This window comes from Elusimicrobiota bacterium (assembly GCA_016180815.1).
In the GTDB taxonomy this organism is placed as follows: domain Bacteria; phylum Elusimicrobiota; class Elusimicrobia; order JACQPE01; family JACQPE01; genus JACPAN01.
Window position 1 is genome coordinate 1 of sequence record JACPAN010000022.1, and the last position, 57671, is coordinate 57671.

39 protein-coding genes (1 of these 39 running past the window's edge) are annotated in these 57671 nt (G+C 54.0%); 20 read left to right on the forward strand and 19 right to left on the reverse strand.

The window, feature by feature from the left end; genetic code table 11:
- Positions 1–42: 42 nt before the first annotated feature.
- From HYT79_10900 to HYT79_10910, 3 genes are all read right to left on the reverse strand, one after another.
- Positions 43–1293 carry a hypothetical protein gene (locus tag HYT79_10900; GenBank protein MBI2071094.1) on the reverse strand — a complete coding sequence of 417 codons (1251 nt, stop codon included), beginning with the start codon at positions 1291–1293 and terminating at the stop codon, positions 43–45.
- Between the two features lie 110 nt (positions 1294–1403).
- The gene (locus HYT79_10905) at positions 1404–3083 is read right to left on the reverse strand and encodes a hypothetical protein (GenBank protein MBI2071095.1); all 1680 of its coding nucleotides are present in this window, start codon (positions 3081–3083) and stop codon (positions 1404–1406) included.
- Positions 3084–3222: 139 nt separating this feature from the next.
- Positions 3223–3951, reverse strand: a complete 729-nt coding sequence (locus HYT79_10910; protein MBI2071096.1) for a response regulator transcription factor — start codon at positions 3949–3951, stop codon at positions 3223–3225.
- Positions 3952–4167: 216 nt separating this feature from the next.
- Here HYT79_10910 and mtnA point away from each other — a divergent pair, with 216 nt between their 5' ends.
- Complete coding sequence (gene mtnA / locus HYT79_10915; GenBank protein MBI2071097.1) at positions 4168–5232, forward strand: S-methyl-5-thioribose-1-phosphate isomerase; 1065 nt, start codon at positions 4168–4170, stop codon at positions 5230–5232.
- Between the two features lie 6 nt (positions 5233–5238).
- On the opposite strand, the gene HYT79_10920 is transcribed toward mtnA, so the two are convergent.
- From HYT79_10920 to HYT79_10930, 3 genes are read right to left on the reverse strand one after another with little or no spacing between them, the layout of a single operon-like run.
- Positions 5239–6816, reverse strand: a complete 1578-nt coding sequence (locus HYT79_10920; protein MBI2071098.1) for a phosphoenolpyruvate carboxykinase — start codon at positions 6814–6816, stop codon at positions 5239–5241.
- Positions 6817–6828: 12 nt separating this feature from the next.
- Complete coding sequence (locus HYT79_10925; GenBank protein ID MBI2071099.1) at positions 6829–7581, reverse strand: hypothetical protein; 753 nt, start codon at positions 7579–7581, stop codon at positions 6829–6831.
- On the reverse strand, positions 7578–11150 hold the full coding sequence (locus tag HYT79_10930) for a DNA polymerase III subunit alpha (GenBank protein MBI2071100.1): 3573 nt from the start codon (positions 11148–11150) through the stop codon (positions 7578–7580). The genes HYT79_10925 and HYT79_10930 overlap by 4 nt, the downstream gene beginning before the upstream one ends.
- Before the next feature lie 106 nt (positions 11151–11256).
- Here HYT79_10930 and HYT79_10935 point away from each other — a divergent pair, with 106 nt between their 5' ends.
- From HYT79_10935 to HYT79_10985, 11 genes are all read left to right on the forward strand, one after another.
- Positions 11257–11805 (forward strand): NUDIX hydrolase, encoded by a 549-nt coding sequence (locus tag HYT79_10935; GenBank protein MBI2071101.1) that lies wholly within the window; start codon positions 11257–11259, stop codon positions 11803–11805.
- Positions 11798–13612, forward strand: a complete 1815-nt coding sequence (gene mnmG / locus HYT79_10940) for a tRNA uridine-5-carboxymethylaminomethyl(34) synthesis enzyme MnmG (protein ID MBI2071102.1) — start codon at positions 11798–11800, stop codon at positions 13610–13612. The genes HYT79_10935 and mnmG overlap by 8 nt, the downstream gene beginning before the upstream one ends.
- Before the next feature lie 55 nt (positions 13613–13667).
- Positions 13668–14303, forward strand: a complete 636-nt coding sequence (locus HYT79_10945) for a rhomboid family intramembrane serine protease (GenBank protein ID MBI2071103.1) — start codon at positions 13668–13670, stop codon at positions 14301–14303.
- Positions 14304–14324: 21 nt separating this feature from the next.
- Positions 14325–15125 (forward strand): ParA family protein, encoded by an 801-nt coding sequence (locus HYT79_10950; protein ID MBI2071104.1) that lies wholly within the window; start codon positions 14325–14327, stop codon positions 15123–15125.
- Complete coding sequence (locus HYT79_10955) at positions 15115–15948, forward strand: ParB/RepB/Spo0J family partition protein (protein MBI2071105.1); 834 nt, start codon at positions 15115–15117, stop codon at positions 15946–15948. Before HYT79_10950 ends, HYT79_10955 begins: the two co-directional genes overlap by 11 nt.
- A complete protein-coding gene (locus tag HYT79_10960) occupies positions 15945–16961 on the forward strand; it encodes a hypothetical protein (protein ID MBI2071106.1) in 1017 nt (338 codons plus the stop codon). The genes HYT79_10955 and HYT79_10960 overlap by 4 nt, the downstream gene beginning before the upstream one ends.
- A gap of 109 nt (positions 16962–17070) precedes the next feature.
- Complete coding sequence (locus HYT79_10965; GenBank protein MBI2071107.1) at positions 17071–17307, forward strand: helix-turn-helix domain-containing protein; 237 nt, start codon at positions 17071–17073, stop codon at positions 17305–17307.
- Between the two features lie 98 nt (positions 17308–17405).
- On the forward strand, positions 17406–17645 hold the full coding sequence (locus HYT79_10970) for a hypothetical protein (protein ID MBI2071108.1): 240 nt from the start codon (positions 17406–17408) through the stop codon (positions 17643–17645).
- A 105-nt stretch (positions 17646–17750) separates the two neighbouring features.
- Positions 17751–18668 (forward strand): 2-dehydropantoate 2-reductase, encoded by a 918-nt coding sequence (locus HYT79_10975; GenBank protein MBI2071109.1) that lies wholly within the window; start codon positions 17751–17753, stop codon positions 18666–18668.
- A gap of 46 nt (positions 18669–18714) precedes the next feature.
- Positions 18715–19599, forward strand: coding sequence for a bifunctional 5,10-methylenetetrahydrofolate dehydrogenase/5,10-methenyltetrahydrofolate cyclohydrolase (locus HYT79_10980; GenBank protein ID MBI2071110.1), 885 nt, complete (start codon positions 18715–18717; stop codon positions 19597–19599).
- A 167-nt stretch (positions 19600–19766) separates the two neighbouring features.
- Positions 19767–20318 (forward strand): VOC family protein, encoded by a 552-nt coding sequence (locus HYT79_10985; protein MBI2071111.1) that lies wholly within the window; start codon positions 19767–19769, stop codon positions 20316–20318.
- Between the two features lie 227 nt (positions 20319–20545).
- On the opposite strand, the gene HYT79_10990 is transcribed toward HYT79_10985, so the two are convergent.
- The 6 genes from HYT79_10990 to HYT79_11015 all read right to left on the reverse strand — a co-directional run bounded on the left by HYT79_10990 (position 20546) and on the right by HYT79_11015 (position 27969).
- Positions 20546–21706: a fatty acid desaturase gene (locus HYT79_10990; GenBank protein MBI2071112.1), complete on the reverse strand. Its 1161-nt coding sequence runs from the start codon at positions 21704–21706 to the stop codon at positions 20546–20548.
- Between the two features lie 63 nt (positions 21707–21769).
- The gene (gene queG, locus HYT79_10995) at positions 21770–22732 is read right to left on the reverse strand and encodes a tRNA epoxyqueuosine(34) reductase QueG (protein ID MBI2071113.1); all 963 of its coding nucleotides are present in this window, start codon (positions 22730–22732) and stop codon (positions 21770–21772) included.
- 115 nt (positions 22733–22847) lie between these two features.
- On the reverse strand, positions 22848–24188 hold the full coding sequence (gene ybeY / locus HYT79_11000; protein ID MBI2071114.1) for an rRNA maturation RNase YbeY: 1341 nt from the start codon (positions 24186–24188) through the stop codon (positions 22848–22850).
- Entirely contained in the window at positions 24178–25929 is a 1752-nt protein-coding gene (aspS, locus tag HYT79_11005; GenBank protein MBI2071115.1) for an aspartate--tRNA ligase, read from the reverse strand. The genes ybeY and aspS overlap by 11 nt, the downstream gene beginning before the upstream one ends.
- On the reverse strand, positions 25929–27194 hold the full coding sequence (locus tag HYT79_11010) for a histidine--tRNA ligase (GenBank protein MBI2071116.1): 1266 nt from the start codon (positions 27192–27194) through the stop codon (positions 25929–25931). The genes aspS and HYT79_11010 overlap by 1 nt, the downstream gene beginning before the upstream one ends.
- A 67-nt stretch (positions 27195–27261) precedes the next feature.
- A complete protein-coding gene (locus HYT79_11015; protein MBI2071117.1) occupies positions 27262–27969 on the reverse strand; it encodes a Crp/Fnr family transcriptional regulator in 708 nt (235 codons plus the stop codon).
- Between the two features lie 249 nt (positions 27970–28218).
- Between HYT79_11015 and HYT79_11020 the strand changes: the two genes are divergently transcribed.
- The 6 genes from HYT79_11020 to HYT79_11045 all read left to right on the forward strand — a co-directional run bounded on the left by HYT79_11020 (position 28219) and on the right by HYT79_11045 (position 38493).
- The gene (locus HYT79_11020; protein ID MBI2071118.1) at positions 28219–32763 is read left to right on the forward strand and encodes a hypothetical protein; all 4545 of its coding nucleotides are present in this window, start codon (positions 28219–28221) and stop codon (positions 32761–32763) included.
- A complete protein-coding gene (locus HYT79_11025; protein ID MBI2071119.1) occupies positions 32763–33758 on the forward strand; it encodes a PorV/PorQ family protein in 996 nt (331 codons plus the stop codon). The genes HYT79_11020 and HYT79_11025 overlap by 1 nt, the downstream gene beginning before the upstream one ends.
- 11 nt (positions 33759–33769) lie before the next feature.
- Positions 33770–34945 (forward strand): UDP-N-acetylglucosamine 2-epimerase (non-hydrolyzing), encoded by a 1176-nt coding sequence (gene wecB, locus HYT79_11030; GenBank protein ID MBI2071120.1) that lies wholly within the window; start codon positions 33770–33772, stop codon positions 34943–34945.
- 28 nt (positions 34946–34973) lie between these two features.
- A complete protein-coding gene (gene tmk / locus HYT79_11035; GenBank protein ID MBI2071121.1) occupies positions 34974–35618 on the forward strand; it encodes a dTMP kinase in 645 nt (214 codons plus the stop codon).
- On the forward strand, positions 35615–36568 hold the full coding sequence (locus HYT79_11040) for a hypothetical protein (protein ID MBI2071122.1): 954 nt from the start codon (positions 35615–35617) through the stop codon (positions 36566–36568). Before tmk ends, HYT79_11040 begins: the two co-directional genes overlap by 4 nt.
- A gap of 98 nt (positions 36569–36666) precedes the next feature.
- On the forward strand, positions 36667–38493 hold the full coding sequence (locus HYT79_11045; GenBank protein ID MBI2071123.1) for a FecR domain-containing protein: 1827 nt from the start codon (positions 36667–36669) through the stop codon (positions 38491–38493).
- An 8-nt stretch (positions 38494–38501) separates the two neighbouring features.
- Here the strand turns inward: HYT79_11045 and HYT79_11050 are convergent, their stop codons facing one another.
- From HYT79_11050 to HYT79_11065, 4 genes are all read right to left on the reverse strand, one after another.
- Positions 38502–39110 (reverse strand): SIS domain-containing protein, encoded by a 609-nt coding sequence (locus tag HYT79_11050; protein ID MBI2071124.1) that lies wholly within the window; start codon positions 39108–39110, stop codon positions 38502–38504.
- Positions 39111–39126: 16 nt separating this feature from the next.
- Positions 39127–39879, reverse strand: a complete 753-nt coding sequence (locus tag HYT79_11055; GenBank protein MBI2071125.1) for a hypothetical protein — start codon at positions 39877–39879, stop codon at positions 39127–39129.
- A 125-nt stretch (positions 39880–40004) separates the two neighbouring features.
- Positions 40005–51335, reverse strand: a complete 11331-nt coding sequence (locus HYT79_11060) for a TolC family protein (protein ID MBI2071126.1) — start codon at positions 51333–51335, stop codon at positions 40005–40007.
- Between the two features lie 201 nt (positions 51336–51536).
- On the reverse strand, positions 51537–51701 hold the full coding sequence (locus tag HYT79_11065) for a hypothetical protein (GenBank protein MBI2071127.1): 165 nt from the start codon (positions 51699–51701) through the stop codon (positions 51537–51539).
- Positions 51702–51910: 209 nt separating this feature from the next.
- On the opposite strand from HYT79_11065, the gene HYT79_11070 reads away from it, so the two are divergent.
- Entirely contained in the window at positions 51911–53479 is a 1569-nt protein-coding gene (locus HYT79_11070) for an NACHT domain-containing protein (protein MBI2071128.1), read from the forward strand.
- Positions 53480–53506: 27 nt separating this feature from the next.
- On the opposite strand, the gene HYT79_11075 is transcribed toward HYT79_11070, so the two are convergent.
- Entirely contained in the window at positions 53507–53950 is a 444-nt protein-coding gene (locus tag HYT79_11075; GenBank protein ID MBI2071129.1) for a hypothetical protein, read from the reverse strand.
- A 177-nt stretch (positions 53951–54127) separates the two neighbouring features.
- On the opposite strand from HYT79_11075, the gene HYT79_11080 reads away from it, so the two are divergent.
- Positions 54128–54454: a hypothetical protein gene (locus HYT79_11080; GenBank protein ID MBI2071130.1), complete on the forward strand. Its 327-nt coding sequence runs from the start codon at positions 54128–54130 to the stop codon at positions 54452–54454.
- A 95-nt stretch (positions 54455–54549) separates the two neighbouring features.
- On the opposite strand, the gene HYT79_11085 is transcribed toward HYT79_11080, so the two are convergent.
- Both HYT79_11085 and HYT79_11090 read right to left on the reverse strand, forming a co-directional pair.
- Positions 54550–56667 (reverse strand): hypothetical protein, encoded by a 2118-nt coding sequence (locus tag HYT79_11085; protein ID MBI2071131.1) that lies wholly within the window; start codon positions 56665–56667, stop codon positions 54550–54552.
- An 80-nt stretch (positions 56668–56747) separates the two neighbouring features.
- Positions 56748–57671 carry the 3' portion of a hypothetical protein gene (locus HYT79_11090; protein MBI2071132.1) on the reverse strand. The gene runs 99 nt beyond the window's last position, so 924 of the gene's 1023 nt are visible here — the last part of the coding sequence; the start codon falls outside the window, past its right edge; it ends in the stop codon at positions 56748–56750.

Genomic DNA, 57671 nt, shown 5'->3' on the forward strand with positions numbered 1-57671 from the left:
ATCGCTAATCCTTCGTTCGTTTCATCCCTTTATGCCGAACTCCTATAAGTTGAAATTTAAAACAATGCCGCTTTCGTAGAAAACGTTGCGGGTTGGGTAACTTTTATTAAGGCCGACTTTGTACGGCCCACCGAAGTAGCTGAAAATTTTTTCGTCCTTGACGTTTTGTTCGGGCGAGAAAAAATAATTAGCGCCGACATAAGCCTTTACCCATTTACCTGAAAATAATTCTATCCCGCCGCCGATGCTCGGAATCAAGCGTTCAGGATAGGATTGTTGCGATCTTTCGTGTCCAGTGCCCCAGATTAATTCCGACCTTACGAAGGCAAATCCAATCCTTAAATAAGGAGATATAGGCCTCGGGTAGAAGAAATTTTTGGTTAAGGAGAAGGGTCCGAAAAAACGAGTTCTTATTTCAGGAGCGGGAACTTTAATTGTCGCCGTAGAAAACGCTCCAACAAAGGTTCTGGTATTTTCAGAAGTAAAATCAGCATCTTTTTGTGAATCTGAGTGAACACCCAAATGAGCCTGAATTTTCCAGCCGTCACGAAAACATAATTCCCAAATCCCCCCATAACCTTCGCTGGACCCTTCGGTTTCTTGATTGGCATGTCTAAACGGCCTGGCTGAAGACGACCAGAATCCCATACTTATCGGTGAGCGGCGGCCGACGAATACCGCTTTATCACCGATGGCCGGCCGAAAAGTGTTACGGAACTCTTCGGCGGGATGATAGAAAAGAGCCGTTGATTGAAAATCGCCGATACCGCGAGTTTCGATTTTTCCCTTGTACAGGCCGCTGGTATCGTAGACGGCGTATACGTCCCGTTTGTCGACCTCATGGATTGAACCGCGGTCAATCAGAACATTTTTGTTTTGAATAGCCGTGATTTCTGCCACTTTTTTAGGGACGAAAGGCTTTCCTCTTAGACTTTTTCTCCAAGTGAATACCTTGGGTGATTCGACATCGAGGTGTCTGGCCGGTGTTTCACCGGGCGTGCCTGGGTCTGCGAATTGGGCATAGACTTTTTCGCCGACGTCGATTTTTAACTTTTTTGGGACGGAAGCCGTATAGTAATAAAGATTGCGTTTTTGGCTAAGCAAATCCCCGATGACAATGGGGATGCCGTCTTGTAAATAGATGGTTCCGCCCAGGACAAGTTTCCCATCCACCTCAAGGACCATATTGGTCGTATTTCCGTCGAATTCGATGCCGAGGACTTGACCAATTGGTACTGGCACTGGTGCCGAAAAACCTACAGATGGCGTTGAAAAGAATATTGCCATCGCCATCAGCAACCTTCTGAAAGTGTAATGTCTGTCCATGAAATATAGAATCTATTCATTTTTTTATAGATATTCAATTTCAACTGTAAAATTACTCATAAAAATTTTTTTCATGTTTAAGGTTGTTGAGGGTTATCTTGGATTACGGGAGCATTCTCGTAGCCCTTCCGGATGCCATGAACAAGATAGTAGAACTTTGCATTAGATTGACCGCCTTTTAGCTCTTTGACTAAAATGTTGGACGATGTCGCGGCGGGGACGTAAAGCCCGTTGGAGTCGTCCATGGGCGTGACTTGAACGGTAACCGGGGCTTCTGCACTGGTGACCAGAGTAAAATGTTCAGGAAGTTGTATGAGAGCCTCACCATTGGCAAGCTGGGCGGAACCCCGGACAAATGTTCCTACGTCGGAACCTTCCAAGCTGTAATAACGTATTTGTTTATTTGGGTAGTTAGGATGAGTTTGAACAAAACTCTTAGTGCCCGATGCATCAATACTGCCGGTTACCAAGTTGGAAGATTGAAGACCCCCCTGAAAGAATCCAGCACCTCGAACGCTTAATCCATCAAATATACCGTCCGGCAAAAGATGAGCCTCGCCGCGAATTACCACGGGACCATTGATATCTAAAAATCTGATAGGCGAAGCGGTTCCGATGCCGACATTGCCATCGGAAATAATTCGCATTCTTTCCACGTCGCCGACCAAAAATCTCAAATACCTCGGGTTAGAGCTCCGGCCTTCGATCTTGGTTCCGTCGAGCCCCCATTTGAGCGTTTGGACATCGGGAATCCTGATATCGCCAATAACATGAAGGGCGGACTGCGGGTTTGCGGTTCCGATGCCTATTGCGCCGTTGACGATTAATCCTCCGACGGTCAGACCTGATGACGTGGTATTGCCGCGATTGGTGACTGATTGAAGGGTGTCCGTTTCCGCCGTGATTCCGACGTTATCAACATTGTCTGAGAAGCCCGCGGGGATGCCGGTAATTGAAGTCCATGGGAGGCTGGTGGTCATCGGAAATGAGGTGCGACAGTCTCCTGAGAGGCAAATACCCGCATTAAAGGATTGTTGTGCGCTCCAGGTGTTGGCGCTGCCTAAATTCAGGGATATGGTTCTGTCCGCGCTTAAGTCCCCGCCGCCGGTCAGCCCGGTTCCTGCGGCAATGGAGCGCGATGACGGGGCTTTTGAGTTTAATTGAGTTTGAATATTGGAGGAAACACCGCTTAAATGTCCCAATTCGGTTGTGGTGACGGCGCCGGCGTTTAAATTTCCTGTGCTGCCTGAAGTTAAGACGCGATTGGCCGTTAAATTTGAAGCGGAAAGGCTCGCGGCTGAGAGCGCGCCCGCCACCGTTAAATTGCCTTCCGCCGTGGCGTTGGGCTCAAGTTTATTAGCTTTGTCCGATTTGAGGGCAAAGGGGACGGATTGGAGCTTGATTCTGGGAACAAGCGGAGTCTCGCTTGATATTTGAGTTTGAAGGTAGCGATTGGGGGCTGAAATGACGGAGGAGGGCAAAGGGCTGACGGCGCCTAAAGCCAATTGAAAATTTCCTCCTCTGGTGGTCACGGTGCGCTGCTCCTGCCAGAGCAGATTGCCCATGCCCACGGTTTCCGAGTCCCAGATGGAGAATGTGATCGGGTAGGAGCCATCGGGCTTATTGACGCCGACGTTATCCGTTAGGCGCGATTGAATATTGATGGCTTGGGGCACGTCCTGGGCGAAAACGTTGGAGACACCGCATGTGCCGACATAGATTACAATCAAGGCGAGACGATCATTTGAAAATTTCATTTCTTAACCCCCATCGCGAAGCTTCGCCGAATAAACCCTTCGACTTGTTAAATTTTTAGCCCCAGACTTGATACGAATCCAGTCAAAAAAAAGTCAAAACGCGGGGGGTCGGGTTGGCGGCCTGGGTCTCAGAAAAAGTTCAGCGTTTAGGCGAAGCGAGGTCTTCGGAAAGTTTTGTATCGAAACGATAACCGTCGTAGGCTACGGTTTTGATCAACTCTTTAAAATCGCCCAATTTCCGATGAAGAATAGCGATGCGCGCATTGAGATTATGATCAAAGCGGGGGTAAGCGTCGTGGTTTTGCCTGATTCTCCAGCATTTTAAGATCAGTTCCTGGCGCGTGGCAATGTCTCCGCGTTTGACCATGATCGGACGCACGATGCTGAATTCGGTTCTCGTGAGTTGGATAGCGCTGATATCGGAAATTTCCAGGAGACGCGAGGGATGAAGCGTCACATAACCTATGGCCAACACCCCATCGCCGTTTTTTTCCAAGCGCGCTTGGTTAAGTTTGGCGGCGATCCGAACTTCGAGAAGTTTCAAATTGGACGATTTGACGATGAATTCGCTGTTGCCCGAGCTCAGAACGTATTTTGCGGCGCCAGCGTCCTCATTAGCCGTCAACATGAAAATAGGAACATGTTTGGTAGCCGGATAGAGCCGCAACATTTTGAAAATATCCAAGCCGCTTTTATGACCCAACTTCAAATCCAATAAAATCAGGGCATAGTGTCCGGTTTTGGCTAGTTCCAAGGCCTCGCGGCTTGTCCACGCCAGGTCGAGCTCGTAGCCGTGGCTCGTCAAAAACTCGCGAACTAATTCGGGCCAGTTTTCATCATCGTCGATGAGAAGAATTTTATCGCTCATGATGACCCCACCCCGTTTCGTAAAAATTAAAAAGCCGCTCTCCTCGTGGTATTGGTTTAAGCCTAACCTGGGCTCTGAATTTTTGCAAGGCCGAAGTCTTTTCTAAATGGAATGACGGTAGAATAGATTATTAAGGATTTTATTTTTTTGGTTGAAATCTTCAGTACGGTTAAGGTAAAGCTGGCGGAGCTTGCTGAAATTTCAAACAATACATTTATGAAGGCACGCAGACCTAGGCCGCCGATCGAGCCGATTCAATGGACGCGCTCCGGGATTTTTTTGTTGGATCAGCGGCTTCTGCCATCGAAGGAACGCTATGTGCGCATTCGCTCCTTAAAGGAAGCGGTTTGGGCGATTAAAGAAATGGTGGTGCGCGGCGCCCCGGCCATCGGTGTGACCGCGGCTTTGGCCCTAGCGCTTGAGGCTCGCAAACAGCGCGTTTCCGGCGGGAAATTTTTGAGCGTTTTTGCAGGTTGGAGCCGGACTTTGGGCAAGAGCCGGCCCACGGCCGTGAATTTAAGAAATGCTTTGGACTATATGCAAGCCGCGGCCCGGACGCTTGTCAACCAAAATGGGATGCCTGTGGCCAGGGGTTTGGAACATGCCGCATTGAAATACCTTGAGGATGATTTGGCCGCCAATTACGCATTGAATTGTCATGGGGTGGCTTTGGTAAAGAAATTAAGCCGCGGCCAGGGGCCGGTAAACATATTGACGATTTGCAATACCGGGTCGCTGGCGACTTCGGGTTTCGGTACGGCTCTGGGCGTGATTCAGGAGGCGTTCCGTCGGGGGCGGCGCGTGCATGTCTATGCCTGCGAAACAAGGCCGTGGCTTCAGGGCAGCCGTTTGACCACCTGGGAGTTGAAGAAATCCGGAATTTCCCATACCCTGATCGCGGACGGAGCCGCCGCTTTTTTAATGAAGCGGACCGGCGTTGATTTGGTGATCACCGGCGCGGACCGCATCACGCGTCAAGGCGACGTGGCCAATAAAATCGGCACTTATGCCCTGGCGGTTTTGGCGCGGCAGCACGGCGTTCCTTTTTATGTGGCGGCGCCCATGACCACGTTCGACCCATCGTTGAACAGCGGCGACGATATAACCATCGAGGAACGCAAACCCGAAGAATTGACTTTTTTGAGAGGGGTTCCTTTGGCTCCGGCTAAAACCAAAGCCTGGAATCCTGTTTTTGACGTCACCCCCGCCTCCTTAGTGCGGGCTTATGTGACGGAGAAAGGAATACTGAAGGCCGGGGACATCGCGGGCTTGATGGCCTGAGGGCTTTTAATTCGTCGGTAATTCGAAGCGATAGCGGGCCAGGAATTCAGACCGTTCAGTTTTGAGTTCCTGGGTCAATTGTTGATAGGCGGCGCTGCTGTAGTAGCGGCGCGGGTCGTAATCAGCGGACCAAGACGACAGATCGGGAACCTTAACGGCTGTTTCGTAGCCCCAGTCCGAATCTTTGGTCCAGGAAATGGCATTTCTTGAAACCATCTCGATGATTTTGGATGAGACCTGCTGCGTGATTTTTTTGGGCGGTAAATTTTGATCCCCGTTTTTGCCCAGGGAACCGGTATTTAAGAGGAAACATTCGATGCTGTTGGCTTGAATAATGTCCCCGATGCGTTTTCCTTCTTCATCCTCGCGTCCGATGATGAAGGGATTGAAGCCGACCTCATGCTTGGGCTGACCGGCTTTTGTCGGGTCGCCGGCGGATGTTTCGATGGATTCCCCCAGCATGAAATACGCCGCGGCTTGCCGTGGCGTCAGTTTGGCCACCGGCGGAACAATGGTGTCGCGGCGCGTGATAAAGAAAATCTTGTGGACTTTATTGAGATTGATTTCATCCGAGGAGCCCGGAATTTTGCGGCGGATGGCCAGGGCCCGGCCGTTGGTGCCCCGCGAAAAATTCAAAAATTCGGGCATTTTGGACTTTTCATTAACGCTGACATTTTCAAAAACCGTGCCGGGATCAAGCAGCGCCAGATCAATGCCGGGCTGGGTGTCTTTGGAAACGCCTTCAGTTTTAACGTAAAAATTGTCTTCCGTTCCAAGGGCTTCGCCGGTTGTGGTCATCCAGACGATGTCGTCTTGAAGCAGTTCAATGCCTTCCGGGGTCTTCAGACCATGGCTTTCGAGCGTCAGCGTGGTTTTGCCCGTGCCGGAGAGTCCAAATAACAGAACGCCGATATTCTCAAGGGCGCCGGAGGCGTTCTTGAGCTTTAAAATTTTGCTGCCGGCATGAAGCCCCAAGCCGCCGGCTTTTTTCATTTGATACATGGCTTGGCGTAGGAAGGACATTTTGACTTCGCCGACATAATCCGTGCCGAAAATATAGGTTTTACCCTCATCCGCGCGCACGAAAATTCCTTTGGGCCCGATTTTATTCGTGCCGTTGGCGCTCGGGAAGGCCTCGGGCCAGTTAGGGATGTCGATGGTCAGGAAATCGGGTTTTGTCTGCGGGTCCCTTTGGCTGGGAGAAGCCTCAAATAGAGTTTCGGACCATAAGAGAGCGATGCGCGCATATTCCTTGGGGATTAAAAGGCGGCAATGCCACGTTTTACGATTGTTGTTGCCGATGACCCGGTCGATTTGAATTAATTCGAGCTGAGGCAGAATTTTTTCGAGCATGTCCTCGGCGTAGCGGACGGCGTCCGGATTCGCGGGCGTTTGCCCGAGGCCGAGCGGACGGTCGGCAAGCATTTGCGTGCTGGAGGCCGAGCGGGAAGCGGATTTCAAGGTGAAATAAGCCGGAGCGCCGTAAGCCGTGGTTGTTTCTTCGCGTTGGGAGAGCCGCCGCAATTCGTTGCGGCCCGGGTTGTTTAAAATTTTGAGCGGTGTCTTCAAAGCTAAAGCCATCATGAACAATTTTACCTAAAAACTGGTTAAGTATCGAACATCGATGATGCGTTCCGGACGGCGCAAATCGCTTGAATTTTGATGGGTTTGCCGGCCCAGGATATCCCGGACATGAAAGCCCATTTGCACGAAAGGCGACAAGAACAGATTGGCCCCGCCGTTTAGACGGTTCCAGCGGGTGTGATGAATATTGTCGTATTCGGCCAAGAACGCGATCATGCCGCCCGGCGGCACCCAGGTTAAATTGGTGAACGCGCGGATGGAATCTTGCTCAAAATCCGAGACATTGGCGCCGGCCGTCCATTCAAGTCCGCGCCAAAGCACTTCCTGGGTCAGGGCCAGGTAGAGCCCGCGTTCGGGCTCGCCGTATTCCTTGGTGATTTTGTCGTAGCGATAACCTTGGCTGTCGTAGCCGATGGCCGCGGCCGGGAGGTACCGGTCGCCGTCGTAAAAACGGAATTTCATTTGAAGCTCCGGCCGTTGAAGGTCGATATTCCCATGGCCGATATAATTGTCGAGCTGCAGCGAGGCGCCCAGCATCAGGCGCTGAAACACGCCGAAGGAAACGCTGGGCAACAACCCTCCTTTATTGAAAAAGCGTGAGGAGAAGGCGAATCCGCCGTAATCCAAGACCTCGGCGTTGGGGCTGTCGATGGCGCTGTAGAGAGCCAACGGGCGCGAGGCCCGGATGCGTTTGGCCGGAGGCTCTTGGGCCAAAAGGGGCGCGGTCAAAAAAACCAGGATCGCGGCTGATGCTTTGATGCTCATGAAAATCTTTTGCGTTCCCGTTCCGGCGGGGCCTGGGCGACCATGAGCAGGGTGTTTTCGTCCAGGGACGCTTGCTCGAGTTTTTCCCATAAAACTTTTTCCATTTTAATTTTTCGGGGGAACTCGACGCGGAGATCCGGAGCTTGCCCGTTGAAGGTTTTATCGCCGGTTAAAAATACAACGGTCGATCCCTCTGGGGCTTCTTCAAGATGCCCGCGGATTTTTTGCCAGGAAGGCTCTTCCAGGGCGCCGAGCGCGATTTGCAGCTGCGCGACGCGCGTGTTCAAAAATTGTTCGACCGGGATCACGTCATCGAGCAGAATTTCCTCGGCCAGGGCGTTGTCGGCTCCCGTTTCCTCATTATTATTGCCGGCATTGCTCACGCTGCGGGATACCCGGCCCGAGACCACGATAATGGTCCCTTGTTTCAGTAGTTCGGGCGGGATTTGAGCGTAAGTCCGCGGAAAAAGAACCGTTTCAATCGTGCCCGTCAAATCTTCCAGCTTCATGCGGGCCCAGGCTTGACCCGTTTTTTTGGAAATTTGTTTCTTGACGGCGCCGGCCATACCGATGATCTGTACGCGCGTTTCATCGCGCATGGTTTTAACCTGGGCCACGGCGGGCAAGCGCGAGGCAGCCAGAAATTTTTTCCACCGGTTCAACGGATGCACGGACAGGTACATGCCGAGGACCTCTTTTTCCCAGTGCAGGATGTCCTCGTCGTTATTTTTGGTTTTGGGGCGCGGACCGATGGTTTCGCCCAGATCAAACAGCATGTCCCCTTCCTGTTTGGTGTAGAACTCGGTCAAGAAATCGATGTCTTGGACGAATTGTCCCCGTTTGACGGCCGCATGATCGCCGTCCAAACATTTGTCCAGGGCGCCTGATTTACCCAGAGATTCCAGAACTTTTTTATTGATCAATTCTTTGGGGACGCGCTTGAAGAGATCTTCGACGTCTTTATAAGGGCCGCCTTTTTTGCGTTCCGCGACGATGGCCTCAGCCGACGCTTCCCCTACGTTTTTGATCGCCAAGAGGCCGAAGCGGATATGATTATCCTCGATGGAAAATTTTTCTTCGGAAAAATTGACGGACGGCGGCAAAGTGGCGAAGCCCATGCCTTTGGCCTCATCCAAGTACGTGGCGACTTTGTTTTCTTTATCCTCCGAACCCATGGCCGTGCGTCCGATTTCGCTGATGGCCAAGGCGGTCATAAATTCGATCGGATAATTGGCCTTCAGGTAAGCGGTTTGATAGGCCACGATGCCGTAGGCCGCGGAGTGGCTTTTGTTGAAGGCGTAATGGCCGAAATCTTTCAGGTCCTCGTAAAGTTTTTTGGCGAAACCGGGTTGGGCATTGTTTTTAATGGCGCCTTCCACGAATTTGGCTTCCATTTTGTTCAGTTCTGCGGGGATTTTTTTGCCCATGGCTTTTCTGAGCTTGTCCGCTTCCCCGGCCGTGAACCCGGCCAATTGCTTGGCGATTTCCATGACCTGCTCTTGATAGACGCAGATGCCGTAGGTTTCTTTCAAAATGGCTTCCAGCGCAGGGTGCTCATAGCGCACGGGCGAGGTCCCGTGTTTGCGGGCGCAGAACTCATCGATCCATTTCATGGGTCCCGGGCGAAAGAGGGCGATCAGGGCGATGATATCCGTGAGTTTGGAGGGGTTGAGCTTGATGAGCAAGTCCCTCATGCCGCGCGATTCCAGTTGAAAAACGCCGCCGGTTTGAGCCCGGCTCAAGAGTTCGTAAGTTTTGGGGTCATCAAGAGGGATCGTGTTGATGTCGACGGCAATGCCGCAGTGCCGTTGGACCAGTTCGATTGTTTTTTGAATGACGGTGAGGGTTCTTAAGCCCAGAAAATCGACTTTAAGCAACCCGAGCTTGACCAACGATTCATCATTGAATCCGGTGGTGACCATTCCGCTGGTCGGGTTTTTATACATGGGCGCGTAACGCGTGACCGGCTGCTTGGTGATGACCGTGCCCGCGGCATGGACGCCGGTGTGCCGGCGCACGCCTTCAAGCTTAATAGCCAAGGGCAAAATTCGCTGCGCCGAAGGGCTGGCTTCCACGGTTGAGCGGAATTCCTGGTTCGTTTCCATGGCCTGTTTGATGCCCAAGCCGTGCGGAATGGATTTGGCGATTTTGTCCACCTCGGATAAGGGAACGTCCAGCACGCGGCCCACGTCGCGGATCACGGCGCGGCTTTGCATGGTGCCGAAAGTGATGATTTGGGCGACGTTGGTGAACCCGTATTTTCCCTTGACGTATTCGATCACCAATTCACGGCCCTCATCGGAAAAATCGATGTCCAAATCAGGCATGGTCCTGCGGTCCGGATTCAAGAAACGTTCAAAGAGCAGGCCGTATTTAATGGGGTCCACGCTGGTGATTTCAAGCAAATAGCTGACCAAGGAGCCGGCGCCCGATCCCCGGCCCGGTCCCACGGGAACATTGCTGCGGCGCGCAAAATGGATAAAATCCCAAACGATCAAAAAGTATCCGGGGAAGCCCATTTTTTTGATGACGCCGAGTTCATAGGTCAGGCGCTCTTGATAGCTTTGAGGGGCGCCGGACGGAAAACTTTTTTTCATTCCTTCGCGGCAGAGATGCTCAAGATAACTTTCTTGGGTGAAGCCTTCCGGAACATGATAATCGGGCAAATGCAGCTCGTTGAAGGATAATTTGATGCCCCCCGCCATGTTGGCGACTTTGACGGCATTGGCCAGGAACTCGGGATTTTGGCCGAACACTTTTTCCATTTCTTCGGGCGATTTGTAATAGAACTCCTGGCTCGCGTAACGCATGCGGACCTGATCCGTCACTTTTTTGCCGGTGCCGATGCACAATAAAGCGTCATGGGCCTGGGCTTCGTCTTTGAGAAAGTAGTGGCAGTCGTTGGTGGCTACGATGGGGGCGTTCATTTTGGCGGCAAGCTCCAGCAAGCCGCGTCCGACCCGGCGCTGCGCTTCCAGGCCATGATCCATGATTTCTAAAAAGAAATTTCCCCGTCCGAAAATTTCCTCAAGGCGCCCGGCGCGCTGATGCGCGAGCTCCATGTTGCCCGACTCAAGGGCCTGGGCCACTTCGCCTTTCAAGCACCCGGACAAAGCGATCAGCCCTTTGGAGTGTTTAGCCAGCAATTCTTTATCCACGCGGGGGCGATAATAAAAACCTTCGAGCGAAGCTTTGCTGGAGAGTTCGATCAGGTTTTGATAGCCCTCGTTGTCTTTGGCCAAAACAGTCAGGTGATTGATGCCGGATTTTTGCGGATTCTCATCGTCCTTGCCCGTTGTTTTGCGTTCGTGCATGGAGCCTGTGGCCACGTAGAGTTCGCAGCCGATAATGGGCGTGATGCCCGCGGATTGGCATGCTTCATAAAATTCCACGGCGCCGAAGAGATTGCCGTGATCGGTCAAGGCCTGATGAGTGAAGCCCCAACTGGCCATTTGCTCGAGCATGGCCGTGGGCTTGCCTTGGTCGTCGGCGAAGCGCGCGCAGCCGTCTAAGAGCGAATAATCGGAATGCGCGTGCAGGTGAGCGAAGCCGGCTGATTTTTTACCCATGAGCGAATTTATTTTTCAAAATAGAAGCGAGAAAAGCCATTAAACAAAATGCGCATGGCAATGCCAAATTTCCGTCGATGCGCGCCACAGATTGTAAAATGTGCGGGTGCCGGTTCTCACCGAGAAAAAAATAAAAAGCATTTGCCATCATCGGGGCGTCTCAGTGTCTTTCTTCACGGACACGGTGCGCTTGCCCAATGGAAAAAAAGCGGTCCGCGACTATATGGGCCATCCCGGGGCCGTGACCATCCTGCCGTTCTTGGATCGAAAACGCGTTTTGCTGTTGCGTCAATACCGGTATCCGGTGGCTGAAACCATCGTGGAAATCCCGGCAGGAAAAATTGACGCCGGGGAACGCCCGTTGGCCTGTGCCCGCCGGGAGTTGTTGGAGGAAACCGGGTATTGGCCCAAGAGCATTAAAAAAACGTTGTCCTTTTGGCCCACGCCGGCATTCGCGAATGAGGTGATGCACGTATACACCGCCTGGGATCTTGAGTTTAAAGGCGCGGGCACGGACGAGGACGAATTTTTGGAGCCCTTCCCCGTCGAATTTGCCAAGGCCGTGCGCTGGGTCAAGGAAGGGAAAATCAGGGACGCCAAGTCCATTGCGACGCTCTTGGCCGTTGAAGCGTTCGGGTGGAATCCCTATGGTTGATCGTTTTATTTTTCCTAAAGAATACGGGGTAATCGTGGTGGGCGCCGGGCACGCGGGCTGCGAAGCGGCTCTGGCTGCGGCGCGCATGAACGTGCCGACGCTGCTGTTGACGCAAAATCTCGATACCATCGGGCAAATGTCCTGCAATCCATCAATCGGCGGTTTGGCCAAAGGGCAAATCGTCTGTGAAATCGACGCGATGGGCGGCGAGATGGGCAAAAATACGGATAGGACCGGACTTCAATTCAAATTATTGAATATGGGCAAAGGAGAAGCGGTTTGGTCGCCGAGAGCCCAATGTGATAAGAAACTTTATCAGTTCACCATGAAACTAACGGTTGAGGAACAATTAAATTTAGATATTAAACAAGAAGATGTTTTAGAAATTTTGGCTGAAAATGATAAAGTTAGAGGAATTTTAACAAAATATAACACTATATACCATTCAAAATTAATCATTGTCACAACAGGCACATTCCTTAAAGGTATTACTCATTATGGATTGAACACTAACCCAGCTGGACGGGCTGGATGTCCCCCTTCAACGCTTTCGGAATCTTTGCTTAATCTTGGGTTTGAGATCAATCGTTTTAAAACAGGGACGCCGATGCGTATTAACGGGCGCAGCATTGATTTTGAGAAATGCACGATTCAGCCTGGGGACGATGCTCCCTATCCCTTCTCATTTCAGACAATGTTTCACGTGAAACAATCGCCCGGCCGGCGTTTATTTTTTAACGGCGAGGATTGGCAAGAGTATCCGCATGCTCATGCCATGGAACAGTTGCCTTGCTGGATTACATGGACGAATCCATCGACGAATGAAATTATCAATTCGAATTTGCACCGGTCACCCTTATACTCCGGAAAAATAAAATCCGTCGGACCAAGGTATTGCCCTTCCTTTGAGGATAAAGTCGTCAAGTTTCCGGAAAAAGAGAGGCACCAGATATTTTTGGAACCTGAGGGTTATGCGACGCGCGAATTCTACGTTAACGGACTTTTTACCAGCATGCCTGAAGATGTTCAAATTCAGGTTTTGAAAACAATCCCCGGATTGGAGCGTTCGGAAATGGTTCGCCCGGGCTATGCCGTTGAATATGATTGTTGTCCGCCGACTCAGCTAAAGCCCACGTTGGAAACAAAGCGTATCGAAAATCTTTTTTTAGCCGGACAGATTAACGGCACCACCGGATATGAAGAAGCCGCCGGGCAAGGATTCATCGCCGGGGTTAATGCCGCCTTGAAATACTTGGAAAAAGAGCCGTTGATTCTCAGAAGAAGCGACGCTTACCTCGGCGTTTTAATTGATGATTTAGTGACGAAAGGAACAGATGAGCCGTATCGGATGTTTACCTCACGCGCTGAATACCGGCTGCATCTGAGATGGAGCAATTCAGATTTGCGTTTGATGGATTATGGGCGTAATCTTGGCTTGATCCCGGATCAAACTTATTCGCTGTTCGATCAATACAGGAATGCGGTTTCTTCGGAGCGCGTCCCAGATTCTGATTTTGGGCCGTGGACCAGGGAAAAAATGATTCGAGAAATCGAAGTTCAGCAAAAATACAAAGGCTATCTTAAAAGAGAGCTGCAGGATATCGAGAGAATGTCCAAATTTGAGAACGTCAAAATTCCCGATGTATTCGATTATGCCCAGGTTCCCGGATTGTTGACGGAAAGCCGGCAAAAATTGTCCAAAATACAGCCGAAAACATTGGGCCAAGCCCGAAGAATTCCCGGGGTGACTCCATCCGACTTGCAAATCCTTTGGGTTTGCCTGGAAAAGAAAAGACGGGAACGGTAGAATTACCGTCAGCGTCGAATTGTTTCACGTGAAACATTGCTTATGATTTGATTCCATGATTCCTATTAGAGACGAAAATTATTCTCGCAAAAGGCCTTGGTTTAGAAATTTTTTAATCCTGGCCAATATCGCTATTTTTGTTTATATGTTTATTTTTAGCCCCGGCATTGTCGTGGATCAATTTGGGTTCATCGGAGCAAAATTTTTAGATGAACCGATGACGAATTTATACAGGTTCGTCAGCTATCAATTCATTCACGGCGGCTTGGGGCATTTGTTGGGTAATTTATGGTTTCTTTATATATTCGGCGACAATGTGGAAGCAAAAACAGGGCATTTTGCATTTTTGTTTTTTTATCTTTTTTGCGGCGTCATTTCCGCGATTGTTCAAATCGCTCTTGTTCCAAGTCTTCATGTCCCGTTAATCGGAGCTTCGGGAAGCATTGCCGGAGTTTTAGGCGCTTATGCCATTTATTTTCCGAGAGCAAAAATCATTACATGGATACCTCTCGGTTTTGTCGGGTATACGGCACGTTTGCCGGCCTTCTTCTTTTTATTCATTTGGTTCGCGTATCAATTTATTCTTGGATCGGCGAGCTCCGGCGCGCATGCTTCAGTCACCGGAGTAGCTTGGTGGGCCCATGTCGGCGGTTTTGTTTTCGGCTTGCTTTTCGGGATTAAATTTAGGTAATGTTTCACGTGAAACAATCAAATGGCTGAGATTATTGCCGTCGTCAATCAAAAAGGCGGCGTTGGTAAAACAACCACCGCTTTAAGCTTGGGCGTTTCCTTGGCATATTTATCCCAGGAAGTTTTGGTTATTGATATGGATGCCCAAGCAAATTTGACCAGCGGCATTGGTTTTTCTTCTCCAGCCCCTTATTACGATATTTCCGATACTCTGTTGGATCCTTCTTTGGTTTTTTCTTCTACGGTGGCAACCAAGGTTGAATTTCTTGATCTGATCCCATCCTCAAACAATTTAATCGGCATTGAGCTCTTATTAAAGGATTTGGAAAATAGGGAATTCAGGCTTAAATCGGCTCTTTTATCATTAAGTGCCATGTATAGGTATATTCTTATAGATTGTCCTCCTTCTTTGGGTCTTTTGACAGTGAACGCTCTTTGCGCCGCCAACCATGTTTTAATCCCAATGCTCCCGGAATATTATGCGTTGGAAGGCTTATCCATGCTCGCTCAAACAGTCAAAAGAGTTAAAGAGACGCAAAATCCAGATTTGGACTTACTAGGGATTGTGTTTACCATGTTCGACCCCAGGCTTCAGTTGACCCAGGCGGTTTCAAAAGAGGTGAACGTATTTTTTCCAGGAAAAGTTTTTGATACGGTGATCCCAAGAAGCGTGCGCTTGGCCGAAGCCCCGAGTTTTTCCGTGCCGATCCATATTTATTCGCCCAAATCCAACGGGACTCAGGCGTACATGGATCTCGGCAAAGAGCTGTTGGTTCGATTGGAACCGAAGGTAGATACGATGAGGAGGTTAAATGGCAACTAGGCTTGGTCGCGGATTGGATGTGTTATTGCCGCAGAAGGGAGAGGGGCTGCGTCAGCCGGCGGCTATTCCCGAGATACCGGTGGATGCGATTGCCGCGAGCCCGCATCAGGTCAGAACGGTTTTCCATCAGGCGGATTTGCAGACCCTGGCGGATTCCATCAAAGCTTTCGGCGTTTTGGAACCGATTCTTGTTTCTCAGCGTCCGGCCGGCGGTTATGTGCTGGTGGCCGGGGAACGCCGTTTGCGGGCCGCGCGCTTGGCCGGTTTAAAAACGATCCCGGCCATCATTAAAAATTTAGGCTCCAAAGAGTCGGTTTTAGTCGGCTTGATCGAAAATGTTCAGCGTAAAGATTTGAATCCCATTGAATTGGCCAAAGGCCTAAACAAAATGATGGATGATTTTAAATTGACGCATGAAGAAGTCGCCTCCTCCGTGGGGTTCTCCAGGCCGAGGGTGAGCAATTTACTTAGGCTGCTGAATCTTGAGCCTGAAATTCAGGAATATATCGTCCTCGGCCATATTCATGAGGGCCAGGCCCGGGCCTTGCTTTCGTTAGACAGCGAGACCGATCGCCTGCGCATCGCCAAGGAAATCGCGGAAGGGCATCGCTCCTGGAGCGTCCGGGAAATCGAGCATAAGAAAAAAATCCGCCGCAAGGATCCGAATATTGCGGTTCAGGAAGAGGAGTTGGCCAAGCATTTGGGCACGCGCGTCAAAATCAGCTTGAGCGCCAAGAAGAAATCCGGCTGGATTTCGGTTTACTTCGGCAACCTTGAGCATTTTGACAGCCTTCATCGGCGCTTGAAGGCAGAGCGCTCATGATGAAATTACTGCGCCTGAATCCGCTTATTGTTGTTTTTTTCCTGGCGGGCATTCGCCTTGAGGCGCAGCAGGCGGCCCCGGCTTACATTTCGTCCATGAATTCCCTGCATGATTTTGACTTGTTCGCCAATTCCGGATGGGACGGCAATTGGTATGTCGGCTACAATTCTTTGTGGATCGTGGAACTGCCCATGCCCGCGGATTCGTCCGGGTTTGTCCGGGCTTATGTGGGCGCCAAATTAGGGCGGGCTAAAACTCAGACCGCGACCGGCCAGCCGCCATGGGTCCGTTCACCCATCGACTGCGACCTTTATGCGGGCATCAGCTCAACGGCAGCGTGGAAATCTTCGGACAGCTATTATTTGGCCGGCTGCGAGGACTTGCCCTTGGAGGGCAGCGCCGAGGAAGCCATGCGCGGCAGCGGCGAGGCGCGATGGTATTGGAAAGAGGTCCCTTTGTCAAAGATTAATTTCGGGGGGAAAAATTATTTGGCGGTTTGGTCCATAACGCCGGAGATGACGGACGCAGCCTCAGGCCCCATCTTGGCCGCCGGACGATCGGGCGGCACGGTTCGCGGGTGGTTGAACAGGGGCATCAGCGGAGCGCCGCCGATACGGACGGAAGAAGCGCTGGAAACTCAACTGAATGAATTTGCCCCGGCCCTGGCCGTCAAACTGGTCCCGGCGCATCGCGATACCCAGGTTAAGGTGGAATTGGGCGGGTTTAAAGAAGGGCCCGATGCCTACCTTTGGGAGATTCAGGCGATCGGCCGCAATATAAAAGAGGTTCGCCCGGAAATTTCCGTTGACGGCAATCGTTGGGTTTCATTCGGCCGTCCGGCCTACGACCCTCCGTTTCAAATCGGCGTTTCGCGCAAACGGATTCAAAAAGAAGTCAAGCTTCTTGTGCCGGGGAATAAAAAAATCGAGCAGGCTTATATCAGGATTACGGCTTGGGATGAGTGGGGAAATTCGGGTAGCACGGATAATTTTATTGTTTTTATCAAATATTAATTAGTATAGATTGACTTATCCGGTAATTTATGATTGAATTAGATAAAGTATGGAAGAATATAGCAAAGAAAAACCTTCTTCCGGAAAAAGAAAAAAAAATATTGAGCGAATGATTCCTCCGGGCGGTGTCCCGGAGGTCATGGATATTAAGGAACTCTCCAGTTATCTGGGTATCGGTAAATCAAAAATCTACGCCCTCATCCGCGCTAAAAAAATTCCCGCCTCGCAAATCGGCCGCCAGTACCGTTTTTACAAAGCGCTTATCGACAAATGGCTTCAAGAGAAGCTGATCACCGGAGCATCCGAGATGCCGTTGTTCGATCAAGATGAGCGCGATAAAAAGTAGAAAAAGTTCCGAACGCGTAGCTGAAATTCATCAACTATTTGTACAATAACATTTGAGAATTTTTCGTACGCGTAGGAAAAAAAGGAGGTGAGGTGGTTATGGCAGAAACATTAGCGAAGATCGGTCTTAAGCGGGAAGACGGCTACCTTTATTACGTTGGCAAAGACGGCTGTGTGTGGCGGGCGAAAATGGCTCGCGGCGGCAAAAAGGGCGGCAAGCCCCAGAAGGTTACCGTTACCAACGGCAACGGCGGTTATCCCGTCAAAAAAGAGCCCGGCTATCTTTATTTCCTCGACAAAAAAGGGAATGTGGCTAGGGCGAAAATGGCTCGCAAATAACGCCATTCAACCTTCGGAGCAAAGTACGCGAGTCGGGATGATTCCCGCCCCTCTTCGATTTAACCATGAAGAGGATGCTCCGGAGGCCGATTTTTTTAGCGCGCCATGAACGTCGGTGTTCTTGGTCCCGGAGCCGCGGGGCTCTTCCTTTTGTCGCGGCTTATCGGACGCAGCGAGCGGCCTCCTGTCCTGATCGCCAGGAATCAGACCCAAGCTAAACGCTTGAAGCAGGATGGTTTTGTGGTCGTCGCCGGCGGCCAATCGGCCCATTATTCGTCTAAACAATTCACCGTTTCCTTCAAACCCATCTCCCTTGATGTTATTTTTTTGGCGGTGAAAAGCTACGATTTGCCGAAGGCGCTTGATTCGGCGCGCCGTTGCACCGCGACAAACGGCCTGCTGATTTGCCTGTCGAACGGCGTTTTTGATCTTAAACGCATCCGGTCGCTCGCCGGCAAGCGGCGCGTGCTCTTCGGTTCGCTGATGGTCGGTTTGGACCGCGTCGAAGCGGGGCGCGTTCTTTGTCATGGTGAGCGCGAAGCGCCGTTGATGATGTTCAGCGGCGATCAGCCGGACCTTGAGAGGATCCGTCCGTTGCTCGATGATTGCGCGGTGTCCTTCAAAATCACCGCCGGTTCGGTTGAAGATTTGCTGTGGTCAAAAAGCGCTTATCTGGCGGCGTTGGGCCCATTGAGCGCGCTGTTGAGAAAAACAAACGGCGAGATTGTTTCGAGCGAAGCGGTTCGCGATTTGGCTCAGTCGGTTTTCGAAGAGGCTCTGGCCGTGCTTAAAGCATCGGGCCGCCGCGCGGTTTTTTTCGCGGAAGCGCTCAATGGCGGTTTCCCGGCGCTTCTGGAAAAAACAAAAGGCAATCGTTCTTCCATGCTTCAAGACGCGGCCGCCGGACGGCGCACGGAATTGGATTTTATCGTCAAGCCTTTTCTTGACGCCGGGCGCAAAACCGGCGTGCCTTGCCCCTTGCTCAATCAGCTCTACATGTTGACTAAAACCTATGTCGGTTGATCGCCGGCGTCCGCGAAGAATTGGTGCATAATGAGTTGGAGGAATGATGGCAGCGACGATTATTGACGGCAAGGCCTTAGCCGCTTCGATCCGAAAAGGCATCGCCTCTGAAATCGCGGCGCTGGCCTCCGAGAATCATCGTCCCGGCTTGGCCACGGTTTTAGTGGGGGATGATCCGGCCAGCGCGGTTTATGTTCGTAATAAAATCCAGGCTTGCCGCGAAGTGGGCATGGCCGCCATCGACCGGCATTTGCCCATATCGACAAGCGAAAAAGAGTTGCTCCATCACATGAAGGAACTTACCGATGATCCCAAGGTCAACGGCATCTTGGTTCAATTGCCCTTGCCCGATCAGATTTCACCCATGGCCGTATTCGAGGCCATGCCCGAGGCCAAAGATGTTGATGGTTTCGGCATTGCCAACTGGGGGCGTTTGTTTTTGGCGCGCACGCCCAAGGAGCTTGAGCATTGTTTTGTTCCCTGCACGCCCCTGGGAGTTTTGCGCATGATTGAATCCGCCGGTGTGAATCCTGAGGGAAAAATGGCCTGCGTTTTGGGCCGCTCCAATATCGTGGGCAAACCCATGGCTCATCTTTTGACTCTTTATAATGCGACGGCCACCGTCGTCCATTCCAAAACCAAAAATTTGCCTCAAGTCGTGAAGCAGGCCGATATTGTCGTGGCGGCGATCGGCAAAGCTCTATTTGTCACGGCCGACATGGTTCGGCCCGGAGCATGTGTGGTGGACGTGGGCATCAATCGCAATGAAAACGGTAAATTAGTCGGGGATTGCGATTTCGAGGCGCTGCGCGATAAAGCCGGTTATTTAAGCCCGGTGCCCGGCGGCGTGGGCCCCATGACCATTGCCATGCTTTTAAGCAATACGCTGAAAGCCTGGAAACGGACCATTAAAAGCGCATCGCCAAGCTGACCCGGTGCGCATCCCCCTGAGCTAATGATTTTCAAAGCAACAGCCTTAAGTATGCTTGCCACGGTAATTCTTATCACTCCGGGAACCTTCTTTTTCGTTCCTAGCTGTGATTCGTTGTAAAACGTAGTATTCAGTCATTTTTGTTCAAAATAGAATAAACTGAACTTATGCAAATTAAAAAATTTACTACTAAGCAATATATTGGCCTTGCAGTGTTCTTGCTGGGCATTTTTAGTCTAATGATGGTGGTATCAAAATTATTTGCTAATAAGGGGAGAGTGCCAATGGCTCAAGTTAAAGAAAAAACGATTGCGCCGAGTAAATTAACGCCACTGCTGATGGTTGAAGATGTGTCTAAGGCCGTAGAATTCTACGAGGGTATTCTCGGGTTTAAGAAAACCATGACCGTTCCGGACGCCCCGCCTTTTATTTTTGGCGCCGTGCAGGCGGGGAACGTGGAAATAATGTTTCAACAAAGGGAAGCTCTGGTGAAAGACTTGCCTATGATGAAGGACAGGGGCATCAAGGACAGCACCTTTTTGTATATGGACATTGAGGGCATAGAGGATTTTTATCGTCGCGTTAAAATTCGCACTGAAATTGTCAAAGACTTGCACAAGACTTTCTACGGTATGCGCGAATTTTATATCACTGACCAAGATGGGCACATTTTGGGTTTTGCCGAAAAGACAAGCGACAGTCAGGAAGAAGGTACTTAAAGAGTTAACTCCGTCAAAGAATAAAGAATCCAAACAGTTAGAACTTTGCCACGATAGGAAATCCTTCTCTCAGCCCCGTAGCTGCGGAGGTTGCTTGACGGTCGCTTCGCGGTCCTGGCCATCCACCGGATGGCCCCGTTGCTCGACCTTTTCACTCACCGAGTGCGGCAAACTTCCGTTCGATTCCCAATGGTCTACCGGCAGATAATTTCAAGACCGGCAGGAGATTAAATCGCCGTCGGCAAAGGCAGGCGGCGGATTTCTTTGACCAGCCTTTTATGCTCCTGCCAGGCTTTCTTTAGGGAAATCCGGGCTTCTTGGACGCCTTGATCCCATCGGGCTTGAAGCTGGCGGCCCTCCCTCAGCGCATTGGCGCGCGCTTCTCTGAATTGCTCGCCATAGCGATTTTTGCTTTGAATCATTTGGGTTTTAGCGGCTTCAAATCGTTCACGAATGGCGTTCATGTTTGCCGTCAGCCGCCGGCGCCAATCATCGGGCAATTGTTCGATTTTGGACCGGGCTTTTAAATAACCCATGTCCATTTTGGCTTGGAGGATGGCCCATTCCGGGGTGCGATTCAGGCGCCAAGTGAGGCCGACATGGCTGATGGTCCAAACCCACCATTTGCAAGGGTCCCAATGATACCAGGCATGCCCATTGCGGTAATCTCCTTGAAAGGCATGGTGAAAATTATGATAACCCTCGCCGAAGGTAAAAGGAGCGAGCCACCAATTATCCCGCGAGGTGTCTTTATTTGAATAAGGCTGAGCGCCGATGAAATGAGCGGCTGAATTGATCAAAAACGTGCCGTGATGCACCAGCACCACGCGCAGCAGCCCGCCCCAGAGAAATCCGCCGAAGGGCCGGCCAACGGCCCAGCCGATTAATGTCGGCAAAACAAAGCTGACCGTGATGGCAATGGGCAGGTAATAGCGGTTCTGCCAGATAACCAGGCGGTCTTCTTTTAAGTCCGGGATACTGTCAAAATTTCTGTCCGGGCGGGTTTTATAGAAAATCCAGCCCATATGCGCCCAAAAAATTCCTTTCATGATGTTATAGGGATCGTCTTCGGTGTCCACGTAGCGGTGGTGGTAGCGATGGTCCGAGGCCCAATATAAAACGGAATTTTGCAGGGCTGCGGCGCCGAAAAGATGATAAAGAAATTGAATGCCCGGGCGGCATTCATAGGTGCGATGCGCGAAATACCGGTGGTACCCGGCGGTAATGGCCACGCCCGTGCTCATGGCCATGAATACGAAAAGGACTAAATCGACCCAATGAAAACCTTGATGATAAATATAGAGTACGGCGCCGATGATGGCAGCGATCGGCGAGAGCGTTAAAAAGGCGATATTAACCCAGTTGAATTCTCTTTGTCCAGGATTCATGCGTGCCTCCTATTAGTTAATTGGTCCACGAATTAACCTTCCCCACGGCACAAAACCATTCTATCAGGCTTTGAAGCCCTTATCTATCGCGATTTCCGATTTTGCAACCGACGTCTCAAGGCGGGCAACGGCCCAATGAGCCAGGGCGGATAATTCCGCGTCCGTTCCTTGCATCCAGGGACACAAGTCCCGGATAAAATCAGCATTTCCGGTATTGGCCGCGGCAATGATGGCGTTTCTTAAAAATGGCCGCCATTTGGCCCGAAGAACGGGAAGCCCGGCGAAGTGCCGGCGATAATCCGTTTGAGTCCAGTTGAGGATGGTTTTTAAATCCAGAAATTCGGGAATTTTTGGTTCCCATCCATCGGCACGGTTCTTTTCTTGAGGTTGCTTCCGATTAAAGGGACAAACTTGCTGGCAAATATCGCACCCGAAAATCCATGATCCGGTTTTTTGGGCCAGATCAGGTTCCAATGGGATGGTTTTTTTCTCAATGGTGAGGTAAGCGATGCATCGGGAGGCGTCGAGCGTGTGCGGCGTCAGGCATTGGGTCGGGCAAGCCTCCAGGCAGCGCGTGCATGTTCCGCAATGATCCAGAGGGTCCCAGGGGTCGGGGTCAAGCCGGGCATTAACGGCCATGCCCCCTAAAAAAAAGTAAGACCCGTGTTTTTTGTTGATTAACATGGTGTTTTTGCCGATCCAGCCCAACCCGGCCAAACGCGCATACGAGCGTTCAAGAATCGGGCTGGCGTCCACGAAAACTTTCCCATCCACTTGCGGCGCCTGCTCGCGAATCTCTTCAAGGGCTTTTTTCATGCGTCCGATCATGACATCATGGTAGTCTTTATAGAGAGCATAACTGGCGATGCGTCCTTGGTTTTTTTGCTGCGCGGACTGGATTGACCCGGCCGGTCCTTTGTAGAACAGAGCAGCCAGGACCACGCTTTGAGCCTCCGGGTACCAGTTTCTGATGGACTCTCGTTTTGGATTTTCAAGGTAATTCATTTCTCCGTGATGTTTACCCACAATCCATAGTTTCCAGAAATCTACATCTTGCGGCTGTAAGTCAATGGGCGCAACCCCAACAGCGCCGAAACCGTTTTTGAGAACAACTTCCTTTATAAGGGCCGTTAAGTTGATTTTATTTATCCCCGAGGATGTTATTGAGAATTTTTTCGCCCAGCTTGAGCATGGCCGAGCGTTTAACTTGAGAATTGTCTTCGTGGCCCAAGATATGAAGGAGGCCGTGTATATATAGGAAGAGGATTTCTTTCTCCAGGGCCCATGGCGTTTGGCGTTTGGCTTGTTCCACATTAATAAGGATTTCAATGAGCGGGGGCTCGTCATAGGAAAAACTGATGACATCAGCGTCTTTGGCCCGGCCCCAAAAAAGCTTCTTGACCCGGCGGGCCTCGCGGTCCCCGCAGAAAACGACCAAGATTTCCTTGTTAATTGCCGTCCGCGAAGCTTTGCCCGGATGAAGCGTAAGGGTGAGGCGCGCGGCTGATTGGAAAGCCGATTGTTCTGGGATTTGAAACTTAAGGCGGCGGCTGCGGAAGGCGCGGATCATGTCTTTGACCAGGGGGTGACGGACGACATCCGTTTCATTAAGCCGGATAAAGGTGATGCCGGGAATTCCGCCTAAAACCTGTTCCGAGGCCTCCAGGCCGGAGAGCCGCTTGTTTTCAAGATCAATTTGAGTGACGTCTCCGGTGATCACGATTTTTGAACCCTGGCCCATGCGCGTTAAAAACATTTTCAGCTGATTCATGGTCGTGTTTTGCGCCTCATCCAGGATGATAAAGGCGTCTTCCAGAGTCCGGCCGCGCATATAAGCCAACGGGACGATTTCAATGGTTTCCGTGACCTGAAGCGCCTTGAATTTTTCCGGGCCAAGCATCACGTAGAACGCATCGTACAGGGGTTTTAAGTAGGGGTAAAGCTTCTCATAAAGGTCGCCGGGCAGGAAACCCAGTTTTTCACCGGCTTCAACCACCGGGCGCGTCAGCACAATGCGGGAAACGCGTTTGCTCCTCAAGCATTTCAACGCATAGGCCACCGCTAAAAAGGTTTTGCCCGTGCCTGCGGGCCCCGAGGAAATCACGATATCGTGATTTCCAATGGCTTCAATGTAAACGCGCTGATTTTTTGTTTTGGGAATAAGGGGTTTGCCGGAGTTGGTGATGATAATGGCTTCCGGGTGTTCGGCGACGGGCGTTTCAAATTCTTCGGCGGCATGATTTTCCCGGTTGTTGACGGGAAGGGCAGCCGTGCCTTCGCGATCATGGAGAAACTCGACGGCTTTTTCGATTTTTTTCTTGGGTCCGCGCAAGACCAGGGAAATATCTCCGGAGGAGCGGTCCCGTTTGACATAGGCATGGACTTTGAAGCGCTGCTCCAGGATTTGCAAATTCGTGTCGTCATGGCCGAACAGAGCCATGGCGTGATTCGGATTTTCAATATGGATTTTTTTAACCGGCAAGTTTTATCCCCAATTCTTTTAATTGTTTCGCGTCCACGGATGAGGGCGCCCCGGAGAACGGGCAGGTGCCCCGCTGCGTTTTGGGGAACGCGATGACCTCGCGGATGGATTCTTCGCCGAGCATCAGCGCCACCAATCGATCAACGCCCAAGGCAATGCCGCCATGGGGCGGCGCCCCATGCTCCAAAGCATCCAGCATCCAGCCGAAGCGCTCCTGAGCCTCCGCCGCTTCATAACCCATCAGCGAGAAAAGTTTTTCCTGAAGGCTGCGGGTGTGATTGCGGATGCTGCCTGAACCCAGCTCAACGCCGTTCATGACCAAATCATACTGCTTCGAGCGAACTTTGTGGGGGGCTTCCTTCAATAGAGGGACGTCTTCGTCCATGGGCGCCGTGAAGGGATTGTGCGTGGCTTGCCAGCGTTTGTTCTCAGGCAGGTATTCCAAAAGCGGGAAACCCTGGACCCAGCAAAAGGCGAATGTTGTGTCGGGCTTGTGATTCAACAATCCGGCCAGTCGTTTTTGAAGTTCTTTCAACACCCGGTCCGCCATATTGGGCTCTTCCGCACAGATGAGCAGAAGATCATTGGGCCGGGTGATGGACAACAAGCGCTCTTTTTCTTGAGCGGAAAGGAATTTTTCAACCGGGGATTCGATGGCGCCTTGAGCGATTTTCATCCAAATCAGGCCTTGGGCTCCCAGCGCTTTGGCCAATTCCACGCTTCGATCCAACTCGCTGCGGGACACCGTTGAAGCGGCTTGGGGAATGGTCAAACCCGCGATCACTTTGCCGTTGTTGAGGGCCGAGCTGAAAACTTTAAATTGAGTGCCCTGAAAAAATTCGTTCAAGCGACGGCGCTCGTAAGCCCTGAAGCGCAGGTCCGGTTTATCCGTCTGGTAGCGGCTCATCACTTCTTCGAAGCCCAGGCGTTCGAAGGGAAGCTTTAGTTTGACGCCGAACGCTTTGTCCAGGCTTTCCGCCACCAGGCCTTCCACCAAATCCATGACATCAGGCGTATCCACGAAACTCATCTCAAGGTCGATTTGCGTAAATTCCGGCTGACGGTCCGCGCGCAAATCCTCGTCCCGGAAACAGCGGGCGATTTGATAATAGCGATCCATGCCCGAGACCATGAGCATTTGCTTGAAAATCTGGGGGGACTGGGGCAAGGCGTAGAAATTTCCCGGCATCATGCGGCAGGGAACCAGAAAATCGCGGGCGCCTTCCGGCGTTGATTTGGTCAAAATCGGGGTTTCGATTTCCCAGAATTTTTCCCGGTTTAAAACCGAGCGCACGGCTTGGCAAAATTCATGCCGGGCTTCCATCGCCCGGGTCATTTTTGGGCGGCGGAGATCAAGGTAGCGGTATTTCAGCCTTGTCTCTTCCCCGGCCTCGATGGTTTTGGAGGAAATAGGAAAAGGCGGGGGCTTTGACGTGTTTAATATTTTAAAGCGATCGACCACCAATTCGACCGAACCCGTGGGCAGATCGGGATTTTCCGTGCCCGAAGGACGGCCTTGCAGCGTTCCTTCGGCCTGGAGCACGAATTCAAGGCCCACTGATTTAGCTTCCTGGCCAAGGCGCTCATCCCGGAACACTAATTGCAGAAGTCCGGAGCGGTCCCGTAAATCGATGAAGAGCACGCCGCCGTGGTCGCGGATGGTATGAGCCCAACCCGCCACAATCAGGCGCTGCCCGATCATTTTTGGCCCAATCTGGCCTAGGGTGTGGGTTCTGAGCATCAGGAATTAAGCCGATTTTTTAAATGCGCGCTTAATTGGGCGCGGATCACGGTTTCTTGTTGCCCGCTGCCCAGCTCTTTAATGACCACGCGTTGATTTTGACACTCTTCGTCCCCGACGATCAAGGCGAGTTCGGCGCCGGAACGTCCGGCTTGGCGCATTTGGCTTTTCATGCTGTCTGTGTACCCGGGGGTGAACACGGCAATGCCTTGCTTGCGTAAATCGTGGATAATGCCGAATGCGTAATCGAGGGTCGCGGAGCTGGGTTTAACCATCACCGCAAAAACTGCTTGACGGCCGCGGGCTGAATCAACGGCTTGGCCCGCTGTTTTGGCTTCGATAACGCGGTCCACGCCCAAAGCGAACCCGGAAGCCGGGGTCGGGGTTCCGCCTAGCAACTCGACCAACCCGTCATAGCGGCCGCCTCCGGCCACGGCGTTTTGCGCTCCCAATTGCGCGGCCGAGATTTCAAAAACCGTGCGCGTGTAATAATCCAAGCCCCGGACAATGGAGCGGTCTTTTTTAAAGGAGACATCGTTTGAGCGCAGCAAGGATTCCACGGTTGATTCATGCGCCGCGCATTGCGCGCAAAGGGCGAAGGCTGGGGCCGCGGCTTGGGCTTTGGGGCCGCAGGTTTTACAGTCCAGGCATCTTAAAGGATTTTTGTCCAAGCGTTTTTGACAATCCTCGCAGAGTTCCCCGGCTATTTTGTCCAAGGCTTCTTTGAGCGCCCGGCGATAAGGCCCCCGGCAATTCGGGCAACCGATGGAATTGATGGCCAGGGCGGGGTTCTTTAACCCATATTCATTAAGGATGGCCAGGGCCAAGGTAATCAGCTCGGCATCCGCGGCCGGGGAAGGATCGGCGAAGATTTCAAATCCGATTTGCTCGAATTCCCGGTAACGGCCGGCTTGAGGGCGCTCGGCGCGGAACATATTGGCGATGTAAAAAAGCCGGCGGCTGTTTTCTTTCTGGCTTAGATTATTTTCCAGGTAGGCCCGCACCGCGCAGGCCGTACCTTCGGGCCGCAGGGCCAATTGCCGTCCACCCCGGTCCGTGAACACGTACATTTCTTTTTCTACGATATCCGTGTTTTCTCCGACGCCCCGGGAAAAAAGACCGGCTTCCTCGAACGTCGGCGTGCGGATTTCCTCAAAGCCCCAGAGCCGGGCCATTGTTCTGGCCGTGGATTCGAGCTTAACGAACTCGTCCACCGACGGAGGCAGAATATCCCTGGTGCCGCGAACGGCCTGAAACTTAGTCACTAGGCGATTATATGGTTTCCTCTTGCGCAGAGCTACGAGGACGCTGGCCCACCTGAGGCGCTGCCGGTTAATTTTCGGATTGGGACAACTCTTTAAGTTTGTTGTCCGAGAGGATTCTGATGCGGTGGTCCTCGTAATCGATGACGCGCAGGCGTCTAAGCGAAGAAAGCACTTTAGTGACCATTTCCCTGGCTGTGCCCGCCAAGTCAGCCAACTCGGCGTGCGTTACGGACATGGGGATGGAGCCTCCTGATTTGCCGCCTTTGCCGTATTTTTTGGCCATTTCCAGGATTTGGCGGCAGACCCGGCCGTACAGCGAACGAAAGGTCAATGCCTCGATTTCCTCGTTGGCCCGGCGCAGGCGTTCGATCAGCGTTTTAGTGACGTTTAAGGTGAATTGAGGTTCTTCAAGAAGCAGGCGCTGAAATTCTTTGCGTGAGATGGTCAGCAGTTCGGTCTCTTCCATGGCTTGGGCGGATAAGGACCGGCCTTTTTTATCCAACAGACTCATTTCCCCAAAAAAATCGCCTGGTTCCAAGTAAGCGAATGTTTTTTTCTTGTTGCTTTGATCGAGCCCTGAATAAATTTTAATCCGGCCTTTCATCACCACGAACAGATGATTGCCGGCCATGCGTTTCTCGAAAATCAGGATGCCTTTGGGCACTTGATGCACGCGCGCAATGGAAGCCAGGCGCTTTAAATCAGCGCCGCCCATGCCCTCAAAAATGGAAATTTTTTTCAACAATGAAACGGCTTCGGAGTGGGCCATAGACATTGTAAATGTACACAAGCTTATGCTCTTTCGCAAGAGGCAATCGCTGAATCGGGATTTTGCGATGTGAGTAAAATCACCGGGCCGTCTTAGGGCGGGCGCGTATACTTATTTGGGTTCATGCCTGTTAATTTTGGTATAAACATTTCTTCCGCCGAAGCCGGCCCCTTATCCGGGGGCTTGGCGAGGCGTGGAATTGGTCGTACATTGAACAAAACCAAGCGATCATTTAACGGGGGGATAAGCAAGTTATTGACCGCCGGCCTGCGGGCTTTGGCGGCGGGTTTCTTTTTAGGTTCGGCCCCGGCCTACGCCCAATCCCAGGCAGAGCGGGCCCAGGTTTCCTTGGATGAGTTGAACCGGCTCAAATCAAATCTTTCGGAAAAAGAACGGTCTCGTTTCCGTTTCGACGGGCAAACCCAGGAAATCCGCAGCGCTTACAATTTTAAGGCCGAGGCTCAAGCCGGCCGCGATCCTCGCGACGTGGCCGTTGACTTTATTCAAGAGAACCGCAAGCTGTTTTTTAATCCTCCCGAGGAAGCCCGCGGTTATGCCCCGGCCGCCTTCGGGCCCGCGGCGGACAACTATATTCAGCAACGCTTGGCCCTTGAGCTCGATCGCGATCATCCGAGCGCCGGTGAAAGAAATATTCTGTTTCGTGAGCGCTATGACGGCATCCCGGTTGAGTTTTCTCGTGTTTCCGCGCATTTGACCCCGGACAACCGCGTTTTTGCCGCTTTTTCCAGCCTTGATTCCGGCGTGGCCGGCGTCAACCCCAAGCCTAAAATTTCGGAAGCCGAAGCCTTAGCCGTGGTTATTCGCGAATGGGCCAAGGGTTTCCCGATCGATGCCAAGGGGCAATTGGTTTATCTTCCTAAGCGTTTCGAGGAAGCCGGGCACCCAACGAAAAAAGGCAAAACAAGACTGGCCTGGAAATTCCGCTTCCGTTTCGTTAAACCCACCCGCGATCCAAGGAAGAATCATGGTTTGTGGAGCGTGTATGTGGACGCGCATACCGGAGAATTGGTCGGAGATATCAATGAGCTCAAATCTTTTCCGGCCAGATTGAGGCATTTTCAAAGGGATCCGAATGAAGGCGCGACAGGCATTCTTTCGACCGTTCGCGGTCTTGAGGTTGTTCAGGGGGATAATACCGGCAATTTAACGCTGATTCCCACTAATGCCTTTGGACGTTATGATTATGCCGGGTCCGGATATTTGGCCGCCAGCACGTTATTCGCGGTTTTAAGAACCACTTATGCCGCGGTGATCGATGAAAAAGGAACGAATCCTATCTATGCCGAAGGGGGAGCGGCGTGGAGTTTCGTCAATGTTTCTTCGGCAAGCGCATCGCCTTATCCGGTCAGCAGCCGGCTTCTTCAGCAATATATATGCCCGGATCGAACCGTTTTTTCAAATGTCCGTTTCAGCGCCTTTGACGTCGGTTTTCAACCGACGGAGGATTCTGGCGGGCAGGAAGATTTGGATTTTGTCGAGGTTTTGCAGTCGACCGGGCATCGGCGTTTGGCGGTTTACACCGGCCAGAATAAGGGTTCGTTCACAACATTTTCCACAACCGGGACTCAGCTTGATCTTCGCCTCGTGTCCAACGCCACCGACGGCAGCGGCAATGAAGGGGGCTATCAGGTTAATCGAATCAATTGTTTGGTTCAAAACGCCAATGTCAATTTGGCTGCTTTGCCGGATTTGCGGTTTTTTGATTCGGACGGCGTGTTGATTTCAAGCAATATCGCGACGCCGGCGACAGCGGCGCATAACGAAGACGAGGCCTATGCCGTTGCCATCGATCATTTGGGACGCATTGTCGTGGCCGGCGCCAGCGACAACGACACCAGCAATGATTTGATTGTGATGAGGTTTTATGCGGACGGCACATTGGACACGAGTTTTTCCAACGGCGACGCGGACGGGGTCAACGGCGTGTTTGTTTTTAATGGCTCCGGCAATGGCGCCGATGAAGCCAGAGGGATGGCCATCGATTCTTCAGGCCGTATTCTGGTAGCGGGTTTTTTGACGGCAGCGAATCAGGACGCGGCTGTTTGGAGGCTCAGCGCAGACGGCATTCTAGATACCACTTTCTCCAACGGCGACGCGGACGGCGTCGACGGCGTTTATATTTATAACGGGGCGGGGAACGGCACCGATCAAGCCAATGCCATTACCATTGATTCTTCCGGGCGTATTTTGGTGGCGGGCTTTCTCCAAAGCGCAACCAATCGGGACATGGCCGTGTGGAGGCTTTCCTCCAACGGGCTGCTTGACACGGCATTTGCAACTGCAGGAGAAGATGGGGTGTTCAGCTATAACGGGGCGGGGGATGATTCTGATGAGGGTAATGCCATCGTTGTCCTTTCCTCCGGGCCGATTATTGTCGCTGGTTACACGGAACGATTGTCTGCAACCAATGAAGATATGGCGGTGTGGAGACTGAATTCCAGCGGTATTTTGGACACTAGTTTTTCTAACGGCGACGCGGATGGGATTAATGGGGTTTTTGCCTATGATGCGGGTCCCGATGATGAGCGCGGTCAGGGCGTGGTTGTGGATTCTTTGGGCCGCATTATCGTAGCCGGGTATAGCGAACGTTTGACCGATGGCAACGAAGACATTGCCGTATGGAGGTTATCGGCAAGCGGTTTGATTGACACTTCATTTGGGAGCAGCGGGCTGTTCGCCGTTGACGGCGGGCAAGACGATGATCGCGGGCACGCCGTCACGCTTGACTCATCGGGGCGCATTTTAGTCGCGGGGTTCGCTGACAGAGCCTCAGTGAGCAACGAAGATTTGGTTGTTTTGAGAATTTTAGATACCGGTTCTATCGACACTTCTTTCGGGAGCAGCGGGTTATTCGGCTATGAGGGCGGAATTGGTCAGGATAGAGGGCAGTCTCTGGTCATGGATCCTTTTGGGCGTCCTCTTGTTGCCGGATTCAGCGAGGCGGGCGTCATTGGGAATAATGATTTGACGCTGATCAGGCTCGATGCCAACGGCGCGCTGAATGTCGTGACTTCCAATGCCCTGAAGCATATTGAAGAAATGCACGGGTATTTTACCGCCGGAAGCGAGCGGTACAATGCCGTTCTTTCCACTCGCCCCGCGGTTATTCATGTTAATTTCGGCGATGAGCTGGTCAACGCTTTTTTTGATCCTGAAACGGATATCCTGGCGTTCGGCGAGGGCGGGGACTTGAATTTCAACCGCAATATCGCCTTGGCTACGGATGTTATTTACCATGAATACACGCATTTGGTCGTCGATCATATTTACAATATCGCGAATTTCGGCCAGGACGGCGCCATTTCCGAAGCTTACTCGGACTTTTTCGCGCTCGACGCCTTCAATGTCAATTATCCTGCGCTGGGCAAAACAACGTTCGGCGATTTCGCGTTTCCCGATCGAGCGGAGCTTGAACTTTTTTTGGTGCGCGAGTTAAATCAAAGCTCCAAGAAAAAATATCCGAATGACTGGGTTGGCGAAATTCATGACGACAGCTTGATTCTTTCGGGCGCTTTGTGGGACTTGCGCACGGCTTTGGGTCCGAGCTTGACCAAGAATTTGGTTCGGGATGCGATGTTTTATTTTCCGGACAGCTTCCAGTCTTTTTATGAGGCTTTGATTACCACCAGCGCCGGCCGCTTCGACAGCACGATCACCTCCATCTTCAATAATCACGGCATCGGCTCCTGGGCCATTTCCGGGGCCGACACATTCGAGCCCAATGACGGTTTTCAAACCGCCACGGCATTGGCCTCCGGCGTCAATAAAAAGGCCACGATTTTTCCGGCCGGCGATTTGGACTATTACCGGCTGGTCGCGGGCGCAGGGCCCGTCACAATCACCCTTAAGAGACCTCTTGATCCTCAATCTTTTCTTTATTTTGCTTACGGCTTTTTCGTTTACGATATTAATCGTCTGACCGTCGGGCAAGCGATGCCGGAGGCGGTGTTCGAGCTGCCTGCTTCTGGCGGCAAATTTAATTCCGCGGTGGGCGAGCAAAACGCGAGCGTGACCTTAAACTTGGCTGCCCCCCAGCTTCTTTATGTGGCGGTTTCCGCGCCCATTCTTGAGAATTCAAACGACACCACGAATTCGTCTTCCCTGCAATACGAATTATTCCCCAGCTTTAACGCGCCCGTCGGGTCCATCTCCGGGAATCAGGTTTCCGCCTCCATGGCGGATCAAAGAAATATCAGGTATACGGCTTTAGGCTTGACCGGTTATGAGGTCGAGCAGGCGACCGAAGCCGTCGTCGATCATGTGGATATTCTGGATCATAATATGACCAAGCTCAGCGAAGCCTCGGCCTCTTTCCTGACCGTGACCACGACCACGGTATTGCCCGGGCGTCTCGAGGGAGTCGTGACCCTGCCCGCTAATTTCTTCGACCGGTATCCTTCCGTGGGCACGATTCATATGGAGATGTTCGTCCGCAATGCCTTGGGCCGCGTTTATTCCGTGGGCGTCTCCAATCCCATCAAGGTTTTCTCGGATACGGCCAAGCTGACCGCTTACAACAATATTTTCAATCCTGTCCGGGGTCAGCGCGCCACGCTCAAATATTCCAGCACCGGCTCCGGGCGTTATCGTTTGGCCATTTACACCATAAACGGAGATTTAGTGCGCATGCTGGTGGATCGCGAGGAGGAAGCGGGATTATCCTCGGTTGACTGGGATGGGCGCAACGGGGCGGGCGAGATGGTGGCCAGCGGCATCTATTTCGTGCATTTGGAAGGTCCGAGCATTAAACAGACGCAAAAAATCGTGGTGGTCAAATAATGAGAGCGCTCGCTGTTGTGACCGCCTTCGGCATCGCCGCCCTTGTTCCTCTTGAGGCCAAGGAAACAGCCGGAACATTTGCCGGGACTTTTCTTTTGGTTCCGACCGGCGTGCGTTCCATGGGCATGGGGGATACGGGCGTGGCCTTGGCTTACGGCTCAAACGGCTCCATTTACAATCCGGCCACCGTGGCCCGCTCCAATTACTCGGACGTGGCTTTTTCACAGCAGAATCTATTGACCGATTCCACGCTCGCTTTTTTGGGCTATGCCCAGCCTTTGGATTTTCGCGGGTTCAGCGAATTAGGCGGCGTTTCGATTTTTACCACGTTGCGCCATGTGGATCACGGAAAAATAGAAGCCAATTATTTAAAGCCCGACGGCAGCCTTGACCGCACCGAAACCCTGACCGCAGGGCGCGATATTGCCTGGAGTTTCGGCTACGCGGAGTATTTTTTAAAGGGCGGCTTCGGCGACGGCGCTTTTTCGGAAGGCATCCACAGCTTGGGCATGACGCTCACCGCCATCAATTCCGAGCTGGCCGGCCAATATGAGGCCAATGCCGTGGGCGTCAGCCTCGGTTATTTGGGCAATTTTGAAAAATTAAGCCTGGGCCTGTCATTGGCAAATTTCGGCACCGGATTGAAATACATTCAAGACAGCGACCCGTTGCCGCTGGTGGCTCGAGCCGGAGCCGCGTATCCTTTTCAGATTACCGAGTACATCCGCTTGCTTTTTGCTTATGATTTGGTTCATGAAGAACGTTCCTTCCATCAGCGCGGCGGAGCGGAGTTGAATATCGGCAAATTATTCGCGCTTCGGGGCGGCTGGCGTCTTGAGCGGGAGTCATTCCGGGGCGGGCCCACCTTCGGTTTCGGCTTGGATACGGGCCGGTTCTTCGCGGATTACGCGTTCGGCTGGTACGGGGATCTCGAGGAGACGCATCGCATGCTGGTCGGATTCCGTTTCTCGCACCATCCTTTCCATTATCACTAGCCGGAGCGTTCGTGCCTAAAAAAATTCTTTTTGTGTTCGGGACTCGCCCCGAAGCCATTAAGCTGGCTCCCGTGATCCGCGCGTTCGAAAAAGAAGCGGCGTTCCGCGCCGTGGTCTGCGTCACCGGACAGCACCGGCAAATGCTCGATCAAGTGATTTTTGCCTTCCGCCTGCGCGTTGATCATGATTTATCCATTATGACCGGGAATCAAACCTTGGCGGATATCACCACCGGCGCCTTAAACGGATTGGCCGATCTCTATCGCAAAATCCGCCCTGATTTGGTCATGGTTCAGGGTGATACGACCACGGTGATGGCCGGCGCGTTGGCGGCTTTTTATTTGAAAATTCCCGTGGGCCACGTGGAAGCCGGGCTGCGGTCCTTTGATTTGGCTAATCCTTTTCCCGAAGAAATGAACCGCATTATGGCGGATCGCGTCGCCGCCCTTCATTTCGCGCCCACACGCTTGGCCAAGCGCAATTTGATCAAGGAAGGGATCGGCCGCAAGACAATCACCGTCACTGGAAACACGGTGGTCGATGCCTTGGCCGGCATCCGTAATCAAACCCGCGACTTCTCTGATGCATCGCTGCGCCGGTTGTTCGGCGGTCGGGGCATGATGGGCCGCGCATCGCGCCTGATTTTATTGACCGCTCATCGCCGGGAGAATTTCGGCCGTCCTCTGGAGGAAATCTGTAAGGCGATTGCGGCTTTGGCGCGCCGGTATCAGGACGCCGTGGTCGTGTATCCGGTTCATCTCAATCCCAATGTTCAGCGGACGGCCCGCCGGATGCTTAAAGGCGTTTCGCGAGTCACGCTGACCGCGCCTCTCGATTACATGGATTTGATCGAGCTTTTGCGCCGGTCGTACCTTGTGCTGACGGATTCCGGCGGCATTCAGGAAGAGGCCCCGGCCTTCGGCAAGCCGGTGTTGATTTTGCGGCGCGTGACCGAGCGCCCTGAGGCCGTTGCCGCCGGATGCGCCCGGGTCATCGGCGAGGTCACCTCTCAAAATATCCTCAAGGCGGTCCGTCCGCTTTTTGAACAACCGTCGGCCTATCGCGCGATGGCGCGCGTCCGCAATCCTTTCGGCGACGGCCGGGCGTCTTGGCGCATTGTCCAGGCGACGCGCCGTTTTTTCGGCCTTTCGGCCGACGTCGCGGAGTTTGTCCCGGGCCGCTCATAAAACAGCATTCATTTGGGATAATCCACACGTGCGCCGGGGTTTTTTTCTTGTTTTCGAAGGCATCGATAAATGCGGGAAATCAACGCAGGCCCGCTTGCTGGCCGGCGCTTTTAAACGCCTTGGCATCCCTCTGATTTTAACGCGAGAGCCCGGAGGGACCGTTCTCGGCGAGCAAATCAGGCGCATCCTTCTTTATTTTAAAGGGAACGTTTCCCCCATGGCCGAGCTTTTGCTTTATGAGGCCAGCCGGGCCGAACATGTTGCCTCCAAAGTGGCGCCGGCTTTGCGCCAAGGCAAATTGGTGATTTGCGACCGGTTTACGCTGGCGACTTTGGCTTATCAGGCGGCCGGGCGAGGCTTGAACCTGTCCTTGGTCGACCGTTTAAATCATTGGGCTGCTTTCGGCATTAAGCCGGATTTGACCGTTGTGCTCGACCTGCCCGTTTCCGTGTCCTTGAAACGCATGGGCCGCAAGCGCGATCGCATGGAACAGAAAGCCGCTTTTATGAAGAAAGTCCGGCGCGCGTATATTGAATTAAGCCGCCGGCGGTCCGATATTTTTTTGGTGCCCGCCGACGAGCCGGTCGACCGGCTTCGTGAAACCATCGAGCATTTGATCAAGCGCCATCCGAAATTCCGGCGATTCGCAAAGAGCCGGAGGCTGTTTCAGTGAGTTTCTCAGGCATCATCGGTCAAGAACGGGCCGCTGGAATTTTGGGGAAGCTGTGGGCGAGCGGCGCGCGCCCACAATTTCTATTATTTTTAGGGTTGTCTGGAGTGGGCCGCAAGCGCGGGGCTTCGGCCTGGGCCCAGGCCCTGTTATGCCGGGAGCCGGACCCCTTAGACGGCGCCTGCGGCCGCTGCCCTAGCTGCGCGCAAGCGGCCAAAGGCGTGCACCCGGACTGTGTTACTGTTGATTTGGCGTATCAGGAGCAGCGTTCCGGCAAGGGGACGTCAGCGCAGCATTTGGGCGTGGACACGCTGCGCGAAACCGTTTCCATGCTCAGGCGCCGGCCGTTTTCCGGCGCCCATTCCGTTTGCATCATTGACGGCGCCGAGGATTTGACCCCGGCGGCTCAGGTGGCGCTGTTGAAAATTCTCGAAGAAAGCCCGGCGCACTGCCATTGGCTCTGGGTGGCTGTCTCCGAAGACCGCCTGTTGCCCACCATCGTTTCCAGGGCCGGCATGAAAATTTATTTTCAGCCGCTGGCTGAAGACGCGCTGACCGTTATTTTGACGCGCCAATTCGGCCTCAGCGAAGAGCGGGCCCGGCGCACGGCACGGGCCAGCCACGGTTCTTTAGAGCAGGCGGCCCGGATGATCGAACAAGGCGGATTGCCCGATCATCAAGACGACAGGGCTCCCGGTTACTCGCCGCATGAGGCCTATAATTTATCCCAGCGCACGGCCCGTTTCAAAAATGCGGCTTCGGCGAGGAAAGAAGTGGCCGGGTTTATGGATGAGTTGGAAGCCGGGGTGTTGAATTTGTGGCGGCGCCGCCCGACGCGCGGTCATTTTCAAAAACTCGAGGCATTATTGCAAGCCCGCAGGCAGCTTGACGCCAATGTGACGCCGGCTTTGGTTCTGGAACGTTTGCTGTTGGCGTTCGATGAAAAAAATTGACGACGGCCGGACTTGTGAGCAAACTCTCCTTGCGTTGGAGGCCTCTTTGGAGTAAGCTATTTTTGTTCGCGTTTTAAGTTGAGAGGGAGGAGAGCGTCATGAAAACGATTCCCGGATTTTTAGTTTTATCGGCGTTGATGGCCGCGGTCCCGGCCAGCGGCTGGTCCGCCAAAAAAGCGACGCTCGAAGTGATCGAAGGCAAAGTGCAGGTGATGCAAACCGGCAAAAACGATTGGCAGCCGGTCGAGCCTCGCGGAACGACTGATCTTACGCAAGGCGACCGAGTGAGGACATCCAACAAAGCCCGGGCCGTGATCACGCTCGATGATGCCTCGAAAATCGAACTCCAGCCCTCATCGGTTTTTTTGGTTGATTTTCTTGAGGAGAAAAATTTCCGCTTCAAGCTTGATTTCGGACGATTAAAGGCTTTTGTTTCAAAAATCAGGGTCCGGCAGTTTTCCGTTATCACCCCAACCGCGGTTTGCGCGGTCCGGGGCACGGAATTCGAGGTGAATGTCGATCCCTCCAATCAGCACACCCAGGTTTCGGTGCTGGAGGGCTTGGTCGCGGTCGCGGACAATAAGGGCAGCGAAATGCTGCTGAAAGCCGGGGAAAGCGTTTCCGTGACCGTCGATGGTTTGGGCAATCAGCAGGGCGCGGCCGGCGATCAGACCAAAGATAAGAAGGATGATAAAAAAGATGAGAAGGCCAAACAGGAAATCACCCGCGAGGTGCGCTTAGACATGACCAGAGAAGCCATCGAAGCCGCGGCCGCGCTTGAGATGAAAAACGCCGTGGCCCAAGACGGCAAAACATTAATCGACGCCTTCGGGCTGCGCGTACGCGCGGAATCTTACATCGTGCGCCCCACTGCGGACAGCATTTCCTGGGTGACGCTCAATACGCGCGATCAGAGCTTTAATTTTTCCCGCTGGGATATTTACGCCAACAAGGCTTTGCCTGATCAGTTGGGTTCCGGTTTTTTGGGCAGTTTGTATTCCAAGCCCGGAACAGGAGCGCCGGAATACTGGGCCACAAAAAGCATGTGGTTTATGTCCAACACCAAGGATTATTGGATCGACGCCAAATTCGGCGGCAACCCAGTCAAATTATGCACGGTTGCGGGTTGCGGCAGCGGGAGCGTCTGGTGGGAGACGATCTTCGATCATACTTACGTCGCCGTATCGGACGCCGGGCAAACGCATTTGTTGACGCATCTTGTTCCCGGGACCGGCGTCAAGGGCTCGGACATCAGCGTAGCCAATGGTTTTGCCGCCGGCAATGTGTACCAATGCGTCCCGTCGTTTACCGGATCATGCTTGACCGATCCCGTGGCCTCCGGCGATTTGACCACCCCATTTTTCTACAAGTATTTTGAAAGCGCGGATGCCGGGACGACGGTCGGCGATCAGGGCGGACCCGGGGCGGGCACACACTTGAACGCGGCCAACACGTTGGATGCTTTGAATACCGCTTATTCCGGCCAAGAGGGATACTTTAGAACGGCTAAGTTCTATATGGACGGTAAGGATATGTCTGATCCATCGTTTGCGACTAATTTCAACGATGCTTTAAAGCTTCGTTTTACCACGGAGGTTACCTATTGCTTGCAAGGCTCTGGCTCCAGTGTTTGCAGCGCTACGCTGGCTAAGACATCGGACAATAAGGATATCAAGCTGACCTATGACGATTATGTGATTCATGACGAGGGGAATGCGTTTACCGTGGCCGATCTAAAGGCTATTTTTTCCGCTGATTCCAATAATATCGGCAACGCCAATTCTCCTTGGAAAAAATTCGCGGAGCGGGCCAATTATGAGTTTGTGACTCAGTCGTCGAGTTACGGATCGAAAATCGACCTGGTCATTCCCATGCGGATTCTCAATCAGTTGAATTCCTCAAACGACAACAGGCCGTCATCGTAATCGAATCGTCAGTTCAGCCAGAAGGGCGGTTCGCCGCGCAGGGCCATCAAGGCGTCCACAAAGGTGTGGCAGATCAGCAAATGCGCGTTTTCCACATGCGCGTAGGAATGGGACGGAACGTAAAAATTGACCTCGCCCAAACGTCTTAACGGGTTGTTCTCGTCGAAGCCGGAGCAGGTGACGATATGGCAGCCGTTGCGCCGGGCAGCTTCAACGCCTTTAATGATATTGGAGCTTTTGCCTGAGCTTGAGATCGCAAAAAGAATATCCCCGGTGTTTGTCATGCGTTCGATTTGCCGGCTGAAAATTTCGGTGTAGTTGTAATCATTGGCCAGGCAGGTGAGAATCGACGCGTCGTTAAAGGATGCGGCGCGCACCCCGCCGTTTTTGAAAAAATCCGTGGCTTGATGGCTGGCAATGGCGGCCGAGCCCCCATTGCCGATAAAACATAGTTTTTTGCCGAGTTTATTCTGTTTGATGATGAGATCGAGCGCGCGCTTGAAACCCGATTCGCCGAGAGAACGGCCTTGGGCGTCCTCGATTTTGACGCGGGCCAGCAGGTTGGCGTAATTTCGGAAAGCGCCGAGCAGCGTTACTTTCTTTGCTGCGATAGCCATGGTGAAATTTTACGAATTAGGGAGGAGTGACGCGGACCCAAAGCATCAGCCGGCCGTTGACCGTAATAAAGGCCAGATCAAAGCGATACCGCTCAAAGGTTACGCTTTTTTTCTGATCGGGATCAGCCCCGCCGTTTTCGGGAATGTCGGCCGCGTCCACATGAAAGCGGCGGAAGGCCTGATAGTTTTCCGGGCGGACATTATTCATGAGATAAACCCATCGTCCGCGCTGTCCGATTTTTGAAAAGTACGCGATTTTAAAGGGATGAGAACCGAGAGCGCGGGCTGTATCGTAAAGCCCGCCCAACAGGTCCTCGATCGGGATCGTGTGGCTCTGAAGGCCCCGCGTTTCGGGAGTTAAATAAAGATCCCCCATAAATTTATTTTGGACGATATTCCTGGGCACGTATTTAACTTCATAGCGGGAACCGCCCAGTTCATAAACCGGGCCGCTCATGCTGCGCGCGGGGCGATAAATGCTCACGGTATCGATGGCGTTGGGCCGTCCGCCCTGCGGGGTCAACAGCATATAGAACTTTCCGTACCCGTCCATGAAAATGTTTTCAAGGGCGCCGGCCTCTTCCCCGGGTTTTTCCTCCTGCCCGCTGAAATAATACGTCGTTTGGTTGCTTCCCAGCGCGCGCATGGTGGATGTTCGATAATGGGTGTTTAAAATATTCGCGGCATCAAATTGGTGCGTGCTGGCCTGTGCTAAGGCGGTCATGGAGGCTAGCAAGACCAGGGCTGATTGAAGCAAGAATTTATTCATCAGGACAATCAAATTATCACTTTGACAAAATCGCCGCAAATGACTTTGGTCAAGTCCTCTTCCGCAGAGCTCCGAGGACGCTGGCCCGCCGGAGGCGGGACCCCAGCAGTCTGGGGGGTGGGCGATCAGGGCGCAGCCGGGCTTGCCGCGGAACGGATGACGCCATAGCGCTCGGCGCGGGCGCGCAAGGCCGCCTCATAAGCCGCGATCGAATCCGCGGAAAAAACGATCACGTCTTGGCCCCCGTCCGGCCGGCTAAACGTGTAGTCTTGCCGGACGACGGCCAACACGTCTTCTCTGGAGCGGCCGTTTAAGCGCTCGGCCAGGTAGCTGCGCACGGATTCGTCGCCGAGCTCGAACGACGTCACATCCCCGCGCGCGTTTAAGTGAACCACGCCTCCCTGAGTCAACAGTTCCGGGTAGCTGCGTTGAAATTCATAGCGCCGCCGTTCGTTTTCAAAATTTTCCCGGGCCACGTTGTAGCCTAAAAACGCCTGGTGGATTTCCCGGACCCGGCCGTTTGAATCGAATAAAACCAGGGCCATGGTTTGGGGGTTAAAGAGCCACGTGCCGTCTCTGGACAGATAAGAATTCGTCGGCGCATCATAAATGGTTTGCGTCGCGGCGTCGAGCGTTTGACGCACGCGGCGGCGCCAATTTTCCAATGCCTCCGCGCCCGCGAGCAAGCGCCGGCTGTCGACCCTCCCGTTTTCAAAGCGGACATGCGCGGTGCCGCCGGGTCCGCTGATGATACGCTCCCAGGAATCATGGTCGCGCCCGCGGGTTTCGGCGGTTTGAACGCGGGCCTCGGCTCCGGGGATGCCGGGGATGAGCTGGCCGGATACTTCGGAACCCGTGGGCATCACTTCCAACAGGAATGAACCGTCCGGCGCAAAACGCACGCCGATGGACCGCAAGGAATTGACCACTTGCGTGTAGGTCTCCCCCTGGGGGAGGACTTGAAGCTGGGTGTCGCGCCAATGGCCGTAGGCGCCCGGCACAAGGCGCCGCTCGCGCAGTTCGATACCGCCGGTGAAGGCGGCCAGCACGCGCCCTCTTAATACTTCGTAGTCTTCCTCCCGATACCGCAGCGAGCGCTCTAAAGCCTTGGCCCCGGGGCGAACGACCCGGTTGGTTGATTGATCCGTGCGCGGATCAACTTCGACCAAGCGATCGGAGTTCCTGCCGGCCAAGGTCAAGCTGATATAGTAAAGCGCGCGATCCCAGGTCGAGGCCGGGTCCCGGGCCACGAGTTGCGGGTAGCCGCTGGGGTCGTTTAAGTGATCTTGGGGTTGGGGAACAACTTTGCGGAAAATCGCCTGATTGGCGATGTCCCAGGCCAAATCCAAGGCAAAGCCCCAGCTTTGCTCCATGGCGCCCTCTCCGGTTAAGGCATGAATGCGATCCGCGGTGTTGGCGCCGCCCACGCCGATGGTCAAAGGCAACAGCCAGGGGGTGAAAAAGGCCTGAGTCACTACTTCGCCGGCAAAACCCAAGGTCAACAGCCAGGGCCGGATTTGAGTGCGGGTCAGATTGCCGCGCACTTCCCCGCGGAATTCTTTGAGCATGTCAGCCGAGTAAACCACGGTTGTGCCGGCATCGGGATTAACCACGGCCACGGCCCGGGCCAAGCCCGCATCCGCTCCTCCGGGGAAGCGGTTCCTGGCCACGGGGTAAATTCGATTGTCATCCATGAAATAAGCCCAGGAAGAGAGCGGCCCGTCTTGCGTGGTGTCCTTGTTGACGATGCGGCGCACGCGGAAATCCCGGTCGATTTCAATGGCTCCCCAGTTGCGGTGCCAACGCGTCGTCGCCGGTCCGGCGCCGCCGAAGCGTTGGCGCCACTGGGAGCCGTCTAAGGCCGTCATTAAGGCTTCGACGATATTGCCGTCCGCATCCAAAACAACGGTCATGTCGTTTGATTTAAACAATCTGTTTTTAGGGTGATGGTCTTGCGCCTCGTCCAGATCGTCGTCCGACATGAAAACTTTTTCGATGCGCCCTTGTTCGTTCATCAAAAAACCGTAGGACGTTTTCAAGTACACATAGGCGGATTGCATGGCGCGCCTAAGTTCGCGATGGGCGTCGCGCCTTAAACGGCTGTCGCCGTTTTGAGTCGAGGTGATTTCGCGGACATCCGCGCCGAATTGATCGAGTTCATCGGCTGTCTGAATGCCGGCTAAAATTTCCGGAGTCCGGCCGAAATAGGCGAAGAAGCGAAGGCTCCGGTTGGGCGCATTGGGCGCGTTCATTTCTTCCGGGCTGATGCGCATTGGGACCCCCTCGATGGGATTTTCTTCGAATACCAAAAGGCGGCCGTCCCTCAATAATTCCTCGAAGGTCCAGACCCTGGCCCCACCTTGCCCGGTGAAATAATAGTCGCCGTTTAAATAGATTTCCATGGCTTGGCGCTGCCAAAAAGTGCGATTGGCGATGTAAGTGGGATCTAACGCCCGCTGCGTGCTGCGCCGCCATAAAACGAGTTGCCGTCTTGAGGCCAGCTCAAAGGCTTCGCTTTCAAGCAGGACGCGGATGGGCTCCTGTTCGCTTTCGCTGCTTGGCGTTTCCGGCGCGCCGCGGTGCGGATTCATCACTGCGAAGGAGTCGGGGTTGCTGTGATAAGCCTGCTCCCTTAACCACCGGCCTTCGTTTTCTTCGAAGCGGCGCGTGACCAGGTTAAATGACCGGGCCGTTTCCTCGCGCCCGGGGTGAAATTCCATAAACCCGGCGGCCGCGGCTTCTTGAATCGTGCTTGGCGCCTGTCCCCTGTAGTTGAACGGCGCCAAGAAAATTCTTCGAGAAGGGTCCTCCAACAATTCATCGGACAGGCTGATGCGTTGCCCGGTTCCCGAATCATAAGCCGTCAAGCGCCGCTGGGTGCGCCATTCTTCAAGTTCCAGGGCGCTGACCACCAGCGTGGCTCCGTACGCGGCGTTGCCGTCGGCCTCAAGCGCGGTCAGGACTCCGGCCGGCCGGTTGTCCCGCCTGAAGCGCAGGGAGGCGTCCCTGCGGATGCGCTGGGCCATGTTCTCGACATTGGACCGTTCGTCCTCGGGCAAAGCCGTCAAGCGCGCATTAATTTGCGTGCCCCAGGCTTCAAGGCGGGCTTGTTTTTCATCGGGCGTCAGTTCATGCCAGCGGGCCACGGGCGTGGGATTGATTTCACGGGCCAGGCTCAAGGCTTCGGCGTTGCCCATGGCGCGCACGCGCCGGTCCATGGTCCAGGGATCGCGGCTGCCCCGGCCGAGGCCTCTGGGAATTTGAATGCCCAGAAGCTTCAAATCAGCCTCGATTTGCAGGTAAAGCTCGTGCATTTTGGACGTTGCCAGCAGGGTCTCTTCAAAGGCATTGTGGTAGTGATCGAGCAAATCGATATTGCTTGGATCGCGTTCCATCTCCGTTTTTAGGTTGTAGAGGAAAACTTCCCGTTGGGCCAGTTCATCGACTAAGTAGCGCAGGGCGAAGTAGTTTTGAGCGAGCCGTTCCCGGGCGTCGCCGGCTAAAGTGCCGGCGGCCAGCACCGAGGCGATATTGGAATGGATGACGAAATCAATGTCCCGGAATAAATCCGCCCCCGGCGTTCGCCCGGCCGTGGGCGCGGACACCATCATGCCGCCGATGATGCCGTTCCTTAGGTAGCCCAGGACAAAGGACGGGCTCATGGATTGGTAGCGCAGGTTGTCCACGATTGCCTGACCCTGAAGGCGGCCGATGGCCAAATCTGATTGCAGGCTGCCCAGCACGGGCGCGTCGCCGACGACGTAGCGCAGAGCCGTGTTGACTAAAACATTCAAATCATCGGTATTTATGGGGTGGGCGCGGATTACGGAGGGATATTCTTCTGGAACGAGGGCGAATTCGCTTTGGATTTGATTTTCGGTTTCCCGGATGCGGCCGGCGATGCGTTCGCGAAGAGCCTGATCGACGGCTTCGTTCAATCGGTCGGTCAGGTATTGGTGTCGCCAAACGAGCCCGGAAAGCCGCGACTGGCGCATATCGCTTTCCATGCGCTCCGTGCGCACTTCGCGCTCGCGCTCGAGCTCCTCGGCGCGGGCCAAGAGGCGCGGGTTGATCATTTGCGGCCGCGAGAGCATGATTTGAATCATGCCTTCATAATACGTGACTTGATGGCGGGTATTGGGATCGAAGAAACGCTTGGAGCGTCCGGCTGTTCCCGGCGTGGGGTCCGCTTCTTCGGTGACGTAAACGCGCGCGCCCCAGCGCAAGAGAGGCTCGGAACGCCGCTCCGTGATCAGGGGCGTGTGCCTTGACGTGATCGTGCCGCTGAAGCCTTTGGCGATGGACGCGGACCAGGCCAGTTCGCGGTTTAAACGGTTCATCATCGAAGGATCCTCGGCGATGGCGCGCTCGGCCGAGCCCAGGCGCACCGTGGCCCGGTTTCGATCGATGACCATTTGTCGGTCATAGCGCTCCAGCGTGCGTTCCAGCTCCAGGCGGTGGCGCCGCACCGCGATTAAATCCACTTGGCTCGATCCGGTCGGCCCTTCTTCGCCGAAAAGTCCGGCTACGATATCGCCGACCACCTGGAACAAGGCGCCGATGGGATCGGTGCGGATATTCATGCCGCGTTCCCTCAGCAGCAATTTGCCTTCCATCGCGCGCACGACTTCCAGCCGGGCTTCCAGCGCCCGGCGTTGAATTTCCGGCGCGCGCGAGAGGTTGGATTCGATCCAGGGGCGCAGGGCTTCGGCCGTGGATACCGGGTTTCTTCTCATGAGTTCTTCCAGGTCGAGTTCGTGCGTATTGGGGTCAAGGCCCAGCAGGATGAGCAGGCGCAGCGATTCTTTTTGCACGGCCATACGCAGTTCGAGGATTTCGATATTGAATCGCGCGATATCGCTGAGGTCTTGGGATTCTTCGGCCCGGCGGATCAGTTCCCGTTTCGCGGATTCGGAAAAAACCAGCCTGAGGTAGGCTTCCACGATTTGCCGTCGCAGGTCCAGAGACTGCAAGTCCCTGTCCGCAACCGTGGCCCGGGCCAGGGCATGGGCGAAGCGTTCTTCCACCCGGCTCGTGCCGGAAGATTTGATGGCTAATTCGATGGAAGGCAAGAGCATGCCCCAGCCTCCGGTGGTGAAAATAGCCGTATTGGTTTCAAACCAGATATTGTTGACCGGATTCCAGCGCGCGCCCAAACGCACGCCGAGGTTGAACCGGGCCTGAGCGGCTTCCTCCAGATGCTGGGCGACCTGGGTTTCCAACGCGAGTTTGGCCAGAGTCCTGGAGCGGGATTCGGCTTGCTGAATCAGCGGCGCAAATTCATTGACGCGATAGCGTTCGCGTCTGGGGGGCGTGGCGGGGGCGGCCAGGCGCGGCAGGCGCGCCAGCTCAAGATAAATGCGGCTCGATTCTCTCGCGGCTTCGGCCAAGTCATCGAGCAACCGCAGGCGTTCGGTGAGGGTTTGCGCGGCGTCGAGCCTCTCGCGAAGTCCGGCGATATAAACATCCATGATTTCTTTTTCGCGCTCCAGGGCCCAGCGGTCGAAGCGCATCACGTCCGGATTGTTCTGGAGATTTTCCCGCATCAGGCGTTCGGCTACGTCCAAGTCCGCGATCTGCCCTTCCAAAACCGTGGCTTCGCGGCGATGGCGCCGATCCGCGTCCCACAGCGTCAATTTGACCGAGCCCCCGATGCCGGCGAATGAATTGCCCATCTCATCCCATAAATTGGCGCCGAGGCTGATCGTTAATTCATCGATGAAGGGCAGGAAATTCAGAGGGGAAACGAATGAGATGGCGCGCTCGGCCCAACCCGGCCGGGCCGTGTCCCCCGGGTCGGTTTCCGAAAGCCGCTGCAAAAATTGCCGCCACCCGTTTCTAAATTCAAACGCGCGAGTGACCGCGGCCAACGTGGCTTCGGGATTGTTCGGGTCAATGGGGATGGATTCGATTTCTCTCGGCAGGGGATCCCGCAAGGCCAGGCCTAAGCGCGCCCGCAGCAGGGCTTCGGCTTGGGCTTGTTCGGAGCGGGCTTCAAGCTCCTCGAGCTCGATCGCGGACAAGAGCGTCGGATCACCCGCCACGTCCGGGCGGGACTTGATGCCTTCCAATTGCCGGACCCTCAATCGCGCCAGCACCACGCGCATGCCCGCGGTTCGAAAACCCTCGATGGATTCGTTATAAGCGGCTTTGAGATCAAGAAGCATCACTTTCATCCGGGCGATTTCCCTCATCGCCGCTTCTTTCTGAGGACGGGTGAGGCCCATGAAAATTTCAGCGCCGACCTGGATGCCTCCGGCGGTTGAGGAGAATCCATAGGCTTTTTGAGAAACCGAGCCTCCCGAAGTCCCTTCGCTTTGCGGGTCGCTATAGCCCGTGCCCAAAACCACGCCCGCATTGGCGGACAAGCCCGCATTAAATACCCGCTGCAATTCGACGGCTTCCGCTTCCCGGGCGCCGATGGCTTGGGTTAGGGCCGCGATCCGGGTATCGCGGTCTAAAATTCGCCGCAGAGCCAGATTCATGGAATAGGAGTCGCCGGTGGCCGTGCTTGTGGAACGCGGCAGCACGCGGTCCAACTCTTCCCGGAAATCCCCGAGCGTGTCCCCCCCGCGCAGCGCCTCCTCCGCATTGGCGCTCGCATTCCTGCGCAATTGTTCGAGCGTCAATCCGGTGCGCACGCCCAGCATCAGCCTGGGCACGGATCGGATGCGGTCTGTGCCGTACGATAGGTAAAGTTCGGAGCCCGCGCCCAGGCGCAAATTCAACGCCACTTGGCCGGTGTATTGTTCGCCGTAGCGCGCGCCGCGCACTTCGATGGAGATGCCTCTGGGCAGAATCAGCGCCACGCGTCCGGCCAGTTCCAGTTCGTTGTTTTGATCGAGCGCGGCCCTGGTTTCGCCCCGGATCGAGGTGGGTTCGCCGAACATATTGAAGTGGATTTCTTTGACGATCCGGGCGCCTTTCCAAAATTTATGGTAATTGTCCGCCACGTTTTCGCGGTACTCATCGGAGACTTCGCCGTTGTTGACTTCCGTGCCGTTTTCATCTTCGATGAAGAACTCGACGCTAAAGGTATTTTTTGTGGAGAAAATTTTGGCTAAATCGAATTCCACGCCCGCATGGCGCTGGATGTACTGCAGGATCGCGCCTTCGATATGCACGCTTTCCTCGTTCATGTTCAACGGGTCGATGGAGGTGTTGATGGTGCGGGAGAATTCGTACGGGTCCCGGGCGAAGAGCCCCAGCACCGAAGCGTTGATCCCCACGACTTCGTGCAGGTACAGCGTGGCCTTGGCCCGGCCGCCGACCACATAGGGGGGAGCGTCCGGATTGCAGCCCGGGGGCGCATTGCCGTCGGCCCCCGGTTCGCAGGTCGCCCCTTGATTGAGAGGAAAATCCCCGAATCCGGTCAATGAAATAAAGAGGCGGTCCTGCAACACCATGAACGCCATGTTTTCAAAAACCATGAGCCGGTAAATATGTCCCTGCTGCAGGTTTTGATGGATGTCGATGACCGTGGTATTAATGTAGCGCTCGTCCGCGCGATCGCGTTCGAATGTCGCCCGGATGCCCCGCGCGCCGCGCGGCGGCTCGGCTAAATCTTTCCAGTCGTATAGCGACAGCGACATGTTGTGCCCCAACACTTCGCCTAAATTGCCGAATTTGAGCAGCGTGTCCGAGGTGAAATTATTGACGACTTGATCCCCGGAGCCTAAGGCCGTGCCGGCCGTGAAATTGACCACAACATAAAAGGAATCCGCGCCCGAACCAACGGGGATGACTTCATAATTGGATAAGCCCAGGGCCGAAACCCAGGAGTTGACGGAAGGCGTTTGGCCGCCGGCTAAGGCGCCCTGGCTCAAAATGCGGTTGACCGTATTGCGGCGCACGAAGAGAGCCCCGGAACGGTTATTGATTTGGTCCGGATCGTCGAACCCGTCCGAGGGGTAAAGCAATTCGCCCTGAAGCACCATTTCCCGGCCCCGAGCGAAGCTGGGATCGTCGGGGTTAACCCGCTCCAGCATGGCGGCGACTCGTTCGCGTTCCACGCGCAGGCGTTCCAGCGTTTCCCTTAATTTTTGGCGTTGTTTTTTCGTTTCCTCGGCGGCGTAGATGAGGAATTTTTTGTTTTTCAGCCGGCGTTCGATTTCTTCGCCGGCGTCGCTGATGGCGCGCGCCAGGCGCCTCATGGCCGGGTCTTCACGGGGATTGATGTTTTCAAGCCAGCGTTTAATGTTGTTGAAGTCTTCCAGGAAGGTGCCGGAAAGTTCGTTGATGAATTCTTCGAAGGCTTGCAAGCCTTCGGCCTCGGTATTAAAGAAGCTTTCTTCCGCCTGGTGGAGAGTGCCGAAACCGTCGCGATAAAGTTTGATGAAGCCCAGGTAGGTGTCCGCCTTGGCCGCGGCCGCGGGCCGCTCATAAGTTCTCAAAAAATCCAGCAAGGCATTGGCCATGTCGAGTTGCAGGTGGGAAATTTCACTTTGTTTGCCGATGACATCCGCCTCAAGAAATTGGAAAAAGCTGGGGCCGGAGGCCAAAAAGGAGCGTTTCCAATGGTAAAACTCGAGGCTGGTCTCGGCCACGCCCATGGCGCGTTTCAAGGCCGCATAAGCGCGATGGGCATAACCCTCGGGCGAAACGGCCTGGAAGTCCTCACGGATCATGTTGACGAGTTCATCCATTTGGGTGTTGCTGATGACGCCGAGGCGATTGACCAGCAAATCCCGCTCCATTTCCAAGCCTTCGATGGCCAGGCCTTTAAGGCCGGCGGCCACGGCCCGGCCTGCGTCCATGCGGCTTAGGGTATTGTCGTAATAAGGCTCGGGCCCGATATTATCCGGGAATCCGGCGTCTTTTCGATAGGCCAGGCGCAGCGCGTTCAACGTGGACTCGGCGATTTTAAAATCGATGACCGCATAGCCGAAGGTCAACAAAGCGAAGCCTTCCCGCCGGGTCAAGAGACTGGCGACTTGATCGGGCGTGGCCTGCAATTCCGGATCCTCGCGCACGCCGATATAAAAGCATGCGCCCCGGGCCTGGGGATTAGGGGCATTGTCTATACAATCGCGGATTCCTTTTAATTGCCGGAATTCATCCATGCTGGTTCTAATGGCGCCTTCGGACGTCTGCAGGCTGGCGATCAATTCTTCGGTCCACAAATGGACCGAGGTGAAATGAGTATCTCCGAATTCATCCGCTTCGCGCTCGCTGATGGCGCGCAAAATGTCCAAGAATTTTCGGACCTTATCATAGAGAGGTTTGATGTCGTTGTCTCTTAAATCGGTCCAGTCCGCGATTTCTTTATCCACGACCGCCGGGTCCAGGAATGTGCCCGCCAAATTGCCCCAGCCGCCGTTTAATAGATTCTCGATATTGCCGATGGACGACAAGAGCGCGTCGGCTTCATTTAATTTGTCCTGAATTTCCTGGATGCGCTGCTCCACTTCCCGGACAAAATCGCCGCGCAGGGCTTTTTGATACATTTCCTCTGCGATACGTAGTTTGCGCTGGACATCTTCGCGTTTATTCGCGAGCGCCCCTATGTCTTGACGGTTGCGTTCTTTTTCGCGCTGCACTTCTTCCAGCATATCCCTCAAGCGCCGGGTGGCCAGATCCAGGAACATGTAGCCGCGCTTCAAGAGCAGAACCTGAACCAATTCGGTGTTGGCGCGCATGATATTTTGCATGGAGCGTTCGGTGCGGGCGATTTCTTTGGCTTGCTGGTAGATTTCAAAGAGGGTGGCCTCATTGCTCATCGCGGATTGATAAGCCGCGATCGCGGCTTGGACTTCGCGTTCGGTTTCCTCCAGAACCCGCACCTGGTCGCGCAGCACCGGATCCCCGCCGTTGGGGTCGGCTTCAAGAGAAGCTCTTAACGTTTGATAGGCGGCGACTTCCGAGGCCAGACGCCGGGCGTCGGCATCGCTTTTGGTGGCTCTGGCCAGGGCCGCGTCATCGCCTAAGAGCCTGTAAAATTCGTTTTGTTCAAGCCGGCGCGCCGCGCGCCTGCTGAACGCTTCCCAGTCTTCTTGAGCCGCTCGCGCGCCGCGAAGAACCCGGAGCGCTTCGGGGTCGTCGCGGTGCCCGATATAGGCCTCGATGTCGGCGCCCGCGGCTTCCAGCTGATGGACCTCGGCCGGATCCGCGATCTCGACCCAGCCGAGTTCGTCTCTTTTGTAATAACGGACATTGCCGACTCGGGAGAGGTCCGTTCCGGAAGCGAACGTTTGCGCGACTTGACCTTTATTTCGTCCGCGCGTATACGTGGCGATCGCGTAGTTTTCACGCAGGACTCCGTCAAACCGTCGGGCCAGTTGAGCGGATGATTGTTCGCCGCGCGGATGGGCGCGGTTGGGCCTTGCCCGCCTTGGACCGGAGGATCGCCGGGACCGGGCGTCGGGGGAACGGGGTGTATCCGAGGTTGCAACTTCTTCATCGGCGCCGGCCGGCGGTTCTTCGTTTTCTTGTGCCGATGCGCGGTTTTGATCGGGTCCTTTGCTCTCGCGGCGTTTAGCCGGCGGCGCGCGCGGGGAAGAACCTTCTCCGGCCGCAGCCTGGACCGCGATGGGAGCTCCTCCGGAAACCGCGTCCGTGGCGATGGTTGCGGCCTGAGCCGCGGGAAAACTAAGGGAGGCGTAGAGCGGCGGCTGCGGGTGTTCTTGGGGTTCGCCCGCATGCTGATCAGCGCCCGCGGCCGCCATGGCCGTGTTGACCGACATGCGTCCGACTTGTCCCCCTAGGCCCGCGAAAAATTCTTGAATGCCGCGCCAAATGGATTCGCCTAAGGATGGGTTTGCGGAAGGCCTGGGCTGCGCGGCGGGCGGCGCACGCTGTTGGGAATCGGCGCCGATCTGTTCGGAAGGCCCATGGGCGGGATCGGGTGTTCTACTAAAGGAGACGGGATTCGGTTGCGCCTCCGGCGCAGGATCGGCGGGTAGGCGCACGGGCCGTTTGGCCTGAGGCCTTAGGGATGTGTCGGCTGCGGCGGTTTCGGCATCAGCTGAAGATTGTTCAAAAACGCGCGCCAGGGCATCGCGCACCGATAGAGGCTGCCTTAAAAGCTGAGGGTTGCTGCGAAGATGCTGTTTAGCCGATTGGAAGGCCGCGATATTGGGCGGTATCCCGCGCCGGCGAAACTGCATGCCGAGCCAAACGCCGAAATTGCTCAGACGTCCGCTCTGTGCGGTTAGCAGCGAGACCCAGAAGTCATCTTCCAGTAGGTTCAGCCGTTGAAGTTGCTGGATCGTTTCGGTTTCAAAGGAACGGAAATCAGACTCCAGGCGGGCTTTTTCTTCCGGCGGCAAGGCGGGGTAATCGCGTTCGCTGGAAATGCCTTGAGAATTAAGAAAAAAAGAAAAAGAGCCGGCGGGTGTAGTCCGATTTTCTCCGCCGCTCGCTATAGTTTGGCCCAGGGTTGCGTATAATTCGACGCCCGGCAGGCATAACAATTGGCATGCCGCCAAGCCTACGGCAACCCCCCTGCGAAATTTCAAATTTGAAATTTCAAATTTTTTAAAAAGGGGGTCCTTCATGAGTCCATTTACCAACAGCTGCCTTGTATCTCCCCCCCAGCTCCCGGCGACAGGGCTGGGCTGGCCAACGGACTCACGAACCCTTCAACCAGGATCGTGGAAGTCCATTTTATCAAATGCAGCCAGCCGCAGCCCTCCATTTTGGTCTAGGGTCCGGTTTTATTAAAGAGGAGCCGAGCGGACCAGGCAGTCGGTCATTCTTAGAGCGCGGGCATTTAAGACAACCCCGTGTTTTGTCTTTTTAATGATCCGAGATACGGCGTAGAGAGGAATATAGAGGTAAAGCGAACGTCTCCTGAGCTTGAGCAGAAAGGCTAATTTCTTCATACAGTAACCCTCCTAATAACCACGTTCCTCCCCCTTCCCAGTCTTACTTATAGGCTTTACCGGATTAAGGGGCAATGAGGCCGGGAAAACCCGATTACGAACAGGTTACGCATGGTTACGCTGCGCCGTCCGGCTTGACATTGGGGGTCGCGGGCCATGGTATAATGTTTGTTATTGAGGGAGAGCCGGGAGGCTCTCCCTTATTTTTTATGCCATCGCCTCAAACCTTTATCTTCGGTAAACAGGAGCTTTGCTCCATTTTTGGGGATTTACGCCGCGTTGAACGCATTAAGCAGCGCGTTTTTCATTTAAACCGGCTCGGGGAGAACCTCGGGATCAAAATCACTTATTCCAGCGTGGATGCGACATTGGCCATACGCTTCCCTGTCGCCGGAGGCGCGGAAACCCTGACCCAGCGCCTCACCCGCGGCAAGGGGCATATTCAGAGGGCCATCGGCCAGGCTTTGGCTCAGCGGCTTGAATCCGCCAGAGAGCCGATGGCTGCGCTGGAAGCTTTGGCCCAAAACCAACAGGCTTGCCTTAGCCGGCGTTTGCCGGGTTGGGGCGCTTGGGGTTTGGATGAAATCTGGGTTAACCCCGTGACCCAATGGGATCAGCCGGTTCCCGGCCAAAATAGCAATTTAGGCCTGGCGGACCTGATCAGCGCTTACATGACAGGGGAGTCCGGCGGTTCGGTGATTGTTCTCGGCAATGCCGGAACCGGAAAAACCAGTTTGGCTTATCAGGTTTTCAAGAGATTGTCCGGCGCTTCCGGAGCGTTAAAATTTTATCCCCTTTATGTTCCCGCTCAAAGCCTAAGTTTTTCCCCACCTTCAAAAGGAATTTGTTGGGGTTCGCTTCCGGGCGCCCTTACTGAAGTCAATACTGAAATTCAGAACCGCGCTTTTCAAGAAGGAGGCCTGACCCTCCTTCTTGACGGTTTGGATGAAAATCCGAACATTTTTGATTTGACGGATCCGGCTGTTTTGGCTTTTTGGGAGAGCGTTTCCAGGAATCGCTGTTTGTTGACCATTCGCAAAGACTGTTGGGAAAAAATGGGCCTTCGGCGGTTGGAGCGTTTCTTTTCCCAGCGTCCATCCATCGTAACGCTTGGGGATTGGCCGTTTTCAACCATCAAACTTTTGTTCGCTCGTTTAGCGGAAATCGCCGGGCAACATCTTCCGGCCGCGGCCGCCGTTCTTAAACATTGCTCCGGTTTGGCTGATGCGGATTTGACTAAATTATTGGCCATGGTTCCTAAAACGCCATTAGGGTTGAACGCTTATGCCTCGTTGGTTCTCAATCAGGAGGGCTTGCTTCCGAAAAACGGGGACATGGTCCGCGAAGCCATGTTGCGTTGCGCTTTGTCCTGGGAAGCCGCAAAACAGTCGTCCGGCATCGATACGCAGACAATGACCGGGCTATTAACCCTTGTCGTTGGGCAGGCGCAAAAAAAGGAGACCTCGGTCTCATCATTTGAGCGGGTCTGGACCGAGGTTTGCCGGCGTTACCCGTATCTTGAGGGCCGAAGTCAAAAAGTTTTTTCCTGGCTGGAGCGGTTGCCGTTTTTGTCTTTGGATAAAGAGAGGGCCTGTTTGCTGATCGAGCCCGGCATAGCCGAGTTTTTAACCCGGCGGGCCCATTTTTTCAGAAAAAATAAACACACCCCGAAAGTTTTTTCGGTTGTCATCGACCAAGATCGCGGCGTTCAACGCCCGCGTGACGCCCAACGCCGGGGCCGCTCTCGCCGTCGTCAACGGCGGTCCCCCAATCCCTAGTTTCGAATAGAGTCGTTTACCTCCGGGTTATTGATTGATGGAGGCGATGGTTACCCCGAGCGCAATGCCCCCGCCCAGCGCGGCTAAGCCCGATCCCAAGGCAACAAGACCAAACGGTCCGGCCAGCATGATGCCAACAAGAGCAAGCCCCATCCCGCTGAAAAATCCGACCAGGCGAATGGTTCGGCCGTTTGATTTTTCTTTTAAGGGGCCGGCTGCGGACGCTTGGGCGGCCACGGAAGCCGATCTAGCGGCGTTCGCCGGAGTTTGTCCGGCCGCCGGCCTAATTTGGTCAGGATTCGCGGCAGGCCCGGCTGTATTGACCGGAGCAGGGGTTGTCGAAGGCGAGTTTGCGCGATCGAAGATTTCAACCGCTTGCTCATGGTCGGCTTCCGGCGGTGTTTGAGCGCATAGGCTGCCCCCTGCGGCCAATAGCGCGGCCGTTAACGAAGCGATTATGTTGCGACGCATGGTTCCTCCTCATCATCTGTGCATATTTCCCTCGAATCCATGCTATCGGTTTTGGGATTGTCCGACGCAGGACTATGGGGAGGGAAAAACATGGGTCTTTAGACCCAAGGATTTTCCGGCCATTTCTTATCCAATAGAGCTGCCCGGAGTTGATGAGGGTATTTGACGTCTGACTTCTTGTCGCGAGGACGCGGTTGCTCAGGAATCGCGCTGCGATCCGGCGACATTCAATCCCAGCGAAGAGCGCGCTGGGTTCATTTTCGAATCGACATTGACCCGGATGGGTTGGCGCTTTATAACGAGCCAGGCGATCATGCCGTTGTTCTGGAAGGATATCGGGAAAACGGCCCGGACGGCGGGTTGGTTTTTTTGCGCGATTCCAACGACCCGAATGCCATCGTCGTTCTTGGCGCAAATCAAGTGCGCGATGCTTATTTGCGCCTGACCGGCGGGGGATTGGGTTTGTGCCCGCCCCATCAGCGGGAACGTTGCGTGACTCCTTAGGTCGCGGCACCGTTGCCAGCGCAGGGCTTTGAACCTAAACAACGAAGGCGCCAAGCTGGAGGAAAGTTATCAGGAAGTTGGCATTATGATTATTATCAACGATTCCATATATAGCGGTAGTTGGAACGCAAGCTGCGCTCGATTTCGTCGGCTGTTCTGAGCGAATTGCCCCCTAAACCTCCTGCGTCAATGACCACTAAACTTCCGGTCGGGCGTTCAACGCCGTTGATTATTTGGGGACGTGTCAGAATTCCAAATTGCAAATCGGCGCCGCCGAGCCCGGCTTCATTGATCCACTCGGTTATTTGTCGGCCTTCTTGGACGATATTTTCTAGGGTGTCTTCAGTCATAACCGTACGCAGGCGATTTATATCGGATAAAGGGGTGGTGCCTGGTCTTACAAAAACATCCACCATCTCAACTTCCTCCATGGCAAACGCCGGATTGCCTCCAACATTAACTTCGCCGTAGAAGCGGGGCATGTATCCGGACGGCAAGATATCTTGGACTTGTTGGTAGGTGTCAATTTCTCTTCTAAAATGAGTCAGTAGATTATCCCATTCGCCTAAAGCCGTAGATTCCGGTCCTAAGGAAATTTTAATAGCGACGTGTTCGCCGCTAGCCAATGTACCGCGAAACACAACTCCATTGGCTCCGCCAGAATGACTGATGATATCAGTCAAGCGCGCTTCAGGAAGCCCTTCCTCGGCGATATGTGTTAAGTGTGACGGGGGCGGGTCATAGAGGTGACGCGTATCCGGAGCCGATGAGAAAGTTTCCCGGCGCAGGCGTAGAGCCTCATCCATTACTTCTCGGTTTCTGAGAACAGTTCTTGACGCGGTTCTTACCGGCATCCTAGCCGCGACTCTTCCAGCCACCAGTCCCGCACTCGGCCCCAGTGCAATGTCAAAAGCGGTTTCTCCGGTCATCGTTAAGCGGGCCAGAAAGTCCGTCCACCCGCCTTCTTGCTCTACAATACGGCCGGGCTCATAAGCGCCGCCTAATTCAATCAGAAGTTCTTCATCGGTGATTTCCCGGTCCCTGAAAGCGGCCAACGCCTGCTCGCGCGCGTCATTGCTGATCATCGTGGGCGCGTTGTTCAAAAAGTATTCTTCTCGTTGAGCCCGGATATTGCTTTCAATGGCCTTTTGGATTTGGGGCCGGGTTTTGATCTCATCGATAAAAAATTGATCCCCGTGAAAAGCGCGGGCGTAGGGGGCCCGGTAAAGATTGGAGAGCATCCCAAGGGTGTATTCGTCGCCGTGAAATAGCGATTGATACAGTTGCCCGGCGGCAATGGCGCCGTAATAAGCGCTTTGAACAAGGTCTACTGCGGGCTGCAAGAGGTCTAAGGCGCTGAAAAAAGCGGCTACAAATAAACTTGATGAAACAGTTTCTTCCCGTTCCTCATGACTTATCGTCTTGCCGGCTTGACTTCGCCAATTTCCATTGGTGTGGCGGTGTTGCTGGCTGAAATTGCACCAATCGTACCGGCGTACTTCGCCGAGAGCGAGGAAAGGGTCGTCTTCCCAGGAGTCAACTCTGCCGTCTGGCAGATGGACGCGCCGGATACGTTGACTGTGGTATTCAAACAGCGTTTGTTTTCCGTCCTCGGAGGAGAGCGGCTGGCCGGAGGATTGAAGAAAAATCCCCCGAGCCACATTCAGCACGCGGGTGAAATTGTAAGTATCACCGGAAGGAGATGCGGTAATCAGCTCCGTTCCTCTTCCGAAGTGCGCGTTCCAAATCCCCATGAGCCCCGAAGTTTTTCGGACAACAGCCCGAAGATGAGCCGAATCGCCGGCCTCCACATGAAGGGAAAGGCTTTGCGGAGTCTCGTTGGCATCAGCGACCGGTGCCGTTAAATCACAAAGCCAGCTGGATAAAGGTCCCGTACGCCAGGATGCCCAGGAAAAATGTTGCCTGAGATTTTGCGCGATGTTGTGGCTGGCCGTTAATCTTGTTTCTGAACAGGCTTGGCCAACGATCAGCGAATCCAGATTGATATGGGTTTCCAGGAGTCGGTCATTTTCATAAATACGCGATCCCTGAAGACCGTTTTCTTCAAAATGAGCGGCTGTCCGACCGTCGGCAAGGGGTACGGCTGAAGCGGGGGCAGGGGTATCGGTGGGTTGGGCCCACAAAAAAGAGACGGACAATGAAATCACGCTGCATAGAAGCAGCGTGTTGCCCCGTAAACTTTGCTGTGGCATAAATCAGTGTTAATTTTTAAAAGTTGCTTATTTAAAGGTTAACAGGGATTTTGAACCGACGGTAGGATGTTTTTTTGTCGTTACGGTGAAGATGGGCGGCTTAAACATCGTTGGCGCGCGCGGATCGAGCGGGTGAAGGACCATATGGGGCCGTGTTCCCTCAATCCTGCGGCGCTGTCAGCCGCTCTTTCAAGGGCATGTCTAAGATACCAGTTGGCCTGGGCGCAGGAATCCTCCGGTCTTGGTCCTAACTCCGCAAAAATAAGCTCGCCTCCCATGTCATAAACCGTATCCCCGCTTTCCGAACGAATGTCAGTGTATCCGCTTATCCACCATTCGTTGAAACGGCTCCATTGCTGGCGCTGGGCAGCGTTGATTTTGGAAGAGGCGCTGTTTTTGACAAAGTCAAGGAGCCGGCTTTCACCTTCCTCCGCGGAAGAAAAACGTTCATCTTGGTCGCTGTCAATGAGGAAATGATAGGCCAGCATTTCAGCTAGAATTTCTCCTTCCGAACTGCTTTCAGCGACCCCGAGAACCTCCCGGGTGTAGGCATGGATATATTCGTGGGCCAAGGTCGGCAGTTCCAGACCTTCGGGAAGGCAAATGAACACATCGTTGATCTCAATGGCATGGGTTGAAGCATCATAGATACCAAATGTGATTCCATCGGGGTCAAGGCCCAGGCCGGCATACCGCAAGGACGGTTGATGTTCAAAGGTGGAAAGCATCCGGCCGAAGAAACTGCTTTCGCGGCCCATTTGATCAGCCAGATTCTGTAAAGACCTGGGGCCGACATAGGAATATCCTGGTCCGCGCGCCGCGCGACAAGGGGAACCGGACCACAACATATGATCCAGGATGCGACAATCAAGCCCTTCGATTTCGGTTACACTGAAATCCTCGAAGGCGGTCAACGCTTCTTCTGAAACATTCGGTCTTAACCGGCTTGGGTCTGATGCATCAGGTTTTGCAAAACGATCCATGACAGCGTTGGATACCCGTGC

Excerpts from the sequence above, each read along its gene's own strand:
- aspS (MBI2071115.1), bottom strand. The coding sequence starts at position 25,929 with ATGCTCAGAACCCACACCCTAGGCCAGATTGGGCCAAAAATGATCGGG.
- HYT79_10930 (MBI2071100.1), bottom strand. The coding sequence starts at position 11,150 with ATGGGTAAAAAATCAGCCGGCTTCGCTCACCTGCACGCGCATTCCGAT.
- HYT79_11025 (MBI2071119.1), top strand. The coding sequence starts at position 32,763 with ATGAGAGCGCTCGCTGTTGTGACCGCCTTCGGCATCGCCGCCCTTGTT.
- HYT79_10975 (MBI2071109.1), top strand. The coding sequence starts at position 17,751 with ATGAACGTCGGTGTTCTTGGTCCCGGAGCCGCGGGGCTCTTCCTTTTG.
- HYT79_10990 (MBI2071112.1), bottom strand. The coding sequence starts at position 21,706 with ATGAATCCTGGACAAAGAGAATTCAACTGGGTTAATATCGCCTTTTTA.
- HYT79_11050 (MBI2071124.1), bottom strand. The coding sequence starts at position 39,110 with ATGGCTATCGCAGCAAAGAAAGTAACGCTGCTCGGCGCTTTCCGAAAT.
- HYT79_10900 (MBI2071094.1), bottom strand. The coding sequence starts at position 1,293 with ATGGCGATGGCAATATTCTTTTCAACGCCATCTGTAGGTTTTTCGGCA.
- HYT79_11045 (MBI2071123.1), top strand. The coding sequence starts at position 36,667 with ATGAAAACGATTCCCGGATTTTTAGTTTTATCGGCGTTGATGGCCGCG.
- mnmG (MBI2071102.1), top strand. The coding sequence starts at position 11,798 with ATGGTTGATCGTTTTATTTTTCCTAAAGAATACGGGGTAATCGTGGTG.
- HYT79_10955 (MBI2071105.1), top strand. The coding sequence starts at position 15,115 with ATGGCAACTAGGCTTGGTCGCGGATTGGATGTGTTATTGCCGCAGAAG.
- HYT79_11085 (MBI2071131.1), bottom strand. The coding sequence starts at position 56,667 with ATGCCACAGCAAAGTTTACGGGGCAACACGCTGCTTCTATGCAGCGTG.
- HYT79_10965 (MBI2071107.1), top strand. The coding sequence starts at position 17,071 with ATGATTCCTCCGGGCGGTGTCCCGGAGGTCATGGATATTAAGGAACTC.
- HYT79_10970 (MBI2071108.1), top strand. The coding sequence starts at position 17,406 with ATGGCAGAAACATTAGCGAAGATCGGTCTTAAGCGGGAAGACGGCTAC.
- HYT79_10910 (MBI2071096.1), bottom strand. The coding sequence starts at position 3,951 with ATGAGCGATAAAATTCTTCTCATCGACGATGATGAAAACTGGCCCGAA.
- HYT79_10960 (MBI2071106.1), top strand. The coding sequence starts at position 15,945 with ATGATGAAATTACTGCGCCTGAATCCGCTTATTGTTGTTTTTTTCCTG.
- HYT79_11015 (MBI2071117.1), bottom strand. The coding sequence starts at position 27,969 with ATGTCTATGGCCCACTCCGAAGCCGTTTCATTGTTGAAAAAAATTTCC.
- HYT79_10920 (MBI2071098.1), bottom strand. The coding sequence starts at position 6,816 with ATGATGGCTTTAGCTTTGAAGACACCGCTCAAAATTTTAAACAACCCG.
- HYT79_10980 (MBI2071110.1), top strand. The coding sequence starts at position 18,715 with ATGGCAGCGACGATTATTGACGGCAAGGCCTTAGCCGCTTCGATCCGA.
- HYT79_11075 (MBI2071129.1), bottom strand. The coding sequence starts at position 53,950 with ATGCGTCGCAACATAATCGCTTCGTTAACGGCCGCGCTATTGGCCGCA.
- HYT79_11055 (MBI2071125.1), bottom strand. The coding sequence starts at position 39,879 with ATGAATAAATTCTTGCTTCAATCAGCCCTGGTCTTGCTAGCCTCCATG.
- mtnA (MBI2071097.1), top strand. The coding sequence starts at position 4,168 with ATGAAGGCACGCAGACCTAGGCCGCCGATCGAGCCGATTCAATGGACG.
- HYT79_10905 (MBI2071095.1), bottom strand. The coding sequence starts at position 3,083 with ATGAAATTTTCAAATGATCGTCTCGCCTTGATTGTAATCTATGTCGGC.
- HYT79_10925 (MBI2071099.1), bottom strand. The coding sequence starts at position 7,581 with ATGAGCATCAAAGCATCAGCCGCGATCCTGGTTTTTTTGACCGCGCCC.
- HYT79_11065 (MBI2071127.1), bottom strand. The coding sequence starts at position 51,701 with ATGAAGAAATTAGCCTTTCTGCTCAAGCTCAGGAGACGTTCGCTTTAC.
- HYT79_10950 (MBI2071104.1), top strand. The coding sequence starts at position 14,325 with ATGGCTGAGATTATTGCCGTCGTCAATCAAAAAGGCGGCGTTGGTAAA.
- HYT79_10945 (MBI2071103.1), top strand. The coding sequence starts at position 13,668 with ATGATTCCTATTAGAGACGAAAATTATTCTCGCAAAAGGCCTTGGTTT.
- HYT79_10985 (MBI2071111.1), top strand. The coding sequence starts at position 19,767 with ATGCAAATTAAAAAATTTACTACTAAGCAATATATTGGCCTTGCAGTG.
- HYT79_11070 (MBI2071128.1), top strand. The coding sequence starts at position 51,911 with ATGCCATCGCCTCAAACCTTTATCTTCGGTAAACAGGAGCTTTGCTCC.